We start from the raw sequence: 48,710 nt of genomic DNA, 5'->3' as shown, positions 1-48,710 counted from the left end.
GATCGCCTTCCCTCCCCGCTCACGGCTCCGCAGGGTCGCGTTGAGGGAAGGCGATCCGGCCTCCCGCCCTGCGCTCCGGCTTCGGGTCGTCGCGTGCTCGTTACTGAAAAGCTGATTAGAAGTTTGTGTGCCGCCCCTTTTGGGGCGGCACGTTTTTGTGTGGGGTCCCTGTCTTCACAATTTTCGTCAAGTTTTTGGTTAGATTTTGGTCAGTTGGCGTAAGAGTGGAAGGCCAAAAGATTGCTGGCGAAAAAAGCTCAGAGAAAGTGCTGGTAGGGGAGTTGTTGGGCTTTTCGACGGCTTTTGAGCAAAAGAAACTTTGTGGCTATTGCCGGCGATTGCGTTGTCGCGGTCATGGCGGTGCGGGATGCTGGTCGTAAGCATCGAATGCTCCGATTTTGGAGGCCAGCATGGATCTGTTTCTTGAGACTCCGCAGCAACAAGCTGAGCGCATGCTGCGTCAGCAGCAACGACTCATGGAGATGCAAATGCAAGGGGCGGCAGCCCAGCCCTTTGCGCAAAATGTCGTGCCCGCTGCTGTACCTGCAGCTGTGCCCGGGTGTGACTCGGCGCCAGAGGCCTATTCCGTACAGCAGGATTCATATGCGCAGGAGCTCGCGTTCGATAAACGTCGTGCGCGTCACCGTCTCTGGGCCCAGCGCCTGCGTACGCTGGCGATGATCGTGCTGATCCCGATGGGGCTCGCGACAATCTTCTTGGCCTCATATGCCCTCACGTGCATCCTCAACGGCGCCTCGCCCAATGAGGTACTTCAGCACTTGGCAGCTCTTGGTCAGCGCTTGGGGGATGTCGCAGCAACCATCCGCGCCAGCTGGGAGAGCTAGCGGACCAGCACCCATAGCGCAAAGGTAACTTGTCTGCGCTCGATTGGACATGAACTGCGTTTGACAGGGTAAGATTGATCGCGGCTTTGATTGGTGCTCGATTGGGTTTGTTGGGCGGAGTTTATGTCTGCTATTGATATTGTGCTTGTTGTGATTGCCTTGGTGGCGGTGGGGGTTGCTGTGGCTTGCGCCCTGCAGCTTAAAGGTCTTCGTGCCGAGCTGCGGGAGCGTGGCGACAGCGACGCCGAGACGCTCGCGGCGCTCGAGCAGGCCAACAGTACACTCGATACCCTCAACGTCGCGTTGGCCGAAACCCGACGCACCGCAAACGCCATCGCACAGCAGCAGACGACCGACGCCGCCGTGGAGCAGCAGCGCTACCTGACCATCGCGCGTGAGTTCTCGCAGGCGGGCGACCGTATGGATGACCTGCGCCGCGAGACGACCCAACAGCTCGGCGCCAACCGCGAGGGCATCGAGCAGCGCCTAGACAAGGTGCGCGAGACGGTCGATGCCCAGCTGGGCGCCATCCGCAAGGACAACAACGTGCAGCTCGATCAGATGCGCGCGACGGTGGACGAGAAACTCTCCCGCACGCTCAACGACCGTCTGTCGGCATCGTTTAAGCAGGTGAGCGACCAGCTCGAGGCCGTGTATAAGGGCCTGGGCGATATGCAATCTATCGCCACCGGCGTGGGCGACCTTAAACGCGTGCTGGGCAATGTCAAGGCGCGTGGCATTTTGGGCGAGGTGCAGCTGGGCGCGATCCTGGCGGACATCCTTACGCCCGACCAGTATCTGGAAAACGTCGCCACCAAGCCCGGCGCCTCGGAGCGCGTTGAGTTTGCCGTCAAGCTGCCGGTAGACGAGGGAGACCCCGTGCTGCTGCCAATCGACTCCAAATTCCCGGGCGATGCGTATGAGCATCTGCTCGACGCCCAGGAGTCGGGCGACGCGGAGGCCGTCGCCGCCGCGCGCAAGACGCTCGACACCATGGTGAAGCGCGAGGCAAAGGACATCTGCGAAAAGTACCTGAGCGTGCCCGCGACCACCAACTTTGGCATTCTGTTCGTTCCGTTTGAGGGCCTGTACGCCGAGGTCGTCACGCGCCCTGGGCTTATCGAGACCCTGGGCCGCGACTATCACGTCAACGTTGCCGGCCCCAGCACCATGGCGGCCATCCTCAACAGCCTGCAGATGAGCTACCAGACGTTTAGGCTGCAAAAGCGCACCGACGACGTGCTACGCGTGCTTTCCGCCGTCAAGGCCGAACTACCGCGCTATCAGGCGGCGCTGCGCCGCGCCCAGCAGCAGATCGAGACCGCGGGCAAAACGGTCGAGGGCATCATCACCACGCGCACCAACGTCATGGAGCGCAAACTCAAGGACATCGACGCGCTGGAAGACGCGCGGGAGGCCGACGCGATTTTGGGCTTGGAGTCCGCAGACCTGCCCGCAGACCAAAAAGACGAGGACTAGCTGCATCTGACGGCGGGGCGCCGGCGCAAGCACGGCGCGGGCGCTTTTCGCATCGCGCTTGCCTGAAGTGCGCTTTAGTGTGCAACAATGGCGTTTCGCCCTATCAGATGCGAAAGGAAGCCCATGTCTCAGAGAAGCACCAGCCCGCTCAAACGCTCAACCGTGCGCCGCACGCTGCAGCGTTTTTGGGATGTCACGCGCACGCAGCCGCTGATCGTCTTTCTCTCGGTGTTCTCGTCGGCGGGCTACATCTTTTTGCTCACGTTTGCCAACACCTACGTTATGGCCCTCATCGTCGATCGTGTCCAAGCCGGCCCCGTAGCGGGCGACCAGGTGTTTGAGGTCTTCGGTCCCTACATTTTGGCGCTCGTGCTCGTCAACCTGGTGGGCCAGATCCTCTCCAAGCTGCAGGACTACACCGTCTACAAGCTCGAGATCGCAGGCAACTATCACCTGGCGCGCCTGTGCTTCGACACGCTCTCCAATCAATCCATGACATTCCACACCAGCCGCTTTGGCGGATCGCTTGTGAGCCAGACGAGCCGTTTTATGAGCGGCTACACGGGTCTGGTCGACGTGACGGTGTATTCGCTCATTCCTACCATCACCTCGGTTGTCTGCACGGTGACGGCGCTCGCTCCGGTGGTGCCCACATTTACCGTGATCCTGGTGGGCATCATGGTCGTCTACATCGCGTTTGTCTGGCTTATGTACAAGCGCATCATGCCGCTTTCGGCCGCGACGTCCGCCGCACAAAACAAGCTCTCGGGTGTGCTGTCCGACGCGGTCACGAACATCTTGGCCGTCAAGACCTGCGGGCGAGAGGACTTTGAACGCGATCTGTTCGACACCGCCGATCGTGCCGCGCGCGATGCCGAAACGGTCTCGATGCACGCCATGATGCAGCGCAACTTTACGACCTCGGGCCTTATCGTCATCACCATGGCCGTGGTGAGTGTGTTCGTGGCGGGCGGCAACGCGTGGTTTGGCATCTCGGCCGGCTCGCTCGTCATGATCTTTACCTACACCTATAACCTCACCATGCGCCTGAACTACGTGAGTTCCATGATGCAGCGCATTAACCGTGCTTTGGGCGATGCGGTCGAGATGACGCGCGTGCTGGATGAGCCACGTTTGGTGGCAGACGACCCGGACGCCCCTGAGCTCAAAGTGACCGAAGGTGCGATTGATTTTGAGCACCTGAGCTTTGCATATCGTGACGCCGCGGCGGGCGAGAACGTGTTCGACGACCTGACGCTTCACGTGGCGGCGGGCCAGCGCGTGGGCCTGGTGGGTAAATCGGGCTCGGGCAAGTCGACGCTTACCAAGCTGTTGCTGCGCTTGGACGATGTGCAGGGCGGCCGCGTGCTCGTGGACGGCCAGAACGTCTCGCGCTGTACGCAGCAGAGCCTTCGCCGCCAGGTTGCCTACGTGCCGCAGGAGGCGCTGCTGTTTCACCGCTCCATTCGCGAAAACATTGCCTACGGTCGTCCCAACGCCACTGATGAGCAGATTCGTGAGGCGGCGCGCCTGGCCAATGCCCTGGAGTTTATCGACCGCTTGCCCCGTGGCTTTGACACCATGGTGGGCGAGCGTGGCGTTAAGCTCTCGGGCGGCCAGCGTCAGCGTGTGGCTATCGCCCGCGCCATCCTAACCGACGCGCCGATTCTGGTGCTCGATGAGGCGACCTCTGCCCTCGACAGCGAGTCCGAGGCGCTGGTGCAGGAGGCGCTCGAAAACCTGATGCGTGGACGTACCTCCATTGTGGTGGCGCACCGCCTGTCCACCGTGGCGGCGCTCGATCGCATTGTGGTGCTGGCGGATGGCGAGATCGTCGAGGACGGCACGCATGTGCAGCTCGTCGAGGCGGGCGGCGAGTACGCGAGCCTGTGGAGTCGTCAGACCGGCGCATTCTTGGAGGCGTAAGCGTCTCGGACGTGGGACAATTGTGCCTATCAGTTTATTGTGCCGTTGAGCCGAGGAGTCGTTATGCCACGCGAGACCAATGCCGCCAAGCGCGAGCGCGCCATCGAGGTGTGTGAGCGCCTCAACCGTCGCTATGGCCCGGTCGAGTGCTTTTTGGACCACGAGAATCCCTTCCGCCTGCTGATCGCGGTGCTGCTTTCGGCGCAAACGACCGATGCGCAGGTCAACAAGGTGACGCCGCGGCTGTTTGCCCAGTGGCCCACGCCCGAGGCCATGGCCGGGGCGAGCGTGGCTGACGTGGCGGACACCATCAGGTCACTCGGCTTCTACAAGAGCAAAGCCAAGCATGCCGTCGAGGCCGCGCAGATGATCGTCGCCGACTATGGCGGCGAGGTGCCGGCCGACATGAAGGAGCTTGTAAAGCTGCCGGGCGTGGGACGCAAGACGGCGAACATCGTGCTCAACGTGGGGTATGGCATCGTGGAGGGCATTGCGGTGGACACGCACGTCAACCGCATTGCGCACCGCCTGATGTTGAGTCCCAAGACGCATGCCAAGGAGCCGCTCAAGACCGAGCAGGATCTGCTCAAGATTTTGCCGCACGAGTATTGGGAGTCGGTCAACCATCAGTGGATTACCTTTGGTCGCGAGATCTGCGACGCCCGCAAACCCAAGTGCAGCGAGTGTCCGCTGGCAGATTTGTGCCCCAGCGTGCGCGTGACGGGGTAGGGCGGAACGCATCTTCGTCTGGCGTTTTTTGCGGGGCCGGGTTTGCCCTTGAGCCGGAGTTCTCTCCATGCGCTACCATGACAGACAATGTATTTGACGTACGACCCGCCGAGCTTGCCCCGGCGGGCTTTTGGCGTTGCGATGCCGGAGGAACAGCATGCTCATTCACCGTATAGCCGCGCAGCTCTACACTGCCGAGGCGCTGCAGACCGTCGAGGCCGGGCTCGATGCTGGCGAGGACGTGACGCTGGCCGTGTCTCAGTCGGGTCGCACGCTTATGGCTGCCGCCCAGTTTGCGCGCCGTCCGCGCCCCACGGTCTACATTGTGAGCGGCGAGGACGCGGCCGATCGTGCCGCCCGCAGCCTTGCCGCCTATGTGGGGCTGGCGCACGTGTGCCGCTTCCCCGAGCGCAAGGACTATCCGTGGCGCGAGCAGGCGCCCGACGACGCCGTGGTGGCGCAGCGCTGCGAGGCGCTCGGGCGCATCGTGCGCGGCGACAACTGCATTATGGTCGCCTCGGCCCGCGCACTGCTGCGCTGCGTGCCGCCGGTCGAGAGCCGCTACTGGGAGTCCACGACCTTTGCGGTGGGCGAGGAGATCCCTTTTGACGAGGTGCCGCAGCGCCTGGTGGGCATGGGCTACACCAATGCCGGCGCCGCCGATGCACCCGGCCTGTTCCGCGTGCACGGTGACACCGTCGAGGTGTTTCCCGCACAGGAAAAGGCGCCCGTGCGCATTGAGTTCTTTGGCGACGAGATCGACCGCATCCGCCGCATGGTGAGTTCCACGGGCCAGACCATCGGCAACGAGGACAGCATCGAGATCTTCCCCTGTCGCGAGCTCGCACTCACCGACGACGCCGTCCACAACATGCATGTGGCGCTCTATCGTGCCAGCCAGGACGACAGCAAACTGGCGGCGCTGCTCGAGATGGTGGATGCGCGCATCGTCACGCCCGAGCTCGATCGCTTTTTGCCGGTGATGTACGGCCAGACCGTGAGCCCGCTGGCGCACGTGAGCGGCAAGGCGCTCGTGGTGCTGTCCGAGCCGCGCTCGCTGTTCGACGATTGCCTGCGTGCCTACGAGGATATCGAGGCGCGTGCCGGCGAGGCGGGGATTGACCGACTGGATGGCCTGTATGTACGTGCCCAGCAGCTCGACTTTGGTGCTCAGCAGCGCCTGAACTACGTGAGCCTGATTCGTGCCGGCGGTGCGGTGACGGCAGAGCTCAAGATTGAGCAGCCGGCCATTGCGGGCTCGGACAATCGCTTTATGACGCGCATTCAGGAAGTCGTGGGCAAGCGCTATGCCTGCGTATTTGCCATCCCTGACCGCGGTGCGCGCGAGTCGATGGAGCTCACCTTTGGCGACGAGGGCATTACCTTTGAGGAGTCGTTGACGGCCGCGCCCGAAAACGCCGGCGTTATTGGCGAGCGCGTACGCGTGGCAACGGCGGATTCTGCCGACCGTGCCGCACGCCAGGAGGCCCATGCTTCCATTCACGAGCGTAAGGCCGACGCGCTCAACGCCCGCTCGCTCGAGGCGGGCGCGGCCCAGGCTGCCGCCGGTGCCGCCGTGCCCACCATCTCGCGCGGACGCGTGACCTTTGTGGATGCCGCCCTGCCGCAGGGCGTGGTGGTGCCCGATGCCAACCTGGCCGTGTTCTCAATCGCCGACCTCAACGCCCGCATGGACGCCAACCGCGCGCGCAGCCGCCGCAAGGTGGACATTACGCAGATCACGTTCCCGTTTAAGCCGGGCGACTACGTGGTGCACGCCACTCACGGCATCGCGCTCTTTAGCGAGATCGCGCGCCAGGAAGTGGGCGGCAAGGAGCGTGACTACTTTTTGCTGGAATATGCCGACGGCGACAAGCTCTACGTGCCGCTGGAGCAGGTCGACCGCATTACGCGTTATGTTGGCCCCGACGGTGACAAGCCACGCCTGACCAGGCTTAACACCGCCGACTGGACGCGTGCCACCAATAAGGCGCGCAAGAACGCCAAAAAGCTGGCGTTTGACCTGGTCGATCTGTATACGCGCCGCTCTTCGATTACCGGTATCGCCTGCCCACCCGACACGCCCGAGCAGATCGAGATGGAGGAGAGCTTCCCCTACGACGAGACGCGCGACCAGCTGGAGGCTATCGCCGACATAAAGGCCGACATGGAAGCACCCAAGCCCATGGACCGCCTGCTGTGCGGCGACGTGGGTTTCGGCAAGACCGAGGTCGCCCTGCGCGCGGCGTTTAAGTGCGTGGACTCCGGCCGCCAAGTCATGGTGCTCTGCCCCACGACCATTCTGGCCCAGCAGCACTACGAGACGTTCTTTGAGCGCTTTGCCCCGTTTGGCCTCGAGGTCGAAGTGCTCAGCCGCTTCCGCGCCCCGGCGCAGCAAAAGCGCGCGCTCAAGGCGTTTGCCGAGGGCACGATCGACGTGCTGATCGGCACGCACCGCCTGCTTTCTGCCGACGTGAACCCCAAGAACCTGGGCATGGTGATCATCGACGAAGAGCAGCGCTTTGGTGTGCAGCACAAGGAGCAGCTCAAGAACCTGCGCGAGCAGATTGACGTGCTCACGCTTTCGGCAACGCCGATTCCGCGAACCATGCAGATGGCCACGAGCGGCGTGCGCGACATGAGCCTGATCACCACGCCGCCGACCGGGCGCCGCCCCGTGATCGTGCACGTGGGAGAGTACGATCCCGACGTGGTGAGCGCGGCGATTCGCCTGGAGGTGGGCCGCGGCGGCCAGGTGTATTACGTGTCCAACCGCGTCAAGACCATCGACGACGCCGTGGCGCGCGTGCACGAGGCCGCGCCCGAGGCGCGCGTGGGCGTGGCGCACGGCAAGATGAGCCCGCGCGAGGTCGAGGACGTGATGATCGAGTTCGCGACCAAGAAGATTGACGTGCTCATCGCCACGACCATCGTGGAGAGCGGTATCGACAACGCGACCGCCAACACGCTCATCATCGAGGACTCGCAGCGCCTGGGTCTGGCACAGCTCTACCAGCTCAAGGGCCGCGTGGGCCGCTCAGCCACGCAGGCATACGCGTACTTTATGTTCCCAGGCGAGCTGCCGCTTACCGAGGAGGCCACGGCACGCCTGACCGCGCTTTCCGAGTTCCAGGACCTGGGCAGCGGCATGCGCATCGCCATGCGCGACCTGGAGATCCGCGGCGCCGGTTCGCTTATGGGTGCCGAACAGCACGGTAACCTGTCGAGCGTGGGCTTCGACCTGTTTACGCAGATGCTGGGACAGGCCGTGGCCGAGGCGCGCGGCGATGACGATGCCGGCGTGGAGGCGGCGAGCGTGGGCATCAACCTGCCGGCCGATTACTTCTTGTCCGAGGAGTACATGCCGGCGGTGGATCAGCGCGTGCTCGTGTACCGCAAACTTGCGGCGGCCGAGGACCTGGAGAGCATCGATGAGGTGCAGGAGGAGACCGAGGCCGCGCACGGTGAGCTGCCGTTGGCGGGGCTCAACCTGTTCAACCGCGCGCGCATCCGTATCCGCGGCGAGCGCCTGGGACTCGAGAGCGTCACACTCAGTGGCGGCCGCATCACGTTTTTGGGCGTCGACGTGCCCAAGAAGGTGGCTTTTGAACTAAAGACCCGCTATGGCGCGGTGAACTTTCCCAAGAGTCGCAAGCTCTCCGTGCCCTACAAGGCGGGCGCCGGCGCGGGCAGCGGCCTGGGTCGCGGCCTCGATGCCAACGACGGCACCGGCCCGGTGGCGGCTGCGCTCATGCTGCTGCAGCAGCTGGGCGCGAGCGACGATGACTAACGGGTCGACGCTGCAAACGCCCCATTTGGGCAATCTGGTTCCATCGAAAGGAAAGCATGTTCGGGTACATCTATAAGAAAGACGCCGCTGCTATCGCGGTTATCCTTGCCCTCTGCCTGGGCGTGGGCAGTTTCTTCGATTATCAGATTTCGAGCGCGCTGTTCAACATCGGCAGCATGTACGGTCGCTTTGTCGAGGCGGCCGGCGAGCTACCGTTTGAGCTGACGGCGAGCATCGCGGGCGTTATGCTCGTGCGAGCGGTGCGCCCCGATTCCAAGGCAAGCAAGTGGCTCGCCGCGCTGGGCATTCTCATTAACGTGGGCCTGCTCGGCTACGAGATTGTCGGATCGCAGCGTGTCGGCGGCAAACTCATCGCGTTTCAGCTGGTGCTGACGTTTGTGCTGGTCATCGCTGCCAACCTCATCGCCTACCGTCTCACACGCGACACCGATCCCGACGAGCTCACGCGCTGGGCGTTGATGGTGCTTGCCGTGTGGGTCGCTCAGGCCATTATCCTCAACGTGATCGTCAAGCCGCTGTGGTCGCGCCCGCGCATGCGCGTGATCGAGGTCACGCCGGGGCTCAATTTTCAGCCGTGGTGGGTAATCGGCAATCCCGATAAGTGGAGCTATATTGCCGCCGGCGTGATCAAGGACGGCTTTAAGTCGTTCGCGAGCGGGCACACCGCGCACGCGGCGATCGGCCTTATGCTCGCCGGGCTTCCCGCGGCGGCCTTTAAGGAAAGGCCGTCGCGCCGCCGCGTGGTCTTTTGGGCTGCCGCTGTGGTTGCGGCGTTCGTCGCTTTTGGCCGCATCGTGATCGGAGCGCACTTTTTGAGTGACGTGAGCTGCGGCTTTGCCCTGGTGCTGGCACTTGAGTGTCTTGCCGCGCGCATTGCCTATCCCAACGGCGTACAATAGCCCCGTTTGAATCATCTGGCCGATACCCGGTAAGAGAGGATTGCCATGCTCGCGTTTAACAACGACTATTCCCACGGCGCCCATCCGGCGGTGCTGCAGGCGCTCGTCGACACCAATATGGAGCCGCAGCCCGGCTACGGCACCGATGCGCACACCGAGCGTGCCAAGCACCTTATTCGCGAGGCCTGTCAGGCCCCCGATGCCGACGTGTTTTTTCTGGTGGGCGGCACGCAGGCCAACGCGACGGTGATCGACATGCTGCTCGCGCCGTACGAGGGCGTCGTTGCCGCCGAGACCGGCCACGTCGCCTGTCACGAGGCGGGCGCCATCGAGTTTGGCGGCCACAAGGTGCTCACCATCCCTGGCTACGAGGGCAAGATGCATGCCGAGGACCTCGAGAATTATATCCAGGTGTTCTACGAAAACGAGAGCTACGAGCACACGGTGTTTCCGGGCGCGGTGTACGTGAGCCTGTCGACTGAGTACGGCACGCTGTACTCCAAGGCCGAGCTCGCGGCGATTCACGCGGTGTGCCAGAAGCGCGAGATTCCGCTGTTTGTGGATGGCGCCCGACTGGCCTATGCGCTGGCAGCCGACGAGTGCGACCTCACTCTGCCCGAGCTGGCACAGCTGTGCGACGTGTTCTACATCGGCGGCACCAAGTGCGGCGCTCTGTGCGGCGAGGCCGTGGTGTTTTGCGGCATGCACGCTCCGGCGCATCCCATTCCGCGCATTAAGCAGCACGGTGCGTTGCTGGCCAAGGGCCGCCTGACGGGCGTGCAGTTTGAGGCACTCTTTACCGATGGCCTGTATTTTGAGATTGGTCGCCAGGCGATCGAAACCGCGCAGGCGCTTCGTCGCGTGCTGCACGAGCGCGGCTACCAGTTCTTCTTGGAGACGCCCACAAACCAGCAGTTTGTGATTCTGCCCAACGAGGACATGGCGCGCATTCGCGAGCATGCCGCGATCGAGTATTGGGAAAAGTACGACGAGACCCACACCGTGGTGCGCTTTTGCACCAGCTGGGCCACGACGCAGGAGGACATCGACGCGCTGGCGGCTGTCCTGTAGCTTGATGTAATGACGAGGGGCCGCCCTACGCCTGGGTTTGGCGCAGGGCGGCCTTTGCTTTTGTGGGGGAGGGGCTGTATGCCCGAGATGTCCGAGCCGACAATTCGCCTGGCGACGCCCGATGATGCACCGGAATTGCTTGCCATCTATGAGCCGTATGTGCTTAAGACGGCGATTACCTGTGAATACGAGGTGCCGAGCGTCGAGGAATTTGCCGGGCGCATCGAGCGTACGCTCGAGCGCTATCCGTATTTGGTGATGGAGCTCGACGGGCGTCCGGTGGGCTATGCCTATGTGAGCGCGCTCAACAGCCGCGAGGCGTACGACTGGTCGGTCGAGACGTCGATCTACCTGGCACGCGATGTGCGCCACGGCGGGCTGGGCCGCAGGCTGCACGACGCGCTCAAGCAATGCTTGGTCGCGATGGGCATCACCAGCATGTGCGCGCTCATCGCCGTGCCGCACGATAAGGACGACGAGTACCTGACGCACAACAGCCAGGATTTCCATGACCACATGGGATACCGCCTGGTGGGCGCCTTCGATCGCTGCGCGCAAAAGTTCGGCCGCTGGTACGACATGTGTTGGATGGAGCTGGTCCTGGCCGAGCGCACGCCCAACCAGCCCAAACCAACCTGGTTCCCCGATCTCCTCAAACCTACCATTTAGGGACAGGTTTATTTTGGCAGGTTTTATCTGGGCAAACGTTGCAAGCCGCTGCGAAGGATGCGGATACCTTCGCGGCGGCTTTTGTTTTGGGTGTGTATGACCAAGGCGATTGACCTGCGGATATAATAAAACCCCAGATAAAACCTACCAAAATAAACCTGTCCCTTTTTGGCCGGTTAGCCGATGGGCTCGGTGTATTTGGCGCGGTCGGTTCGTTGGATGCGCTTGGAGACATGGAGCGGGCGGCCGTCGGTGTCGTAGACGTAGTCGGTGATAAGGATCAATGCCTGCCCGCGCTCAACGTTGAGCAAAAACGCCTCGTTTTGCGAGGCGTAGCACACCTCAAAGGTCTTGTGTCCCTGGGCCGGTGCGCGATGGAACTCCTGGCGCAGCGTGGCGTAGAGCGATCCGTTGATATCGCGATCGATGAGCGCCTCAAAGCTTGGCGGAAGATAGGTGGTCTCCAGGCACAGCGGGGCGTCGTCCAGATAGCGCAGGCGGACAAGCTTGACGAGCTTGCTGCCCACGGCGGCATCGAAAAACTTGGCCACGCTACCCGTTGCCTTGGCAAAGCCCGAGTCCACCGTGCGCGTGGTGGGCTTCATGCCCTGGCCCTGGATCTGCGCTGTGTAGCTCGAAAACACCAGGTTGTTCTCGTGGAGCGCTGGCGTGTCGGCCACAAAGGCGCCGCGTCCGCGCTCGGTGCGAACCAGGCCCTCGTCAACAAGAACCTTAAGGGCATGGCGCACGGTGCTGCGCGACAGACCCGATTCGTCCATGAGTTCCATCTCGGACGGCAGTTTGTCTCCGCGCGCGTAGGTGCCGGCGGCGATGCGGTCGCGCAGCATGCCCGCCAAGCGCTCGTATTGGGCCAGTTTCTTTTTAGACGAAGCATTCATGCGACCAACCTGTATCTAACCTGTATGCTTACTGAACCAAGCATGTATCCAACATGACAACAAAACCGCTGATAATGGATTGCCGAAAACTTTACCAGCAAAATATCTAAGACAAATATAGCATACAACTAGTCGACATAGCCAAAACATATATGTAACTTGTATGCCATCGAGAGCATCAAACGAGAAGAAAGGCTGATGCACGATGACTACTCAGGAACAGGTTAAGGATGTCGTCTCTCAGGTTTTGGCTGACAAGGCAGACAAGGGCGGCATCAAGCGCGTCGTGTGGATTGGCGCCGGCGGATCCAACGGCGGCAACTATCCTGCCCAGTACTTTATGGAGCACGAGGCCACGCAGGTCGTGAGCTCCAGCTACACCAGCAACGAGTTCGTGCACGCCACCCCGGCCTACGTTAACGAGAACACCCTGGCCGTCGTCGTGTCCATGCGCGGCACCAAGGAGACCATCGTCGCCGCCCAGGTCGCCAAGGATCACGGCGCCAGCACCATCGCCATCTATGTCGACGAGTCCGGCCTCACCGAAGTCTGCGACTACAAGATCCAGTATGACAGCCTGGCCGTCGATGAGTCCTGCATGGGCCGCACCAACTCCGCCGTCGTGACCATGATCGCCATGGAGCTTACGCAGCAGACCGAGGGCTATGCCGAGTACGAGACCGCTATGGCCGCTTTCGACTTGGTCGACCCCATCTATCGAAAGGCCGTCGAGTACACCCGTCCGCTTGCTGCCAAGTGGGCCGAGCAGAATGCCGACAAGCCCTGCATCAACGTGATGGCTCAGGGTCCGCTCTTTGGTGCCGCCTACGTCTTTAGCATCTGCAACGTGCAGGAGATGCTGCAGATCGACTCCTGCACCATCAACACCTGCGACTTCTTCCACGGCCCCTTCGAGATTCTGGACAAGCGTACCTCGCTGTTCCAGCTCATCAGCGTCGGCCGCAGCCGCTGCAACGACGAGCGCGGCATCCGTTTTGTCAATCAGTACGGTGGCGAGCGCGTCTATCAGCTCGACGCCAAGGAGCTCGGCCTCAACGACATCAAGGACAGCGTGAGCGAGTACTTCAACCACCTGATCTTTGCCCCGATCCTCAACAACGTGTACATGCGTGCACTCTCTGCCGTTACCCACAAGGACTACATGACGCGCCGCTACATGTGGAAGCTGGACTACTAGTTACGCCGTTCTACCGAACGGCGTAACGGCTCGACGCTGCGCGCCCGGCATTTGGCCAATCTGCCGTTCAATTTCAAAGGCGCGACCAGAAGGTCAGCGCCTTTTCATTTCACGGCACCTTGGCTCAAATGACGGGCGCTCGCTGACGTTGCCAAAACGTCGGCGTCGTCGTGTTTGTTAAGGGGTTGGTGCATTGGGGACAGGTTCATATGCACCAAGTTGGTGCATATGAACCTGTCCTCTTTGCACTAATGGGTTGTAGCGGAAAAGCAGATTTTCCCGTTTGGCGATTTGTGCCTTGAAAAATGTATATAACGACTATAACGTAGTGTGAAACATATTGGAAACAATACCGAGGAGGCTGCGTTGAAGAAAAGCAATCTGGGCTATGTGCTGGTGCTGATCGCCGCGCTTATGTGGGGCAGCATCGGAATCTTTGTAAACGGCATCTCGGCCATGGGCGTTACGTCCCAGAGTATGGCTGCCTTTCGCTTGTTGTCGGGTGCCGTCTTAATGGCTCCGGTCTTGGCATTCATGGGTTGCCAGGGAGGTGCTCGTGAGGGAAAGGCATCGGGTCCCCTGGCACTGTTCAAGGCAAGTCCTAAAGAGCTTGTTCCTTGTGCGCTTCTTGGCATTATCGGCCTCGCCACCGCTAACACGCTTTATTACGAGTGCATGGGCGAGGTGGGCATGTCCACGGCCTCGGTGCTGCTCTACACCTCGCCGGTGTTTGGCGTCATGCTCGGCCGCGTACTTTATCGCGAGGATGTGACTCCCAACAAGCTCGTTGCCATCGCTTTTAACATCGGTGGCTGTGTACTTGCAGTGACCGATGGCGACCTTTCCGGTTTTCATTTTTCGGTTTGGGGCGTCACGTCGGGCGTGATTGCGGGCTTTTGTGGCGCGTCGCTCGCGGTGTTTAGCCGGATAGCAACCAAGACGGTCCACCCGCTGGCTGTCACGTTTTGGGGCCTTGTTTTTGGCGGTGCGGTTATGGCGGCTATCGCGGCTCCATGGCCAGATGTCGCCGCGGCAATGTCGCCACAGCTGCTGCTGCTGTTCCTTGGCTTTGGACTCATCCCCACAGCCGTGGCCTATGTCTTATATATGCAGGGTCTGTCCATGGGGCTCGAGACGTCGAAAGTTCCCGTCGTAATGTCATTCGAGACGGTCGTCACCGTGCTGCTGGGCATTGGTGTCTACGCCGAGCCCGCCGGTGCGATCAAGGTTCTGGGCATCGTTTTGGTGCTCGCGTCCATCGTGATCATGAACACCGACTTTTCCAAGCTGCACAACAGTGTGTTTGTCGGCCATGTCATTGAGAGCATGACCTTTAAGCCCAACGCGTGGTGGACGGAGAAATCGCAGGACATGGATCTGTTCCGCGAGCGCACGGGCATTACGCTGGAGCCCACTGTGCAGGAAAGCCCCTGGTACTTCGTGCGATAGGGGATTGCGCGCAGGGTCCGACTTGGGGTTATCCCGCCAGTGCCGGCCTGCCCAGCCCCAACGTTTCAAGTACGTTAAACCCGTCAACGGTCGATTTTCACCCGCGAACGGTCTTTATACTAATTAGCAATATCCGCAACGTATAAGACGTTATAATGACCATAACGAAAAGGAGGAGGCAAGATGAATCAGATCATTCTCGCATCTCATGGCGGCCTGGCCGCAGGCGCCAAAGACACGCTCGAGATGGTTCTCGGCGACGTGTCGAACGTCCACGTCGTGTCGCTTGCTCGTGACGACAAGGAGCCCATCACCAATAAGGTGGACGCCATGATCGCCACGTTCAACGCGGACGACACCGTCTATGTGCTGACCGATATGCTCGGCAGCTCGGTTAACAACAGCATGGTCGAGCTTTCCAAGAACGGCACGAAGTTCACGGTTGTCAGCGGTTTCAACATCCCGCTGGCGCTCACGCTCGCTATGAGCCCCGTCCCCGTCAAGGGCGCCGAGCTCGCGGCCCTCATCAACGAGGCCCGCACCGGTCTGACCAACCCCAACGCACCGGTCGAGGTCGCCGCGGCTCCCGCCAAGAAGGCCAAGGCGTCCCGTCACAGCTCCGGTCCCGCCAAGATTGTCCTCGCGCGTCTTGACTACCGTCTGCTGCACGGCCAGGTCGTCTTTACCTGGACCACCAAGGTCCAGGCCGAGCGCATCATCGTCGTCGACAACGCTGCCGCCAACGATGACATCAAGAAGGGCGCTCTTAAGCTGGCCAAGCCCCAGGGCGTGCGCCTGAACGTCTTCACCGTCGAGCGTGCCCTCGCCAAGATGGACAAGCTCAACACCCTCGGCGAGCGCGTCATGTTCGTCTTTGGCAACACTGCCGAGATGCTGCAGTTCTGCCAGGGCTACAAACTCGACGCCATCAACCTAGGCGCCACCGCCAACCACGACGGTGCCGATCAGGTCGGCGGTAAGGACAGCTCCGTCTTCCTCGACGCCACCCAGAAGGCCGACGTCAACCAGCTGCTCGACATGGGCATCAAGCTCTATGTCCAGCAGACCCCTACGTATCAGAGCGTCGACATCGACGCCAAGCTGTAATCAACCAGGCTTTTGCCTGACTGAAAGGAGAAGGGTATGAATACGTTCATCAGTGCGGTGCTCGTCGGCCTCGTCGGCGTGTTCTGCATGTGGGACTCCCGCCTGCTCGGTCGTCTTAACTTCGAGCAGCCCCTCGTTGGCGCTACGCTCGTCGGTCTGCTGCTGGGCGATGTGCCCACCGGCCTTGCCGTCGGTGCCGCCGTCGAGCTCGTGTCCATGGGCCTGGTGCAGGTCGGCGCTGCCGTTCCGCCCGATATGGTCCTGGGCGGCATCGTGGCCGCTGCCTTCGCATGCCTGACCGATGCTTCCGCCGAGACCGCCATGACGATCGCCATCCCGGTCGCCGTCCTGGGTCAGCTCCTCGGCATTGTCTTCCGTTCCATCATCGCCGCCCTCACCCATGTGGCCGATAGCGCGATCGATAACGGAAAGTTCAAGACCGCCTACCGTATGCACATCTGCGCCGGCTCCGGTCTGTACGCCATCATGTACTTCCTGCCGATCTTCCTCGCCGTCTTTGTTGGCACCGACCTGGTTCAGGCCATCGTCAACATGGTTCCCGAGTGGCTGTCCACTGGTCTTAACGTTTCGACCAAGATCATGACCGCCTACGGCTTGGCCCTGCTGCTCACCATGATGATCAAGAAGGGTATGACTCCGTTCCTGTTCATCGGTTTCCTGCTCGCCGCTTATCTCAACCTGTCCGTCATCGCGGTCGCTCTGATCGGTGTGTGCCTGGCTGTCGTCTTCATGGGCTTCAAGTTCAACGGTTCCCATGCAGCCGCCGGTGTCGATTCCGACTACGATCCGCTCGAAGACGACGAAGACTAAGGAGGAACACACTATGGCAACCGCAACCAAGGACGTGTCCCTGAACAAGAAGGTCAGCCAGTTCTTCTGGCGCTCCTGGGCCATCCAGGCCTCTTGGAACTACGAGCGTCAGATGAACATGGGCTTCCTCTACGGCATGGTTCCCACGCTCGATCGCCTCTATCCGGACGAGTCCGACCCCAAGCAGCTCGCTGCTAAGAAAGAGGCTTACCACCGTCACATGGCGTTCTACAACTGCACCCCGCAGACGAGCGCTTTCATCCTGGGCCTCGCCGCCTCCATGGAGGAGGAGTACGCCAAGGATCCCGAGAACTTCAACCCCGATTCGATTAACGCGGTCAAGACCTCTCTTATGGGCCCGCTTTCCGGCATCGGTGACTCCTTCTTCCAGGGCACCATCCGCGTTATCGCCTTTGGCCTGGGCGTTCAGCTGGCTCAACAGGGCTCCATCATGGGCCCGATCCTGGCCATGCTCATCTCCATCGTCCCCGCCGTGCTGATCACTTGGTTCGCAGCCAAGATGGGCTATCAGGGCGGCCACGAGTACCTGAGCAAGCTTCAGGGCGGCGACCTCATGGAGAAGCTCATGTATGTCTGCGGCATCGTGGGTCTTATGTCCGTGGGCGGCATGATCGCTACGCTGATCGGCGCCACCACCCCGCTGCAGTTCGCTGACGGCACCGTTGTGATCCAGGACATCCTGGACGGCATGATGCCCCAGATGATCTCCCTTGGCCTCACCGGCCTTATGTACTGGCTCATCAAGAAGAACGTCAACACCGGTTGGCTTCTCGTGATCGCCATCGTGGGCGGCATCGCCCTCTCCGCGGCCGGCATCCTGGCCTAGTCGCGACCAAGCGTCTAACCGCTTTCCCCCGGGGGCCTGCCTGACATCCCATACCCCAGGCAGGCTCCCATCCCCAAAATGTGACAAAGGAGCGGTTCCTTTGTCACATCCTCAACGGGCCGGCGACTCGGTCCAAATCACGGTAACCCTGCGTGCGCCCGGCAATGTGGCGCCGCAAAAATTGAAAGGAATGTGTCAGATGTACGAGATCGACCTTAACCTCCCTAAGCAGATCGTCGCTGACGTCCTGTCCAACCACGAGATCCACAGCGTCGCCTTCGTCGGCTGCGGTGCTTCCATGTCCGACCTGTACCCCGCCAAGTACTTCCTGGCCAACAACACGGACAAGCTGAACGTTCAGATCTTCACCGCTAACGAGTTCAACTACGACACGCCTTCCTGGGTCAACGAGCACACCTTCGTGATCACCTGCTCCCTCGGTGGCTCCACGCCCGAGACCGTCGAGGCTAACAAGACCGCCAAGAAGCACAACTGCCCGGTCGTCTCCCTCACCAACAAGGCTGGCTCCGCTCTGACCGTCGACGCCGACTACGTCATCGTTCACGGCTTCCACGCCAACTTCGCTGCCAAGTGCGAGAAGCCCGGCTATGCCATCGCTCTTGCTCTCGAGATCCTTCAGCAGACCGAGGGCTATGACAAGTACGACGACATGATCACCGGCCTCACCAACGTCTTCGAGCTCTGCGAGAACGCCGCTCAGTCCGCCAAGGGTCTTGCCAAGCAGTTCGCCCAGGACTTCAAGGACGACAAGATGATCTACTTCATGGCCTCCGGTGCCTCCGAGAAGATGGCTTATTCTCACGCCGCCTTCCTGTTCACCGAGATGCAGTGGATCGATGCCGCCGCCTACAACACCGGTGAGTACTTCCACGGCCCGTTCGAGGTTTCCACCGAGGGTAAGCCCTACGTCTTCTTCATGTCCGACGGTGCCACCCGTCCGATGGACGCCCGCGCCCTCACCTTCCTTAAGCGCATGGGCGCCAAGGTCGCTCTGATCGACTCCAAGGACTACGGTCTGGCCGACGCCGTGCCGGCAAGCGTCGTCACCTACTTCAACCCGCTGCTGCACCTCGCCGTTATGCGCGAGTACGGCAACCAGATCGCCGAGGCCCGTCAGCACCCGCTGACCATGCGTCGCTACATGTGGAAGCTTTCCTACTAATCACAAGTAAGTAGACCTTACAGGTTGATTGAGAGGGGATGGGGTTTGCGCCCCGTCCCCTTTTTTGCTCTGGGGAGGGCGCGCCCGTCGCGCCGCAAAACCCCAGATAAAACCTACCAAAATAAACCTGTCCCTTTTTGGCGGGTGGGAGGAGATGCGTATGATCAAGGCAGTGCTGTTTGATATGGACGGCGTGCTGGTCGATACCGAGTGGTTCTACAACCGTCGCCGCGTGGCGTTTATGGAGGAAAAGGGGTTCCACTTTGACGAGATCCCCGATCTTTCGGGGTCTAACGAGCCTGCCATCTGGAAGTCGCTGGTGCCCGACGATGTTGAGCTGCGCGAGCGCTTGCGCGTTGAGTACAAGCAGGTCTACAGCCCGGTTCACCCTGTTCCGTATGCCGAGCTGCTCAACGAGCAGGCGGAGCCGGTGATGCGCGAGCTGCACGAGCGCGGCGTCAAGTGTGCCATCGCGAGCTCGTCCTATCGCGAGCTCATTGACGAGCTGGTGGAGATTGCCGGTATCACCGACGTGCTGGACTACACCATCAGCGGTCACGAGTGCAGTGCATTTAAGCCCGACCCCGAGATCTACCTGCGTGCCATGGAGGCACTGGGGGTGGAGCCTACCGAGTGCCTGGTTATCGAGGACTCGCCTTTGGGCATCGAGGCCGGCAAGCGCTCCGGCGCGCGCGTCCTGGCACTGCGTCCGCACGAGGGCGTTAACCTGGACCAAACGGGAGCCGACGCCGTCATCGACAACCTCGCCGACATTCTGACCGCTTTGTAGCGTCAATTCGCCGCAAGAAGTGCGGATTCACACGTCTCTTGCGGTGGATTGGCTCATTTTGGCTTTGATTTAGATCCGTTTGGCTTCGACTCGGACTAAGTGAGTAGACTTTTTGGCACATGCCGAGCACAAAGCGTATCTGCCTTAGTAAAACCGCAGGTCGGAGAGGTGGCTGTTTTGAGTGCGCTTGGTAGATCGCGAAAAGTCTACTCACTTAGAATTTGGCTCTTTGGTTGGGGAGCTGCTGGCTCGTTTTGGTTGTCGAGAGAGGGTGAATTGAAGCGCCCTCTCGCGCTCCATGCTACAATCGCCGGCATGCCCCACAATTACATCTGCCTTCGAAAGGAGCCTACGTGGCGAACGCCATCGATCAGCTCACGGACCGCGTGCTCGTGCTCGGCCGTCTCACCATCGTCCGCCGCGCCATTACTGCCGTGGCGGTCACCATCTCCGCCGTTCTCCAGACATTTCTGATTCAGGCGTTCATTCGCCCCGCCGACCTGCTTCCGAGCGGCCTCACCGGCGTCGCGGTCCTGCTCGATCGCGTCACCTCGCTCGGCGGCGTTCACATCGACATCTCGCTCGGCATGCTCGCGCTCAACATCCCCGTGGCGCTCCTGTGCTGGAGCGGCATTAGCAAGCGCTTCGTCATCTTCTCGATGATGCAGGTCATGCTCTCGTCGCTGTTCCTCAACGTCTTTCACTTCGCGCCGTTTTTGGGCGACAAGATCATGCTCATCATTTTTGGTGGCGTGGTCTCGGGTCTGGGCGCTGCCATCGCGCTTAAGTCCGGCGCATCCACCGGCGGCACCGACTTTATCGCGCTGTGGGTTTCCAACCACACGGGCAAGACCATCTGGGGCGTTATCTTTGGTTTCAACTGCTTTATCCTGGCGATCTTTGGCTTTATGTTTGGCTGGGACAACGCGGCGTACTCCATCGTGTTCCAGTTTATTTCGACCAAGACCATCGACAGCTTCTATCGTCGCTACGATCGCGTGACGCTGCAGATCACGACGCGCAAGGCCGACGAGGTCATGACCGCCTATGTTGACCATTTTCAGCATGGCATTAGCTGTGCCGAGGTCATTGGCGGATACAGCCGCGAGAAGATGTACCTGCTGCATGCCGTTGTCTCGACCTACGAGAGCCAGGACATTATCAAGCTGGTGTGCGACATTGATCCCGGCGCCGTGATCAATGTGTTCCATACGCTCAACTTTGTGGGCGGCTGGTGGGGCGGTCATGTCGACGAGCCCATGCCCACGGCCGTGCCCGATCCCGACAAGCCCGCGCGCATGGCCAGCAGGCAGGCGCGCCTCATCGATCAGGACAGCCTGCAACAGGACGACGGCAGGTAAGGATTTGCTGTATGCGGTGTATCGTTTTATCATTATGAGGTAACATGAAACTAGACGTTATATACGTATTAGTTATTTCAATATTTCGATAAGAGTGATTAGATATGCCTGCACCCAAAAATGCACCGCTTTACCAGCAGATTTACGACGAGATCAAGGATGCGATCGAGAAAGGTGTTTATGCACCCAAGGAGCGTATTCCGTCCGAGCTCGAGCTAGCCGAGCAGTACGAGGTGAGCCGAATTACGGTGCGTCGCGCCGTCGAGGAGCTGTGCTCCGATGGCTACCTGGTTAAGCAGCAGGGCCGTGGCACCTTTGTTTCCACGCCGCACATCAATCGCCAATTTCACGCCTCGACGCTGCAGACGTTTACCGCGCTGTGTGCCGGCAACGGCATGAAGGCCGGTGCGCACGTAATCGATCGCCAGATTGTGCCGGCGCGCCAAAACGAGATGGAGTTCTTTGGCCTGCAGAAGGATGCGCTGCTGCTGCACATCAAGCGCGTGCGTACTGCCGACGGCGAGCCCATCTTTGAAGAGAACATCTTTGTGCCGTTTGACGCCTACCGTGAGCTGTTGACGGCCGATCTTGAGGACAAGTCGATTTTTGCCGAGGTCGAGCGTGTTGGCGGAACGCCGATTGTCTCGGTTGGTTACCGTACGGTCGAAGCCGTTCGCGCCAACGCCGAGCAGGCGGCTGAGCTGGGCATTGCTCCGCACGATCCGCTGCTCAACCTGCGCGCCGGCTTTATCGGACCCAATGGCGAGCCGGTCCTGATGGGTAAGCAGTACTACGTGGGATCGCGCTACGTTATGGTCATGTAGCTCTAGTTGCGCGGTTTTCCAAACCGCGCAACGGGCCGACGCTGCGCCCTTGGTTCCGCCGTTCTAGCGAACGGCGGACCGGTCGACGCTGCAAACGCCCCTAAGCGGCAATCTGACGTTCAATCGTCGGTCGCGTACCGAAGTACGCTTCCCTCCTCTTTCACGTCACCTTGCTCGCTTAGGGGCGTTTTCGCTGACTTATGCTCAACCTGAGACGTTTCCACGCCTGTCAAGAGCTTAGCCGTTGGGGACGTTCTTAAACGACTAGTCATTCAAGAACGTCCCCAATGACTACCCGCAGAATGAGCGTGGCTGACAGCCGTACGGCAGCGGTCCGCGTGGCGGCGTATAATCGGCGGCAGATGACTTGGACGTTAGGAAACCATGACCGATAGCATGCAGCAGATGGCGCTCGACACGCTCGGCGCCTATTTTGGCTACACCTCGTTTCGCCCGGGGCAGGACCGCATGGTCGATGCGATCCTTGCCGGCCGCGACGCGCTGGGCGTTATGCCCACGGGCGCCGGCAAGTCCATTTGCTACCAGGTGCCTGCGCTCATGCTGCCCGGCATCACCTTTGTGGTGAGTCCGCTGCTGTCGCTTATGGAGGACCAGACCCGCGCACTGCTTGCGGCGGGCGCGCGCCCCAGCTATCTCAACTCCAGCCTTACGCCGGCTCAGCAAAATACCGTGCGCAAGCGGGCGCGCGAGGGTCGCTACCAGCTTATGTATGTGGCACCTGAGCGCCTGCTCGAGCCGCGTTTTCTGGCCTTTGCGCAGGAAGCTGCGGCCGAAGGCGGCATCGGCGTTCCGCTCGTGGCCATTGACGAGGCCCACTGTGTGAGCCAATGGGGTCAGGATTTCCGCCCCGCCTACCTGCAGATTCGCGAGTTTATCGATTCCCTGCCGCAGCGCCCCATCGTGGCGGCCTTTACCGCTACAGCGACTGAGCGCGTGCGTGCGGACATTCAGCAGATGCTCGGCCTGCAAAACCCGGCGACGGTGGTGACGGGCTTCGATCGCAAGAACCTCTACTTTGGCTGCGAGGAGATGGGCGACAAGGCTAAGACCGCGTGGGTGCGCGACTATGTGATCGCGCATTCGAGCGAGAGCGGCATCGTGTATTGCTCGACTCGCAAGACGGTTGATGCGCTGGCAGGAGAGCTTGCTGAGGCGTTGGGTCCCAGCGGCATTCGCGTTGGCCGCTACCATGCCGGCATGGGTAATGACGCCCGCCGCCAAAGCCAGCGCGCCTTTATCGACGACGATATTCAGGTGATGGTTGCCACCAACGCCTTTGGCATGGGCATCGACAAGCCCAACGTGCGCTACGTCATCCATAACAACGTGCCCGAGAGCATCGAGGCCTACTACCAGGAGGCGGGCCGCGCCGGCCGCGATGGCGATCCGGCCAGCTGCCACCTGCTGTGGAACGGCAACGATTTTCGCATGCGCCGCTTTTTGATCGACCGCGGCGATGCGGCCGACGAGACGCTCGACGACGAGCAGCGCGCGTGGGCGCTCCAGAACCGATATCGCCTGCTCAGTCAGATGGAAGGCTATTGCAACACCACCGGCTGCCTACGCGAATACATGCTGCGCTACTTTGGCGACGAGGCCGCGGCCGAGCATACGGCCGTGGGCGGCGCCGCCGCGGATGAGGCCGAGGGCTGTGGCAACTGCAGCAACTGCCTCACGCAGTTCGAGGTCGAGGACGTCACCGGTATGGCTCGCGCCGCCGTGCGCTATGTGGCCACGCGCCCCATGCGCTTTGGCAAGTCGCTCATCGCCGATGTGCTTCACGGCGGCAACACCGAGCGCATTCGCCAGATGCATCTGGACGAGGACCGCGGCTATGGTGGGCTGTCGAGCGAATCGGTCGGCCGCATCAAGGACATCATCGGCCAGCTGTGCGGCCGCGGTTATTTGGCCACCTCGCAGGGGCAGTACCCGGTCGTGGGCCTGGGTCCGCGTGCCGGCGAGGTCGAGGACGAGGCGTTTGCCTTTACCGTTAAGCGTCGCGCGTCCAAGCGCAAGGCCTCGGCCCGTGCTCGCCGTGCGGTGGATCTGCTGCGCGAGGAGGCCGAGCTGGATCAGCGCCCGCGCGTGGGCGACGATGCCGAGCTGTTCGAGCGCCTGCGTACCCTGCGCAAGGAGATCTCGACCGAGCTCGAGATGGCGCCGTACATGGTCTTTTCCGACAAGGCCCTGCGCGGCCTGTGCCGCCTGCGCCCGCAAACGCGCGACGAGCTGATTCAGGTCAACGGCATCGGCGAGAAAAAGGCCGATGCCTTTGGCGAGCAGTTTATGGCGGCGATTGAAGAGTTTGAGTCCGAGCATGCGCGGGATGGAGCGTAACGATGGCAACCGACGATAAAACCGACCGCGCTGGCGTATCCGCCGTACCGCTGTACCAGCAGGTCATGGACGACCTGAAGGGCGAGATCGCGCGCGGCGTGTATGCGGCCGGCTCGCGCATTCCTTCCGAGATGGAGCTCGCGAAGTCTTACGGCGTGGGGCGCATCACCGTGCGCCGCGCCATCGAGGAGCTGTCGCGCGCGGGGTATCTCAACCGCCAACAGGGGAGGGGCACTTTTGTGTGCGCTCCCAAGCTCAAGCGCAAGATTCGCCAGAAGGGTGACGTTCAGAGCTTTTCCGAGGGTTGCGCTGCCAACGACATGGTTGCCGGAGCGCGCCTGGTGTCGCGCACGGTGGTCGCGGCGACGCGCGAGGACGCGGCGTTCTTTGGCGTGGAGCCCGGCTGCGAGCTCATCGTAGTCGAGCGCGTGCGCACGGCAGATGGCGTGCCCGTCATGCTCGAGAACAACTCTTTTGTGCTGGCCGACCATCCCTACCTGCAGACGCTTGCCGACGAGGACCTTGCCGATAACTCGATCTTTGCACTCGTTGCCGAGCATTCGGGCCGCGCGCCGCTCAAGTCCGACCCCTGCACCGTGGAGATTGCGCTGGCGGATGCCCAGGCGGCCCCGCTGCTGGAGGTGCCGGTCGGCGAGCCGCTCTTCTATATGGAGGCGTACTTTACCGATGCGGACGGGCGGCCCCTGCTGCTCGGGCGCCAAAAGATCGTGGGCTCGCGCTACGTGTTCGACATCTAACGTCCATAGATAGAACAACATAGAACAAATTTGCTGAAATGACTTCACGGGCACCTGCTTGCATGCTATAAATAGAACAACATAGAACGACTGCAGGTACGAGCTGCCGTCGTCCAAAGCCGCCACACAAGGAGGAGCGTCACCGTGAACGCACACGATCTGATTCAGGAAATCATCGAGCGCAAGGGCAAGGTCGAGAATGTCTTTTGGATCGCCTGCGGCGGTTCGATGATCGACCTCATGCCGGCTAACGAACTGCTCAAGCGCGAGGCCACCACGTTTACCTCGACGGTCTACACAGCGCGCGAGTTTTGCCTGATGGCCCCCAAGAGCCTAGGGCCGAAGTCACTCGTCATCGCCTGCAGCCACAGCGGCAATACGCAGGAGGTCGTCGACGGTTGCGAGATGGCGCTGGCAGCCGGCGCCGAGGTCGTGGCCATGACAGACTGCGAGGGCTCCAAGATTGATAACGGCAAGTGGACCACCTGGGTCTACCCTTGGGGCGAGGGCGTGTCGCAGGCCGAGGTGCCGCAGGGCATCGGCGCTCTGATCGCCGCCGAACTGCTCCACCAGCAGGAGGGTTACGAGGCGCTCGCCGATATGTACGCCGGCCTTAAGCAGATGGATGCGCTGTTGCCCGCTGCCCGCGAGAAGGTTAATGCCGAGCTGGGCGATCGCTTTGCCGAGCTCTGCCAGCAGCACGAGTTCTTCTACATCCTGGGATCCGGCCCCAACTTTAGCCAGACCTACGCCATGGCCATCTGCTCGCTCATGGAGATGCAGTGGCAGCACTGCTGCTACATCCACTCCGGCGAGTACTTCCACGGCCCGTTCGAAGCCACCGAGCCCGGCGTGTTCTACTTTGTACAGCTCGGATCGGGCGAGTGTCGCCCCATGGAGGAGCGGGCGCTCGCATTCCTCAACACGCATACCGATACGGTCATGGTGCTCGATGCGCTCGAGTACGGCGTGGGTGAGGTGCCCGCCAGCGTGCGTTCGTTCCTAGAGCCGATCTTCTTCTACGCGATGAGCCGCGAGCTGCGCGCCGCTCGCGGCAAGGTGTTCGACCACAGCCCCGAGGTTCGTCGCTACATGGGCATCGAGCAGTACTAAGTAGCTGGGAAAGCAATCTTTTACGACGGGGCCTTCACCAAACGAGGGTCCCGTTTGCGTCGCGGCACCCCGTCCCAGCTGTCTGATAACGAAGTCAAATACTTTCCCCAGAAGTGAACGACCTATTTTGGACCCCTGAAGCATCCGCACTTTTTGGCGCCAAAACCGCAGGAAAATCTCGATGAAACCGCAGGAAATAGCAGCTGAAAAGTGTCGATGCTTCGGGGGTCCGATTTTGCTCGCTCACTTTGCGGGAAAAGTATTAGACCTGAATCTGCGAGCGTGTCGCGTGAGCCAAAAAAGCGGGCCGTGCCGGGGATTTCCGGCACGGCCCGCCCTGCATTGCGTCCGTTATGAGCGAGTTGCCGCGTCAACCGGCGAACTACTTTGCGTCGTAGGCCTCGGCATCCCACCAGTCGAGCTGGGCGATGTTGTCGCGAATGTGCTGGCAGCTCTTGTGGAAGCCCTCGAGCTCGTGCTCGGAAAGGTCGAGCGTGTAGACCTCCTCGACGCCCTCGGCGCCGATCACGCACGGCAGGGAGGTGAAGATGCCCTCCTCGCCATACTGGCCGGTCATGAGCGTGGAGGCCGAAAGCACGGCATGCTCGTTGTGCAGCACGGCGGCGCAGACACGCGCAGCGGAGTTGGCGACGGCGTACTCGGTGCACTGCTTGCCCTGGTAGGTCACATAGCCGCCCTTGCGCGCGAGCTCCTCGACCTCCATGTGGTCAAAGGCGTACTTGTCGGGGTTTTCGGCCTGAAGCTCGTTGAGGCTCTTGCCGGCGATGGTTGCGGCCTTAAAGGCGGCCAGCTGGCTAAAGCCATGCTCGCCGATCATGTAGGCGTCGATGGACTTGGGGCTCACACCGACCTTCTTGGAGATCTCGGTGCGCAGGCGGGCGGAGTCCAGACCGCAGCCCGAGCCGATGATCTTCTTGGGATCGTAGCCGGTCAGGTGCCACAGCTCGGTGCACACGACGTCGCAGGGGTTGGAGATGCTCACGAAGATGCCGTCGAAGCCGGCGTCGACGATGCGCTTGGCAAAGGAGCGGGCGGCGTCGGTGGTAAAGAACAGCTCGCCGTCGCGGTTGCCAGCGGCCAGCGCGACCTTACCGGCGGCGTTGACGATGACGTCGCAGCAGGCCAGCTCCTCGTAGTGGTCGTAGCAGTTGACGATCTTGGTGTTGTACGGGACAAACGAAAGGGAGTCGCGCAGGTCCTGGACCTCGGACGTCACCTTGGCCTCGTTGATATCGCACAGGTACAGCTCGTCGGCAATGCCCTGCATGAGCAGGCTGTTGGCGACATGTGCTCCTACGTGGCCCTGGCCGACCACACCGATCTTACGCGTCTGGTACATATATGTATCCTTTCGGCCGAGTTTTTCGCGTCGAACCATTGTAGCGTCCTGCTACCACTTTGCTAGGATAAAGCGCCGCAGATTTTTGGGACATGCCTTAATCTCTACTTTTGGGGTGATTTGGGCCGCTGACGGCATCGCTGGGCGATGTGCTCGCGCGGATAGGGCTGCTCGTTGTACCATAGCTGCAACTGACTCGTAAGGAGCATCCATGCCCATTCGCATTCCCGACGCCCTCCCTGCCGCCGCGCAGCTCGAGAGCGAGAACATCTTTGTCATGACCGAGTACCGCGCGCTGCACCAGGACATCCGTCCGCTGCGCGTGCTCATCCTCAACCTCATGCCCACCAAGATCGCCACCGAGACGCAGATCATGCGCAAGCTCTCCAACACGCCGCTGCAGGTGGAGGTGGACCTGCTGCGCACCAAAACGCACGAGGCCACGCACGTGAGCGCCGGCCACCTGGAGACGTTTTACCGCACGTTCGACGACATCCGCGACATCCACTACGACGGCCTGATCATCACGGGCGCGCCGGTGGAGCAGATGCCGTTCGAGGAGGTCGACTACTGGCCCGAGCTCTGCCAGATCATGGATTGGTCCACCACGCACGTGCACTCTACGTTGCATATTTGTTGGGGCGCACAGGCCGGCTTGTATCATCATTACGGTATTCAGAAATACGACCTGCCGGCAAAGGCGAGCGGCGTGTTCGAGCATTATCTGGTGAAGCCGCAAAGCCCGCTGGTCCGCGGCTTCGATGACCGTTTCTATGCCGTGCATTCGCGCAACACCGATGTGCGTCGCGAGGACGTGGAGGCCGAGCCGCAGCTTGAAGTCGTGGCCGTGTCCGACGAGGTAGGCCTGTACATTGTCAAGTCGACCGACAGCCGTCGCTTCTTTGTTTTTGGCCATCCCGAGTACGATACCGACACGTTGCGTCTGGAGTACGAGCGCGACGTTAAGCGCGGCCTCAACCCTCAGGTGCCGGCGCATTACTTCCCGAACGACGACCCCACCGCCGAGCCGCGTAACGTCTGGCGCAGCCAGGCTCAGCTGTTCTACACCAATTGGCTCAACTACTACGTCTACCAGACCACACCCTACGACCTGGCCCGCGCCGGCGAGGAGCACTAGGCTACGGCTGCTGCTGTGCCGGCGGCGTGACGAGCGTGGATAATCTCCCACTTTTGGCTTGAAACTAGGCTCAAAACGGGAGATTATCCACGCTCATTTTTTAGGCATGTAGATGCCGATGGCTCGGCTAAGCGACGGTGCGTGCAGAGGCAAAGTCGCATTTGGCGTAGTCTTGAATCTCGACGGGTTTTTCTTTCTGATAATCCGATGGACCAAGGCCTCAAAATGTGGAGACAGGGACCTCTCGACAACCGCCCTACCTGCAGATATAAGACATCAGCCTAAAACGTCCAAAACCGTCAAGCATTTGGTCAGCGCCTGGACGGTATTTGGTCAGACTTCGCATGAAACCGTCTGGTACGTTTGTGCCGTTCCAAGATTTGGGAGGCGACATGGGAAACATGACGGCGAATCAAAGGCTTGCAAGTCACATTAAAGCATGCGAACAGCAGATGAGCTGCGTGTACGCGCGCACGGCGGCGGAGGCAAAGCAGATTCAGCGGCGGGCGGAGGCGGGAAGTCTCGAAGCGGTCATGCCGGGGCTGTATGCGCGTCCGGAATACTGGTCCGAGCTCAAGTTTCGGCAGCGTTATCTGCATCGGGTGCGGGCGCTTGCGCAAAAGCACCCCGACTGGACATTTTGCTCCTATACGGCGGCTGTTATCTATGGCCTTTCGGTTTCGCATGCCAATTTGACGCACATCCATATCGCCGCGATGCCGGCCCAATCGACGACGCCGGGCTCTCAGGTCATTCGTCATCGCTATGCTCGTCAAACACGGGCCACCCAGATGGATATCGCCGTAACCGATATCGATCAAACGATTACGGATTGCTTGGTCGATGCATCGTTTGTCGAGGGACTGATCATCGCGGATTCGGCGCTCCATGAGCAACTTTTGTCGAAGGAGCATCTCGTTGAGACTGTCGACAAGCTTGGCCTGAATCGTCGCGGTGTTGTGACGGCGCGCAGGGTTGCACGATGTGCCGATGGGCTGTCGGAAAGTGGCGGCGAGTCCAAGGCGCGTGCCCTGATGATCGAGCGCGGCTGGCAGACGCCGGAGTTGCAAGTTGAGCTGTTCGACCCGGTTGAGCCGGGACGACCGTATCGCGTCGACTACTTGTGGCGCGTGGGCGACCGGCTGATTATCGGGGAGTTCGACGGATTTGTTAAAAGCGAGAAGGCAGCGGAGGAGGGCAAGCTCGCGAAGACGCAGTTCGATGAGCGCCAGCGCGAGTCGAGGCTTTCGCTGCTTGATAACTGCAAGATCGTGCGCTTGTGCTGGGATGATCTAAGGGATCCGACAAAGTTCGATCGCAAGCTCAAGGTCGCCGGCGTGCCGCGTGCGTGCTGAGGCAGTTGCAGAGCGTTTGGCTGCACAAGCGTGGAAAATCGGACGGACGAGCGTGGATTTTCGGACGCTTGTTGAATGAGCGTGGATAATCTCCCGTTTTTAGCTCGTAAGGGGGCTCAAAGTGGGAGATTTTCCACGCTCATCTTGCGGGTGCGATACAGCGGCGGCTAGGCGCTGACGATGTGGGACAGCGGCAGGTCGTGCGCATCGGTGGGAACGTGGTCGACGCGTTGCTCGTCAAAGGCGATGCCGACGACCTGGCATGTTGCCGAAAGCGTGGGCAGGTAGCGGTCGTAACAGCCGCCGCCGTAGCCCAGGCGCGCGCCGGTGCGGTCGAAAGCCACGAGCGGCACGATAATCATGTCGAGGGCCTTGGCGGGCACGATGGGGAAGTGGCCGCTGTCGACGTCCGTGGCTGCGAAGGCCCGCGTAGGGTGGGCGATAAACGGGGCCTCGGACGCATCGCCGGCAGAGACTGCCCGCATGCACATGCGCTGGCCGCATGCGGCGGCGTCGCTTGCCGAGAGCATGCACGGATAGGCCACGCGCCAGCCGCGTTTGGCGGCCGCAGCGACAAACGCGGCTGGGTCGACCTCGGAACCCATCGCAGCATAGACAGCAACGGTGTGTGGCGCCGCGGCATCCAAGCGATCCAACAGCTCAACAAGCCGCGCGCATACAACAGCAGACTTCGCTGCCCGAACATCCAAATCAATAGCATCGCGCCGGGCAATCACCGCCCGCCGCAGCTCAGCTTTATCCATCCCAGCCTCATCTCCCAAATCTACCAAAAAGGGACAGGTTTATTTTGGCAGCTTTTATCTGGGCAAACGCGATATGAGCAGTAAAGCCACCGCAAATATGCCTGCGAACTGCGCCCTTTGTGGTTGTTTGGGCCTAGGCGTTAATGCTATAACGCCGCAGCAATTGCTTCAGTCACAAACTTATTGAGTGACTCACCCTTCTTTGCCGCCGCCAGCGCCGCTTGCTTGTGGAGCTCAGAGCCCGTTCTTACGTTGAACGACCCCTTAAAAGCCCGCTCGGGTTCCTTGCCCTTCTCGGCGCAAAACTCAAGGTAATCGTCGACGGCGTCGTGGAAGCATTGCTCCACTTCTTTAACCGTAGAGCCTTCAAATACGATTGCGTCCCTAATGCCGGTGACCATACCTGTTAGCACATGCTGTTCGACATCGAACTCAACGGGGGCGAAATAGCCCTTGTATGCCAAAACGTTACTCATGACTACCTCCGACATCTTGCAGAAATCGAACGATGTTTCGAATAGTCCCTGCTGTCAATTCGCCAGATGGATGTGGCGCGTGCATTACGAACATCCTGCCATCTGATGGCCTGTAGAAGCGAACGCGCGATCCGGATGTCTTGCCTTTGTTGTCCATTTCAAAGCCATATGAAGCCATGACTTTTAAAAAATCGGTATACCGATACGTCGAAGGGCAGCTAAGCAGTTGGGCGATGAGTTTATCGGGCCGAGTCATCCCGCCTCACATTCTGCAACTATATCCTAGTTGCAATTTAGGTCCGATGCAAGCATCTCTACTATAGAACATGTGTACGTATGAACAAGTGTTCGAACCACCACAAAGGCACCTGTAAACTGCGCCCCTTTGCGGCGGTTTGGGCTGAATGTTGCGCAACAAGGGCTGCGGCTTTGGGTGTACCTTCATCGTAGAAGGAATGAATCGAAAGGAGCCCGCCATGTTTTGTCGCTCGTGTGGCACGCCGCTTGTCGACGACGTCCTCTTTTGCCCCGTATGCGGTGCGCCCGTAGCACCTGACCAGGTCGCGGCCACGCAGCAACCCCAGCCTGCTGCGCCCGCTCCTGGGCAATACGTGCCCGTGCAGCAGCCCGCGCGGCGCAAGCGTTCCAAGAAGCCCCTCATCGCCCTTGCCGCGGTGCTTGCCGTGGCGGCGGGTGTCGGCGGGGGAGCGCTGTTCTACTTCACCCAGATCGCGACCACGCCTATCGACGAGAAAACCTTCCCGGACAGCGGCATGCGTGCGCTTGTCTCGACCAAGTACGACACTAACGGTGACGGCCGCATCTCGCGCGACGAGGCCAAGGCGGTGACGTCGGTCGAGCTGGACGGCGTCGCGTCGACGCAGGGCCTGGGCAAGGTGTTCCCCAACGTTACCAGTGTGGAATACGGTGGGGATAAACTCGTCAACCTGGACCTTTCGGGCTGCGGAGACCTTAAAACCGTCGAGCTTAACTCGGCGAGTAACGTCACCGTCGTTAACCTGGACGGTTGCGACAACATCGAGAAGCTTGACCTTTCAAATGCCGGGGAGCTCAAAAACGTTGATCTTTCGGGTAAAAAGAAGCTCGCCACACTGGCACTGCCGCAGGATACGAAGGTCAGCGGCATTAAGGACACACAGCTTGACGAACTGTGGCTGCCGGTGTCCTACGAAGGCACCGATAAATCGGACCAGTACGGCGATATCTACGAGATCGAGCGCGATGAAAACGGCTACGTCACGGGCTTCACGTCTGCCGTCAAGCAAGGTGGCGGCGTAAGCTACAGCGTCGAGCACGATGAGTCGCATCGTATCTCGGAGATTGAGGAAGATCTGGCGGGCAGTTACGTGAACGTCAACACGTTTACGTACGACGCCGACGGTAACGTCACGCGCATCGACTGCGATGCCGACATGAGCGATTCGTCGAGCACCACGACGTTTACCTACGACGCGGACGGAAACCTGATCAACAAGACGACCCATGCGGGTTACGGCGAGAGCGCGAGCACGTATGTCTACCAGGACGGCAACATGGTGACCAACACCGATACCAGCCCGGCCAATCCTCGGACGGTCGTGTATTCGTACGGATACGACAAGGATCGCGTGACGTCCTTTACGCTGGACTGTCAGGGCGACACCGTGGGCACCAGGTGGACGATCACCGCGGGCTACGAGTATGACAAGGACGGCAACATTTCGCGTATCTCGCCTGTGGCCTATGACTCGCACGGCAACGATTACGGCTCGCTGAACTCGTATGCCGCGGTGGATTATTCGTACAGCGACGGAAAGCTCGACAGGATCGATTCCGAGCGCGGCGGCTATGCGGAGTTCTATTACGACGACCACGGCAACCTGACGTCGGTCGACGAGTATGCCGGCCGCGGTTCGGATGCCGAGTTTGAGTTTGAGCACGAGGTCGAGTACCAGCGCTACTTCTGCAACAAGCACGAGAAGAACAAGCCGGAGGAGTGGATTCGTCTGGATGCAGAGTACGACGTCGACCAGGGTAGCTGGAACAACGACTCCGATTATGGTCGTGAGCGCTTTGCAACCATGTACGAGCTCAATCCGTTAGAGGCCTGGCTGAACCCGTTTATCAAGTAGCGGCCCACTCGCAAACCACCCAAAGGGACAGACACCTTTGGGTGGTTTTTGCTGAAGGGCGGGTGTCTGCGGCGGTTTATCTCGATCTGTAACAGTAACTCGGCATAAATGGGCCTAGCTGTTACAGATTGAGACAAAGAGCCAGCGCCATTCGGAAACGTCTCGATCTGTAACATCTGGAGCCGATATTGCCGCCTAGCTGTTACAGATCGAGACAAAACTGGTGGGACGGTCTGAGCTGGCCCGCCCAAGCGGCGGAAAAAGAAAAGGTAGATTTTAGGCATGTCCCAAAAATCTACCTTTGTGGTTAGCCCAGCAGGTCGACGACGTTAAAGCCGGCGTTGCTCTTGGCGATGACGTCGCGGCCGCCAAAGACGCAGGTGGGCGACGCGGCTGCGATGCGCGTCACGTCGGCGCCGAGCGAGCGCAGCTCACCGGGTGTGGCGGCGAGCATCTGGGCGCGGCGCTCCTCGCGGGCATGCGGATCGAGTCCAGCCAGGTAGGTCGTGTTGCGGCGCTTGGTGAGCGCGTACGGCTTCACGGGCGCGTCCATGCCGCTCACGCAGCTCACGATAAAGCCCTCAAAGGCGGCCTCGTCGGGCTCAAAGCTGCCGAGCCATGCACCGGCGCGTTCCACGCGCTCAATCGAAGGATCGACCGCCGGGTCGCGGTAGGTGTAGAACGCCGCCTGACGCTCGCCGGCCGCGCGGAATCCGCAGCCGTACGCACCGCCCTTCACACGGATTTCGTTCCACAGGTAGTCGTAGGAGAGCGCGTTGGCGGCAACCGCCCAAGCGCCCGTCACGTTGATGCCCAGGCGACGCGGGTCGCACGCGCTTGCCGCAAAGCAGATGTCGCTGGGGATAACGAAAGCCTCGCGACGGTCGCGCGGCTCCGGTACCACGAGCGTGCCGCTGCCAGCGCCGTCGCCGGCGCCAAGCCCCAGGTCGCCCGCGGCATCCCAGTACGCGTCAAAGTCCTCATCGCTGCCGGTAAAGCTTGCCATGCAGCCATCGGCCACAAAGATGCGGCCTGCCAGCTCGGCAAGCTTGGCGCGCAGGTCGTCCAGTCGCTCGTCAAAGTGCTCGAGCAGATCGCGCAGGAACAGATAGAAGTCCACGCCCGAAAGCTGCTCGCGAACCACGGCCGAAGGCGAGCTGTAGCTCATCGCGCGACCCAGCGCCGCCGAGTGTCCGTTGTTGATAAAGCCCTGCTCAAGCCCAATGCGAATCTGCGTGAGTACGTCGCGCACGCGGTCGGCGTCGGCATCGAGCAACAGCGTGCTCGACCACACCTCGCGCGGCAGGCTCGCCAGCGCGTCGATCTTTTCGGACAGGGCGCCGGCGCTCACCAGCAGGTAAGGACGCACGCCGTCCACGTCGGGCTGCGTCATGACTTCGGTTGTAAAGCTCAAAAAGCCCAGCTTGCCGGCGAGCAGGTTGTCGAGCTCCTCGGCCGAATGCTCGCTCGTGGGCAGCTGCTTAAGCAGGCGGCAGAGCAGCGTCACATAGGGCAGGTCCTCAAATGCGACGCAGCTCAGGTCGAAGTACTGCATGGCGTAGGCCAGGCGGTTGGTGGGGATGCCGTGGCGCAGGCAGGGGATGGGCGCGGTCGTGTCCACAACGAGCGGCGGCTCGGGGCGCGCCGCGCCAATGTCGGATACACGCAGACGCGGTAGCGTGGCCTTGTCCTCGGGCGTGTCCTCGGCCTCCTGCGCGGCACGCAGCACGGCCGTGCGCTCGACCACGTCCGCCAGCTCGGCATCGGTCATGGCGTCGCGCTTGGCTGCCAGCTCGGCAGCTTCGGCGCCCTCCGAACCCTCAGCGGCGTCCACCGGAACCAGCTCGACCAGCGCCATGTGGTCGTTCTCCAGCACCAGCTCGCGCAGCAGGTCCTCAAAGTAGCTACCGTCCAGCTCGCCGCGCAGCTCCTTGTACACCGGGCCATACTTGAGTGCCAGCGTCGCGGCGTCGTCATCGTAGAGCCACGTGCTCAGCGCGTCGCACGCAATGGCTACGCCGTCGGCGATGCCGTAGTCGCGCTGGCGCAGGTCGTACTCGTTGCTGCTGATGATAGCTTCCAGGCGCTCGCGCGGAACGCCGTGCTCACACAGGTCGCGGCAGGCGTCCTGGAACACGCGGCGCAGCTCGCGTGCCACACCGGGCTGCGCGTTTTGCAGCATGATGAGCTCGTAGGGCTGCAGGCTCTCGGCCGCGGTGTAGCTCGCCACGTTGCCGCCCAGGCCGGCGGCAAGAATGGCCTTCTTAACCGGTGCTTCGTTGGAGCCCAGCAGCGCCTCGAACAAGATGTCCGCCGCGATCGTGCGCTTGCGGTCGAGCGCGCTGCCCAGCACCAGACCCAGGCCCACCAAGGCGTTCTCGGGCGTGGTGGCCATCTCGACGCGCTTATACTCGCAGGTCACAGGCTCCTGCACGTCCAGCGGATTGGGTGCCAGCGTGGACGGGTCCTCGCCGGCGGCAACGGCAGCGTCCATGCGGCGGCTCGCAGCGCTCGGCTGCGACAGATAACGCTCGTCCAAAAACGCCAGCGCGCGGTCCACATCTAGGTCGCCGTAGAGCGTTATATAAGAGTTGGAAGGATTGTAGTGGCGCGCGTGCGTATCCAGGAACTGCTCGTAGGTGAGCGCGGGAATCGCGCGCGGGTCGCCGCCGCTCTCATGCGCATAGGCGGTATCGGGATAGAGCGCGGCGTTGACGGCGTCGTCCAGCACGCTCATGGGGTCGGACAGCGCGCCCTTCATCTCGTTGAACACCACGCCGTTATAGCGCAGCGTCCCTTCGCGTAGATTTTTAGGACATGCCTCAAAATCTACCTCGCCAGCGTCGCCTTCGCCGCCGTTGCTATCGGCGCCCTCCGGCAGGTCCAGCTCGTAGTGCCAGCCCTCCTGCTCAAAAATGGTGGGCTTGGTATAGATGGCCGGGTTGAACACCGCGTCCAGGTACACGTCCATCAGGTTGTACAGATCCCGCTCGTTGGTGGTGGCAACGGGGTAGATGGTCTTGTCGGGGTAGGTCATGGCGTTGAGGAACGTCTGCATGGAGCTCTTGATCAGATCGACAAACGGCTCCTTGACGGGGAACTTGGTCGATCCGCACAGCACCGAGTGCTCAAGAATATGGAACACGCCGGTGGAATCGGCCGGCGGCGTCTTAAAGCCAATGGCAAAGGCCTTGTTTTCGTCGTCGCACGCTAGGTGCAGCAGGCGAGCGCCCGAGGCGGTGTGGCGCAGCACGTAAGCGTCTGCGTCGAGCTCGGGCACGGTCTCGCGGCGTTCGACGGTAAAGCCGTGGCAGGTGGTTCCGGGCACCAGCAGCGCGGCGGCAGCGGCGCGCGGGTCGGTTGAGGTGGTGGGCATATGCAGTCTCCTTTGACGCCCCAGCGGGGGCGAATCGAGTCGAATCCCCGAGAGTATACCCATATGGGGCCGCGGCTCTGCATCGAACTGAAGACGATGTGGGTGGACTAGCCTAACTGGGTTGACGGCGAATGCCGCGGGTAGCCGCTGCATCCCGCTAAAGTGAAATAACACCCCGTTTACCGAATCATTTAGGAAATATATGGACTCCTAAAAAGTTCTAATACAATATAAGTCATCTATCTATAAACTGCTGATTTCTTGTAAAGGTATGGTTGATATGGTTGAGGCAAATAGCGTTATCCCCCTGTACAAACAGATTGTTCGTGCGCTTTCTGATTCAATCGCCAACGGCACGTACCGCCCGGGAGATAAGCTTCCGACCGAGGCGGAGCTTATCGAGCAATTTGGCGTGAGCCGAATAACGGTTCGCTCCGCAATTAAAGAAATGGAAGATGCTGGGCTTGTTGAGAGGGCCCGCGGCAAGGGCACGTTCGTTTCGTCGGACACGCAGATGTATGCCGCGGACGACCGTGAGAGCTTTACCCATTCGTGCCAGCTTGCGGGCAAACAGGCGTCTACCAGGGTTCTCGAAATGGGCTGGGACTTCCCAAGTCTGCGAGACGCGAAGTTCCTGGGCGTAGACGATACCCAAAAGGTATTGCGTAGCCGTCGTCTGCGCCTTGTGGATGGCAAGCCCACGATGCTGGAAACCAATAGCTATTCCGCTGCGCTTTCTTTTTTGGAGCATGAGTCCCTCGATGATTCGCTGATGGCGGTACTCGATCGCCAGGGGATCAAGATGGGTCCCAACACGCGTACGCTCGAGGTCTGCTATGCGAGCGAGCTCGAGGCGGCATACCTTAATGTGGAGCTGGACTCTTCGCTGCTTCTGTTTGTCGATAGACGTTATGCTCCAAGTGGCGAGCCGCTTTTCATCTCCCGTCAGGTGTACTGCACCGAGCGACTGAAGTTCTATTTGTAAATTAGAGATAGATTGGTCGATTTACCGACCAATTGTTACCGTTCGCGGATTTGGAAAATAGACACACCACGTAGGGTAGATTGCTAATATACTTTGTTATGACAATATAGTACGTCCTATTGGTATTGGAGAACTATGAATAAGATATTGCTAGCGAGTCATGGTTATCTCGCCCAAGGCATGAAAAGCTCTCTGGAGATTCTGATGGGCACCAACGACCGAATCGAGTGCCTGTGCGCCTATGTCGATGACGATTCAAGGGATGTCGCGGCGTTGATTGATGCATGGATGGAGACGAGGGGCCCTGCCGACTCTTGGTTTGTCGTGACTGACATCTTTGGCGGCTCTGTAAACAACGAATTCATTCAGAGGCAGACCGACGGATCGTTTACGTTAATCGCTGGAATGAACTTGCCGCTGCTGGTGGAAATGGTTACACAGCTGGACTCCCTGGATGCGGACAAGGCCAAAGCCGCGGTCGAGGGATCGCGTTCGTTTATTCAGCTTTGCGAGGCGGCGGACATGCTTGCCGGCGCCGAGGAAGAAGAGTTCTAGTTAGTTCTGGTTCGAGCCCTAGCTAGGGGCCACACCTGTCATTCCCTTTATCACGTGCGGAGATGATAACGATGATTAAGCTTACGAGAGTTGATTACCGACTGATTCACGGCCAAGTTGCCATGTCCTGGACTCACGCTTTGGATGTAGATTGCATCTTGCTTGCCAGCGATGCTGTGGCAAAAGACGACATGAGGAAGGCGGCCTTGAGGCTCGCCCGCCCCAACGGCGTTAAACTCGTCATCAAGGATGTTGACGCTGCTATCGAGGCGCTCAACAGCGGCGTTACCGACAAGTATTCGCTGTTTATCATCACTGAGACGATTGAAGATGTCTATCGTCTCGCTAAGGGTTGCAAAGACATCAAAGAGATCAATCTGGGCGGAACCCGAAAGACCCCTGAGACCACGCTTCATCCGACCCCTGCGATCTTTGCGACCGAGAAAGATGCCGAGCATATCCAAGAGCTCCTGGGCGATGGCGTGGCCATCGAAATCCGTCAGGTCCCCAATGACGCTAAGGTGTTTGCCAAGGACGTTCTCTAGCCGGAAACACGTTGATGCTCGGCATTTATTGAACCAATGCTCTATGCCTATGCCCGTCGATCATTTGATCGGCGGGCTTTTTATTAAAGAAAAATCAAAAAAATCTGAAATAGTTCTTGCATAGTTAGTTATATAAAGTATTATAACGTCATGGGATGAATGAAGGGTTCATCCAAGTGAGTTAGGAGTAAGGGATGTTCAATTTCGATGAGCCTCGTTACGAGAAGGTTGTGAGCGATGCCCTCGCTCTCCGTCCTCAGATTGAGGCTGCCGTGGACAAGGTCTGCGAGCAGGGTTATTCCAACATCTTCTTCATCGGCTGCGGCGGCACCTGGGCCCACACGCTCCCGATGAAGTATTGGGTCGAGACCACCACGGCCGACGTCGACGTCCACTGCGAGATCGCCGCTGAGTTCCTCGCATGCCCGCCCAAGACCTTCAACAAGGACTCGGTCTGCGTCTTCTCCACCCGTACCGGCACCACCCCCGAGATCATTGAGGCTGCCAAGTTCTGCCAGGAGCAGGGCGCCCGCACGCTGATGTATGTCTCCAACGACAACACCCCGGCCACCGAGTACGCCGATTACAAGTTCTTCAGCTTCGCCGAGGACGACGTTCTGTGCGAGGCCATCTACACCTACCAGATCACGCTGATCGCCCGCTTCCTCAAGAACGCCGGCGCCTTCCCCAAGTACGACACCTTCATGGAAGAGTTCGGCAACATCGCTCCGTACCTCATCAAGGCCAAGGACGCTCAGGACGAGCGCTGCGCCGCCATGGCCGAGGACTTCAAGGACACCGATTACCACATGGTGATTGGCTCCGGCATGCTCTGGGGTGAGGCCTACGACTACGCCATGTGCATCCTCGAGGAGATGCAGTGGATCAAGACCAAGTCCATCCACGCCGCCGAGTTCTTCCACGGCACCATCGAGCTGTGCGAGGAAGGCACGAGCCTCATCATGCTCTACGGCGAGGACGACACCCGTAAGCTCATGGACCGCGTGGACAACTTCACTCACATGCTCGCCGACGAGAAGGGCGTCAACGTCCGCGTGAACAAGTTTGACACCGCCGAGGTCGAGCTGCCGTTCAGCGACCCCGAGTTCCGCAAGATCGTCTCCCCGATGGTCACCTACACCATCACCGAGCGTCTGAGCTGCCATCTCGAGCACGTCCGTAACCACCCGCTCACCACGCGTCGTTACTATCACCAGATGAACTACTAATCCTCTCAAATTGCTGCGGTTGTCTGCAGGCGAGCTGCGCAGAATGCCTCGCCTGCAGACCTGTTTCTGGGGTTGATCGAAATGGTTGTCCAGTATCTTCTAGTTGCACTGGTCGCATTTATTGCGTCCATGGACGAGCAATTATTTGGCATTACGATGCTTGGTCGTCCGCTGTTTACGAGCCTGTTTGTCGGCTTGATCCTTGGCGATGTCCAGCAGGGCGTTATCGTCGGCGCGGCTTTGGAATCCATGTTCATGGGCGCCATCATGGTCGGCGCGGCGGTTCCTCCCGAGGTCTATGCCTCCGGCGTGCTTGGCTGCGCGTTTGCCGTCATTACGGGTACGGGCACGGCAACTGCCGTCGCGCTCGCCCTTCCCGTCTCCGTCTTCCTTCAGGTGTGGCGCAACTTCTGCTACGCCGTTCCGGGTGCCTTTGCCTGCAAGAAGATTGAGACCGCTCTGGCAAATCGCGATCTTGCCAAGGCGAATCTGTACCATCTGACTATCGTGCCGCTGTCGATTGGCATTCCGTCTGCACTGCTGGTGTTTGGCTCGCTGTTCTTTGGTGCCGACCTTATCAACAATGCGCTCAACGCGATTCCGCAGTTTGTGATGGACGGCCTCAACGTTGCGTCCGGCGTCATGGTCTGCATCGGCTTCGCTCTTCTTATCAGGACCATGGGCGATAACAAGCTCCTTCCCTGGCTGTTCCTGGGCTTCATTATGGTCATCTACCTCAAGATGGACGTGGTCGGCGTCGCCGCAGCTGCCATTTGCGTCGCGCTGCTCCTGGCCTTCCGCGAGGGCTCGTTCGGTCCGCAGACGGTTGCTGCAGATGAAGAGGAGGACTTCTAATGGCTATCCAGAACACCGACCTCAAAGAGGCCAAGAAGGACGCGATTATGACTCCCGATATGTATCGGAGCATGTTCCTTCGGCAGTTTACGAGCCAGTGCTCGCAGTCGTACGACAAGATGATGGCAATGGGCTTCATGTACACCATTCAGAAGCCCCTGCGAAAGATCTATCCCAACGACGACGATTACTATGCGGCGCTCGATCGCCATACCGAGTTCTTTAACATCACGCCTCATGTGCTTCCGTTTGTAGCCGGCCTAACGGTTTCGATGGAAGAGCAGGCGGCTGCCGATAAGAACTTCGACACGTCCTCGATTAACGCCATGAAGGTCGGCCTCATGGGACCGCTTTCCGGCATCGGCGATTCGTTCTACTGGGGTACGTTCCGCGTGGTTGCCGCCGGTATTGGTATTGGCATCGCTTCGACGGGCAACCCGCTCGGCCCCATCGTGTACGCGCTCATCTACTCCGTGATTAACTTTGCAACGCGTATCGTCGCCGCCCATCTGGGTTACGACTTGGGAACCAAGTTTTTGCAGCAGTCCGAAGAGAGCAACCTTATGTCTCGCATGACGCATGCTGCCGGTGTCCTCGGAATGACCGTTATCGGCGCCATGATTGCGGCACAGGTCTCGCTGTCCACGGCTTTGACCTTTGACGTGGGTGGTTCGGAGATTGTCCTGCAGGATCTGTTCGATTCGATCTTCCCCGGTCTGCTGCCCTTGCTGGCAACGTTCGCTTGCGTTGCCCTCTATAAAAAGGGCGTCAAGACCATTTGGATCATCTTGGGCATCTTCGCAATCTGCATCATCGGAACGGGCTTGGGAGTGTTCGCGGCGGCGTAATGTTGACTGCTATGCTCGCGCGTTGGATAACTAACTGACCGTTTGAAAACGGGGCTCGGCGTAAGGCCGGCCCCGTTTTTTGTTTGAGGGATTTTCCAACCGTCCAATAGTCCAGGCCCATGCATCACTCACGTATCTCTCATCTCTCATTCGTCACTAATACGAGAGATAACTGAAAGACGAGAGATAAATATGAGAGATAACTGAGCAGCAAAGAGACAGGCAATCATGGTATTATCTCAATACCGATTGTTCTACCAGCAAAAACATGTTTATATGAAACAGATGGCAGACATCTTATCTTTTATCTCTCACTCATTTCTAATATGAGAGATAACAGAAAGATGAGAGATAATTACGAGAGATAACTGAGAGACGCAGGAAATCTATTCGCGGCATTCTTCGCAGAACCGAGCGAAAGGACGTGCAGATGAACGAAAACGAACTGACCGGTCTGCTCGAGTCTTTAAGGCGCATGGGCTCGGACGATCTTAACGTCGAGGTCAAGGAGAGCGCCACGACGCTTTCCCGCGACGTATGGGAAACAGTCAGCGCTTTCGCAAACACCGCCGGCGGCATCATCGTACTCGGAGTGAGCGAGCGCGCGGGTTTTGTTCCAGTTGCAAACTTTGAGACCGAGAAAGTGCTCAACCAATTCGTGGCGGGCATGGGCGATGCCGGCGGTCGCGGAAAGCTGGCCAATCCGCCCAAATACACCATTGAGCGCGTGGAGCTTCGGGGTACCGTTGTTCTCGTTATCACGATTGAGGAGCTCGACCCGTCTAGCAAGCCTTGCTATGTCATAGAGCGGGGCGCTCAAGGTGGCAGCTACAAACGCATCGATGACAAAGATGTCCCGCTTTCGTCGACCGAGGTGCTCGCGTTGGCGTCATACGGTCGAGCGACTCCGAGCGATCGCGACGCGGTGGCGGGCGCGGGCGCGGACGATCTCGACGAGACGCTGGTCGACCGTACGATAGATCGGGCTTTCTCGTTGACGCCCCGGGCAATGCGCGGCGCGCCGGACAAACAAACGAAGCTGGAGCGCCTAAATTTCCTTGATTCCCAGGGCAATGTCACCAAGGCTGGACTCCTAGTTGCGGGCACCTACCCTCAGCAGTTTTATCCCAAGCTCTTTATCGACATGGCTGTCTATGCGGGGACCCGGAAAGGCACGGCGGGGTCGCTGAGGTTCATGGACCGCACAATCTGTGAGGGAACGTTGGGCGAGATGATCTCGGATGCTGTCGCGGCCGTCGCCAAGAATTTGCGGCGAACCTCGACCGTCCAAGGCGTCTCGCGTGTCGACTCGCTAGAGATTCCCGAGGAGGTTCTGCGCGAGGCAATCGCCAACGCCGTAATCCATCGAGAATACGGGGATCGGTTCTGTGGACAATCGATTGCCGTCGACGTCTTTGACGATCGTGTCGAGGTGACGAATCCTGGCGGCCTTTACGGGGGAAAGACTCGCGAGAACTTGTTTGACGGCAGCTCCCGATGCCGTAATGCAACGCTCGTGAAACTCATGTCGATTGTTCCACTGCCGGATGGCGCAGGCTCGCCGGCTGAGGGAAATGGCTCGGGCATCCCGATGATGATCGATGCTATGCGCGCGCATGGTCTGGCCGAGCCCCTGTTCTGCCCCGGATTCGATCGGTTCAAGGTCGTACTTTACCGTTCAAAGATCGAGCCGGTCGATCATGGCGGGGACTTGATTATGACGGCACTCAGGCGCTACGGCGAATTGGGGACGCGCGAACTGGCGGAGCGCACGGGACTCACGGTTTCCCAGGTTAGGGTACGCGTCAATGCACTCATTGCACAGGGTGAGCTTGAGCCGACGGCGCCGTCGACAAGCCGCAACCGCAAATATCGACTGTCAGAGCGCGTGGAATAAATGCGTTAGTGGACGAGGCGACCCATTAATCGACCCTCGATTGGCGCCCACTAAGGTAAAGCGGTTGTTGCTCAGTCGACGGTGATGCTGAAGACTCGGCTTACGCCGGCATGGCCCCGAACTCGTCCATCAAGAACAGCCTAAGAACCAGCTTGATGACATATCCCGGTTTGACTTCAGCCGTGCCAAAGACGCTGCGCTCGGCGAGCTCGCTGCAGTATGCATAGATGTCGCGGATAAGGTCCGCGCCCGAAAGCGTAAACATGTAGCCTGCGTCCGAAAGCGCATTGGGTGCGGCGGGCAACTTGGCCATGTGGCAGAACGTTTGCAGGTCGGGCGCCATAACATTCTGGTAGTCGAGGTGGCCGCTGGCATCCCGTGCGGCAAGTTCCAATTGGCGCACAAAATTCAGCGCCGCCGCTAACACAAAGCTCGGCGTAGGCGCATTGACGTCCTGAGTGGTCGCCACAAGCCTGCCTGCCGCCTGCGTGACAAGCCAGGCGACCTCGCGTTGGCAACGCACGGCCTTGCGCGTAACCGGCTTGATGGACGAAGAAGAAACGCTCCCCTTAGGCGAATTCGAAGCAGCCATAGGGCCCCCCATGAACGACCCGGTCCAACAAGCCCGGATGAAACACGTGCTACATCAGTATACAGGGAAGTGGGGTAGCGGGGTACAAGCGCGCCAGCGGCAAACCGAGAGCATCAACAATGTGCCTCCGCTCTATTTGGACGATGGTACGTGGGTCATTAAGTACTCGGTTCAAGCGCCGGGTACCGTTGGTTTTCGAGACCAGAATTACAACCGTAAAATGCTCAACTGCATGGAATGTGACGTCCCAGTCGGAGTCATATTTGCAACCGAGGTGGGCTATAAGGTGCTCGGCCTTGCGTTTGTTGAGCGGTTCGAGCCCGAAAACGGATGGTTTGTTCTGCACGGTCCTGTTCATAAAGGCGGACCGGACCCTCGTTTTGCGCCCGACATGAGTTATCTGAAGCACATACCCGTCGATATTGAGTTTGCCGGACAGGGTGCGACCGACGATGAAATTTGGCTTTGGCGGTCTTTTACGATCGTGCTGTTTGATCGGATCGCGTGGCGATGCAATCTCGCACACGCCTGCCGGTGCATGCTCTTCCTGATTTGTATAGCGAGAGGGGAGCGAACGTGAGCTGGCGAGGCGATATTGCGATGGGGAAGTACGGAAAACTGCCGTGCGCCCTTATAGACAACAAAATGTTTCCGAGCGTAGAAGTTGATTGCGGGTCGTTTGTCGTCGCCTGTCCTTGCTGCGGCTCGCAAATACCGTGCCTCGACATTCGGTTCATCGATGCGTGCGACAGACTTAGCGACGAAGTGAGAAAACGGACAGGCGTTCATATGCCGGTGTATCAGGAGAAATGCCCTGTTTGTGGCCTCGATATCGTGTACGACGCCGGCGACGAGGGATAGGTGATGCGGAGGAGCTGGCTGTGAAGGCATCTCTGTCCCTATAAATAAATCCCCTCACCGAGCTGCTTGTGGAACTTGGCGTGATGGTCGCGTGCCCAGGTAAAGAGCGCCTGGTCAAAGTCGGTGCGCGTGGCCGGGACGCCAAAGACGCCGGCAACTTCGACGCGTACAAACTCCAGTGCCGGCAGCTTGTTGATGGCAGTGAGGGCAAACGGGGACGAGGGCTCCTCGAACAGATAGCGGCTGCCTTGCAGCGCGTCGCAAATGGTGCACGTGTTGCCGAGCGACGGGGCTTTGGAGGCTCGCGCGCCTACGGGCTTGTAGCCGCAGCGCTTATGAAGGTAGTCGCGGATCTCGCCCGGCACGCAGCCAAGAGCGGGCACGATGGCGAGTGCGTTGGCGTTGGCCGTGTCGATGGCAATGTGCCCGGCTTCGTTGGGCGCGTGCGCGATGGCGATGCTCTCGTCGTTATCGGTTCGATAGGGAATGCCGAAGGCCGCGACCGAGGTCTCTTTGTGACACTTCCAGCACTCGCGCTTGCCCAGTACTAGATATATATACGGCGCTGAGGGGTCGGATCGGTCAACACCGGGCAGCCACTCGGCAAAGGGCTCGGGGTTGACGCCGCTGGGTACATACCAGATCTTCTTGGTCCGGTCCCATTTGGCGCCCAGTGCTTTGGCTTCTTCTTTGTGCGAAAAGGGGACATCGAGCTCGGTGCGCATGGCGGCTCCTTGGTGCTGCAGGTGCGAGTGGCTCAAGGATACCGCAGGGCGCAGACATCGCGGCGTTTTGTTGAGAAGTTGCGGCGCGGACTGCTTGGTTACGCCGTTAGATAAATTGGCAAGTAGATGGTCGGCTTTTGACCAGTTGGGCGGTTGGAGCAGCTTGCGGCGCAGTTTTGTGCCTGGCTATTGTTGATGTTGGGGTATTGAATATATTTGGCTGCCATTCGTCAGGTGAATTGTTGTTACGTTGCGATGACGGTTGGAACTGCCAGCGGATTTAGCGACAAAAAACAAAACAGCCCAGAGGACATAGCCTCTGAGCTGCGAACATTTGGTGGGCGTTAGAAGATTTGAACTTCTGACCTCTTCCGTGTCAGGGAAGCGCTCTCCCCCTGAGCTAAACGCCCGATCAAGGGTGCGCAAGCGCGCAAGGGATAATATAACGGAGCCTGAACTCGGTGGCAAGAACATTTTTAAAAATCGCTTACATTGTGGAATTCGGGGGCTTTGTCATATCCATTTCAAAAGAGCCTGCTGCCGCGATTTGACTGTCGCATAATGCAAGGCCATTGCGGTATCGAGCTATGGAAAGACGTCTGCGGAATTGTCCTACCGATAAGCGGACAAGCCTCCAGCTGGTGCCTTCGCCGTGGTAAGGTAAGCCGAATTGTTTCCAGGCTGCTTCGAGGGAATGGAATGAGCAAAGAGCGTGTCGAGCAGGTCGAAGGCGCAGGGGCTTCGGTGCCGATGACCGATATATCGAACATTGATGTGCCCGAGGGCACCGATGAGCTCAGCCGTAGCACCCGCCGCGCTTGGCGCGAGCGCCTGAACAGCGCTTCGACGCGCAAGATGATCACGGGCGTCTTGGCTACGCTGGTGGGCGGTTCGTTTTGGGGCTTCTCGGGCACCAGCGCGAGCTTTCTGTTCGATACCTACCACGTCGACACCTTGTGGCTTATGAGCGTGCGTCAGATTCTCGCCGGTCTACTCTTTATGGCCGTGGTTGTTACGCGCGACCGCGAGCGCCTGATTAAGCTCTGGACCACACCCGCCGATCGCAAGCAGCTGCTGCTCTTTACCGCCTTTGGTCTGCTGTTCAACCAGTTTTGTTATCTTTCGGCCGTGCGCCTGACCAATGCCGGAACCGCGACGGTGCTCCAATGCCTGCAACTGGTCATCATTATGGGCTACACCTGCGTGATCGACCATCGCATGCCTCGCGTGCGTGAGGCCGTTGGCATTGGGTTGGCCCTGGGCGGCACCTTTTTAATCGCTACCGGCGGCGACCCTACCAGTCTGAGCATATCGCCGCTTGGCCTGGTCGCAGGCCTTATGTGTGCGGTCAGCGCCACGTGTATGGCGGTGATTCCCGCCAAGATCCTGCCCGAATACGGCAGCCCCATCGTCACGGGCTCGGCAATGCTCACGGCGGGCGTGGTCTCGTGCGTCTTCGTGCAGCCTTGGGCGCATATGCCGGCACTCGACGCTGCCGGCGTCGAGGCGCTCGCGGTATTCGTGGTTATCGGCTCGTTTTTTGCTTACATGCTCTATATGCAGGGCGTTAAGGACATCGGCTCGGTGCGCGCGAGCCTCCTTGGAACCATGGAGCCGGTTTCGGCCACCATCACCAGCGCCCTTATGTTGGGAACGGTGTTTTTGCCCACCGACCTGGCGGGCTTTGCCATGATTATCGCGATGGTGTTTTTGACGGTGTAGCTGGCGCCGCCGCCAAGACAGAAAAGGTGCTGTGCCACATTTTCGCCAATTGATGTCCGTGTCTGGAGTTTAGCTGTCGATGCCCAAAATGCCATAAACTAGTAACGTTATGGACTTTTTCATTGCGACTCAATTGCGAGGATTTCTTTATGGCTGGTAATCACTTTAAGGGCAGCGATAACGGCCGTCCTGCAGTTCCGCCGCGTCCGAACGGGGCTGGTAAGGCCGGCACGCCGGGCGGCGCTGGACAGGGCGGTTCCAGTAAGCGCGTGTCCCCGGGCGAGACGGCGATGTTTACCGCTCTGTACGAGCAGTCTCAAAAGGCGAAAAAGACCGGCCGTGCAAGAGGGAATGTCTTTGCGGGCGGTGCAACCTCCGCGTCGCAGCCGAGCGGGGCTCCTTCGGTACCTGCGAACAACGCAGGTGCTGCCAACGCCGCAAATGCCGCCGGCAACGTTAATGCCGGCAAGGCCGCCAACAATACTCCCTCTGCCGGTGGCGCGGGGCTTACGGGTAACCTTGGCACGATTTACACCGGTGCCTCCGAGACTGGCACGTTCGCCCGCCTGGATGATAGCGGTGCCGAGTTTGCGGGCTCGGGTTCCAAGGAAGATTATTACGATTTTGGCTTGAACTACGGTAGCGACGCTTCGTCGAGTTCGACCTCTGACGGTCTGGTCCGTCATCGCCATCGCAAGGGCGAACGCAAAAAGCGTCACACCGGCGCCATTATTGCCGCTGTAGTCGCGGTGCTTCTCGTTGCGCTTGGCGCAAGCGGCTTTATGCTGCTTAACTCGGCAAAGACCGTAAAGAGTGAAGCGAAGGAGGCCGTCGAGATTGTCGGTGGCCTTAAGGACAAGGTCACGTCGGGCGATTTTTCGACGCTGCCTGACGACGCGAAGAAGATTGATGGGCTTTGCGACAGCATGAAGGCGGAGACCTCGAGCCCGCTGTGGACGGCGGCTTCGTTTATCCCGGTGTATGGCAGCGACATCAATGCGGCCCGCACCATGATCGACGCCCTGTCCGATGTCTCGAGCAATGCGCTGGTTCCCATGGCCGATAACCTTTCGCAGGCCACGCCCGGCAAGCTGTTTCAGGACGGCATGATTAACGTGTCCGCGCTGCAGGCGGTCGCCGATTCGCTT

At 60.0% G+C, this 48,710-nt stretch carries 41 protein-coding genes and 1 tRNA gene (1 of these 42 only partly in view); 33 read left to right on the top strand and 9 right to left on the bottom strand.

Features of this window, described 5'->3' with window-relative positions:
- The first annotated feature begins 410 nt into the window (after positions 1-410).
- The 8 genes from DXB53_RS06890 to DXB53_RS06855 all read left to right on the top strand — a co-directional run bounded on the left by DXB53_RS06890 (position 411) and on the right by DXB53_RS06855 (position 11,429).
- Entirely contained in the window at positions 411-845 is a 435-nt protein-coding gene (locus DXB53_RS06890; RefSeq protein WP_117583865.1) for a hypothetical protein, read from the top strand.
- A gap of 123 nt (positions 846-968) precedes the next feature.
- The gene (locus DXB53_RS06885) at positions 969-2,324 is read left to right on the top strand and encodes a DNA recombination protein RmuC (protein WP_117583864.1); all 1,356 of its coding nucleotides are present in this window, start codon (positions 969-971) and stop codon (positions 2,322-2,324) included.
- Between the two features lie 123 nt (positions 2,325-2,447).
- The gene (locus DXB53_RS06880; protein WP_117583863.1) at positions 2,448-4,250 is read left to right on the top strand and encodes an ABC transporter ATP-binding protein; all 1,803 of its coding nucleotides are present in this window, start codon (positions 2,448-2,450) and stop codon (positions 4,248-4,250) included.
- Positions 4,251-4,313: 63 nt separating this feature from the next.
- Positions 4,314-4,979, top strand: coding sequence for an endonuclease III (nth, locus tag DXB53_RS06875; protein WP_117583862.1), 666 nt, complete (start codon positions 4,314-4,316; stop codon positions 4,977-4,979).
- 157 nt (positions 4,980-5,136) lie between these two features.
- The gene (gene mfd, locus DXB53_RS06870; protein ID WP_117583861.1) at positions 5,137-8,769 is read left to right on the top strand and encodes a transcription-repair coupling factor; all 3,633 of its coding nucleotides are present in this window, start codon (positions 5,137-5,139) and stop codon (positions 8,767-8,769) included.
- A gap of 56 nt (positions 8,770-8,825) precedes the next feature.
- Complete coding sequence (locus tag DXB53_RS06865; protein WP_117583860.1) at positions 8,826-9,689, top strand: phosphatase PAP2 family protein; 864 nt, start codon at positions 8,826-8,828, stop codon at positions 9,687-9,689.
- 45 nt (positions 9,690-9,734) lie between these two features.
- A complete protein-coding gene (locus tag DXB53_RS06860; RefSeq protein ID WP_117583859.1) occupies positions 9,735-10,760 on the top strand; it encodes a low specificity L-threonine aldolase in 1,026 nt (341 codons plus the stop codon).
- Positions 10,761-10,838: 78 nt separating this feature from the next.
- Positions 10,839-11,429, top strand: a complete 591-nt coding sequence (locus tag DXB53_RS06855) for a GNAT family N-acetyltransferase (RefSeq protein ID WP_117583858.1) — start codon at positions 10,839-10,841, stop codon at positions 11,427-11,429.
- A gap of 176 nt (positions 11,430-11,605) precedes the next feature.
- On the opposite strand, the gene DXB53_RS06850 is transcribed toward DXB53_RS06855, so the two are convergent.
- Positions 11,606-12,328 (bottom strand): GntR family transcriptional regulator, encoded by a 723-nt coding sequence (locus DXB53_RS06850; protein WP_117583857.1) that lies wholly within the window; start codon positions 12,326-12,328, stop codon positions 11,606-11,608.
- Between the two features lie 205 nt (positions 12,329-12,533).
- Between DXB53_RS06850 and DXB53_RS06845 the strand changes: the two genes are divergently transcribed.
- The 12 genes from DXB53_RS06845 to DXB53_RS06790 all read left to right on the top strand — a co-directional run bounded on the left by DXB53_RS06845 (position 12,534) and on the right by DXB53_RS06790 (position 26,147).
- On the top strand, positions 12,534-13,526 hold the full coding sequence (locus tag DXB53_RS06845) for an SIS domain-containing protein (RefSeq protein WP_006235139.1): 993 nt from the start codon (positions 12,534-12,536) through the stop codon (positions 13,524-13,526).
- Positions 13,527-13,892: 366 nt separating this feature from the next.
- Positions 13,893-14,975 (top strand): DMT family transporter, encoded by a 1,083-nt coding sequence (locus DXB53_RS06840; RefSeq protein ID WP_117583856.1) that lies wholly within the window; start codon positions 13,893-13,895, stop codon positions 14,973-14,975.
- Positions 14,976-15,158: 183 nt separating this feature from the next.
- Positions 15,159-16,082 carry a PTS mannose/fructose/sorbose transporter subunit IIAB gene (locus DXB53_RS06835; protein WP_117583855.1) on the top strand — a complete coding sequence of 308 codons (924 nt, stop codon included), beginning with the start codon at positions 15,159-15,161 and terminating at the stop codon, positions 16,080-16,082.
- A 36-nt stretch (positions 16,083-16,118) separates the two neighbouring features.
- The gene (locus tag DXB53_RS06830) at positions 16,119-16,913 is read left to right on the top strand and encodes a PTS sugar transporter subunit IIC (protein WP_022095161.1); all 795 of its coding nucleotides are present in this window, start codon (positions 16,119-16,121) and stop codon (positions 16,911-16,913) included.
- 13 nt (positions 16,914-16,926) lie between these two features.
- The gene (locus tag DXB53_RS06825; protein ID WP_117583854.1) at positions 16,927-17,760 is read left to right on the top strand and encodes a PTS system mannose/fructose/sorbose family transporter subunit IID; all 834 of its coding nucleotides are present in this window, start codon (positions 16,927-16,929) and stop codon (positions 17,758-17,760) included.
- 199 nt (positions 17,761-17,959) lie between these two features.
- Entirely contained in the window at positions 17,960-18,943 is a 984-nt protein-coding gene (locus DXB53_RS06820) for an SIS domain-containing protein (protein WP_233503831.1), read from the top strand.
- A 160-nt stretch (positions 18,944-19,103) separates the two neighbouring features.
- A complete protein-coding gene (locus tag DXB53_RS06815; RefSeq protein ID WP_158551578.1) occupies positions 19,104-19,733 on the top strand; it encodes an HAD family phosphatase in 630 nt (209 codons plus the stop codon).
- A gap of 353 nt (positions 19,734-20,086) precedes the next feature.
- Entirely contained in the window at positions 20,087-21,094 is a 1,008-nt protein-coding gene (locus DXB53_RS06810) for a YitT family protein (RefSeq protein WP_117583851.1), read from the top strand.
- Positions 21,095-21,198: 104 nt separating this feature from the next.
- Positions 21,199-21,918, top strand: a complete 720-nt coding sequence (locus DXB53_RS06805; RefSeq protein WP_117583850.1) for a GntR family transcriptional regulator — start codon at positions 21,199-21,201, stop codon at positions 21,916-21,918.
- A 384-nt stretch (positions 21,919-22,302) separates the two neighbouring features.
- Positions 22,303-24,276: an ATP-dependent DNA helicase RecQ gene (locus DXB53_RS06800; protein ID WP_117583849.1), complete on the top strand. Its 1,974-nt coding sequence runs from the start codon at positions 22,303-22,305 to the stop codon at positions 24,274-24,276.
- A gap of 2 nt (positions 24,277-24,278) precedes the next feature.
- Positions 24,279-25,034: a GntR family transcriptional regulator gene (locus DXB53_RS06795; protein WP_117583848.1), complete on the top strand. Its 756-nt coding sequence runs from the start codon at positions 24,279-24,281 to the stop codon at positions 25,032-25,034.
- A 144-nt stretch (positions 25,035-25,178) separates the two neighbouring features.
- Positions 25,179-26,147 (top strand): SIS domain-containing protein, encoded by a 969-nt coding sequence (locus tag DXB53_RS06790; protein ID WP_117583847.1) that lies wholly within the window; start codon positions 25,179-25,181, stop codon positions 26,145-26,147.
- 382 nt (positions 26,148-26,529) lie between these two features.
- On the opposite strand, the gene DXB53_RS06785 is transcribed toward DXB53_RS06790, so the two are convergent.
- On the bottom strand, positions 26,530-27,507 hold the full coding sequence (locus DXB53_RS06785; protein WP_117583846.1) for an L-lactate dehydrogenase: 978 nt from the start codon (positions 27,505-27,507) through the stop codon (positions 26,530-26,532).
- 211 nt (positions 27,508-27,718) lie between these two features.
- On the opposite strand from DXB53_RS06785, the gene metA reads away from it, so the two are divergent.
- Both metA and DXB53_RS06775 read left to right on the top strand, forming a co-directional pair.
- Positions 27,719-28,645 carry a homoserine O-succinyltransferase gene (gene metA / locus DXB53_RS06780; protein WP_117583845.1) on the top strand — a complete coding sequence of 309 codons (927 nt, stop codon included), beginning with the start codon at positions 27,719-27,721 and terminating at the stop codon, positions 28,643-28,645.
- A gap of 392 nt (positions 28,646-29,037) precedes the next feature.
- Positions 29,038-30,000, top strand: a complete 963-nt coding sequence (locus tag DXB53_RS06775; RefSeq protein ID WP_117583844.1) for a hypothetical protein — start codon at positions 29,038-29,040, stop codon at positions 29,998-30,000.
- 167 nt (positions 30,001-30,167) lie between these two features.
- Here the strand turns inward: DXB53_RS06775 and DXB53_RS06770 are convergent, their stop codons facing one another.
- The 3 genes from DXB53_RS06770 to DXB53_RS10210 form a co-directional block, all read right to left on the bottom strand.
- Positions 30,168-30,764 carry a 5-formyltetrahydrofolate cyclo-ligase gene (locus tag DXB53_RS06770; RefSeq protein WP_117583843.1) on the bottom strand — a complete coding sequence of 199 codons (597 nt, stop codon included), beginning with the start codon at positions 30,762-30,764 and terminating at the stop codon, positions 30,168-30,170.
- 146 nt (positions 30,765-30,910) lie between these two features.
- On the bottom strand, positions 30,911-31,240 hold the full coding sequence (locus DXB53_RS06765; RefSeq protein ID WP_117583842.1) for a type II toxin-antitoxin system HicB family antitoxin: 330 nt from the start codon (positions 31,238-31,240) through the stop codon (positions 30,911-30,913).
- Positions 31,233-31,496: a type II toxin-antitoxin system HicA family toxin gene (locus tag DXB53_RS10210; protein WP_117583841.1), complete on the bottom strand. Its 264-nt coding sequence runs from the start codon at positions 31,494-31,496 to the stop codon at positions 31,233-31,235. The genes DXB53_RS06765 and DXB53_RS10210 overlap by 8 nt, the downstream gene beginning before the upstream one ends.
- Positions 31,497-31,716: 220 nt before the next feature.
- On the opposite strand from DXB53_RS10210, the gene DXB53_RS06755 reads away from it, so the two are divergent.
- Positions 31,717-33,372, top strand: coding sequence for a zinc-ribbon domain-containing protein (locus DXB53_RS06755; RefSeq protein ID WP_158556506.1), 1,656 nt, complete (start codon positions 31,717-31,719; stop codon positions 33,370-33,372).
- A gap of 307 nt (positions 33,373-33,679) precedes the next feature.
- Here the strand turns inward: DXB53_RS06755 and DXB53_RS06750 are convergent, their stop codons facing one another.
- Entirely contained in the window at positions 33,680-36,748 is a 3,069-nt protein-coding gene (locus DXB53_RS06750; protein WP_117583839.1) for an insulinase family protein, read from the bottom strand.
- Positions 36,749-37,028: 280 nt separating this feature from the next.
- Between DXB53_RS06750 and DXB53_RS06745 the strand changes: the two genes are divergently transcribed.
- The 7 genes from DXB53_RS06745 to DXB53_RS06715 all read left to right on the top strand — a co-directional run bounded on the left by DXB53_RS06745 (position 37,029) and on the right by DXB53_RS06715 (position 43,662).
- Positions 37,029-37,733, top strand: a complete 705-nt coding sequence (locus DXB53_RS06745) for a GntR family transcriptional regulator (protein ID WP_117563729.1) — start codon at positions 37,029-37,031, stop codon at positions 37,731-37,733.
- 135 nt (positions 37,734-37,868) lie between these two features.
- Positions 37,869-38,288, top strand: a complete 420-nt coding sequence (locus DXB53_RS06740; RefSeq protein ID WP_117583838.1) for a PTS sugar transporter subunit IIA — start codon at positions 37,869-37,871, stop codon at positions 38,286-38,288.
- 71 nt (positions 38,289-38,359) lie between these two features.
- Positions 38,360-38,833, top strand: a complete 474-nt coding sequence (locus DXB53_RS06735; protein WP_117583837.1) for a PTS sugar transporter subunit IIB — start codon at positions 38,360-38,362, stop codon at positions 38,831-38,833.
- 194 nt (positions 38,834-39,027) lie between these two features.
- A complete protein-coding gene (locus tag DXB53_RS06730; RefSeq protein ID WP_117583836.1) occupies positions 39,028-40,062 on the top strand; it encodes an SIS domain-containing protein in 1,035 nt (344 codons plus the stop codon).
- Positions 40,063-40,143: 81 nt separating this feature from the next.
- Positions 40,144-40,917, top strand: a complete 774-nt coding sequence (locus DXB53_RS06725; RefSeq protein ID WP_117583835.1) for a PTS sugar transporter subunit IIC — start codon at positions 40,144-40,146, stop codon at positions 40,915-40,917.
- Entirely contained in the window at positions 40,917-41,765 is an 849-nt protein-coding gene (locus tag DXB53_RS06720) for a PTS system mannose/fructose/sorbose family transporter subunit IID (RefSeq protein ID WP_192924133.1), read from the top strand. Before DXB53_RS06725 ends, DXB53_RS06720 begins: the two co-directional genes overlap by 1 nt.
- A gap of 430 nt (positions 41,766-42,195) precedes the next feature.
- Positions 42,196-43,662: an ATP-binding protein gene (locus DXB53_RS06715; RefSeq protein WP_117583834.1), complete on the top strand. Its 1,467-nt coding sequence runs from the start codon at positions 42,196-42,198 to the stop codon at positions 43,660-43,662.
- A 100-nt stretch (positions 43,663-43,762) separates the two neighbouring features.
- On the opposite strand, the gene DXB53_RS06710 is transcribed toward DXB53_RS06715, so the two are convergent.
- Positions 43,763-44,254, bottom strand: coding sequence for a hypothetical protein (locus DXB53_RS06710; protein WP_117583833.1), 492 nt, complete (start codon positions 44,252-44,254; stop codon positions 43,763-43,765).
- Between the two features lie 10 nt (positions 44,255-44,264).
- Between DXB53_RS06710 and DXB53_RS06705 the strand changes: the two genes are divergently transcribed.
- Positions 44,265-44,834 (top strand): hypothetical protein, encoded by a 570-nt coding sequence (locus tag DXB53_RS06705; protein WP_117583832.1) that lies wholly within the window; start codon positions 44,265-44,267, stop codon positions 44,832-44,834.
- 319 nt (positions 44,835-45,153) lie between these two features.
- On the opposite strand, the gene DXB53_RS06695 is transcribed toward DXB53_RS06705, so the two are convergent.
- Together DXB53_RS06695 and DXB53_RS06690 are read right to left on the bottom strand one after the other, a co-directional pair.
- Complete coding sequence (locus tag DXB53_RS06695; RefSeq protein WP_117563722.1) at positions 45,154-45,840, bottom strand: DUF5710 domain-containing protein; 687 nt, start codon at positions 45,838-45,840, stop codon at positions 45,154-45,156.
- A 335-nt stretch (positions 45,841-46,175) separates the two neighbouring features.
- A tRNA-Val gene (locus DXB53_RS06690) sits at positions 46,176-46,250 on the bottom strand.
- 289 nt (positions 46,251-46,539) lie between these two features.
- Between DXB53_RS06690 and DXB53_RS06685 the strand changes: the two genes are divergently transcribed.
- Positions 46,540-47,562, top strand: coding sequence for a DMT family transporter (locus DXB53_RS06685; protein ID WP_199409695.1), 1,023 nt, complete (start codon positions 46,540-46,542; stop codon positions 47,560-47,562).
- Positions 47,563-47,711: 149 nt separating this feature from the next.
- Positions 47,712-48,710: the beginning of a DUF4012 domain-containing protein gene (locus DXB53_RS06680; protein ID WP_117583831.1), read on the top strand. The gene runs 1,314 nt beyond the window's last position; the window shows 999 of its 2,313 coding nt (coding positions 1-999); the start codon lies at positions 47,712-47,714; the stop codon falls past the right edge of the window.

It is taken from the genome of Collinsella sp. OM04-5, assembly GCF_003439125.1.
Taxonomy (GTDB): Bacteria; Actinomycetota; Coriobacteriia; order Coriobacteriales; family Coriobacteriaceae; genus Collinsella.
This window is presented reverse-complemented; position numbering and strand designations above follow the sequence as displayed.

Bases quoted from the DNA above. Each gene is read 5' to 3' on its own strand.
- DXB53_RS06820 (WP_233503831.1), top strand. From the start codon at position 17,960: ATGTACGAGATCGACCTTAACCTCCCTAAGCAGATCGTCGCTGACGTC.
- DXB53_RS06710 (WP_117583833.1), bottom strand. From the start codon at position 44,254: ATGGCTGCTTCGAATTCGCCTAAGGGGAGCGTTTCTTCTTCGTCCATC.
- metA (WP_117583845.1), top strand. From the start codon at position 27,719: ATGCCCATTCGCATTCCCGACGCCCTCCCTGCCGCCGCGCAGCTCGAG.
- DXB53_RS06750 (WP_117583839.1), bottom strand. From the start codon at position 36,748: ATGCCCACCACCTCAACCGACCCGCGCGCCGCTGCCGCCGCGCTGCTG.
- DXB53_RS10210 (WP_117583841.1), bottom strand. From the start codon at position 31,496: ATGACTCGGCCCGATAAACTCATCGCCCAACTGCTTAGCTGCCCTTCG.
- DXB53_RS06715 (WP_117583834.1), top strand. From the start codon at position 42,196: ATGAACGAAAACGAACTGACCGGTCTGCTCGAGTCTTTAAGGCGCATG.
- DXB53_RS06785 (WP_117583846.1), bottom strand. From the start codon at position 27,507: ATGTACCAGACGCGTAAGATCGGTGTGGTCGGCCAGGGCCACGTAGGA.
- DXB53_RS06835 (WP_117583855.1), top strand. From the start codon at position 15,159: ATGAATCAGATCATTCTCGCATCTCATGGCGGCCTGGCCGCAGGCGCC.
- DXB53_RS06890 (WP_117583865.1), top strand. From the start codon at position 411: ATGGATCTGTTTCTTGAGACTCCGCAGCAACAAGCTGAGCGCATGCTG.
- DXB53_RS06825 (WP_117583854.1), top strand. From the start codon at position 16,927: ATGGCAACCGCAACCAAGGACGTGTCCCTGAACAAGAAGGTCAGCCAG.
- DXB53_RS06880 (WP_117583863.1), top strand. From the start codon at position 2,448: ATGTCTCAGAGAAGCACCAGCCCGCTCAAACGCTCAACCGTGCGCCGC.
- DXB53_RS06720 (WP_192924133.1), top strand. From the start codon at position 40,917: ATGGCTATCCAGAACACCGACCTCAAAGAGGCCAAGAAGGACGCGATT.
- DXB53_RS06775 (WP_117583844.1), top strand. From the start codon at position 29,038: ATGGGAAACATGACGGCGAATCAAAGGCTTGCAAGTCACATTAAAGCA.
- DXB53_RS06855 (WP_117583858.1), top strand. From the start codon at position 10,839: ATGCCCGAGATGTCCGAGCCGACAATTCGCCTGGCGACGCCCGATGAT.
- DXB53_RS06795 (WP_117583848.1), top strand. From the start codon at position 24,279: ATGGCAACCGACGATAAAACCGACCGCGCTGGCGTATCCGCCGTACCG.
- DXB53_RS06800 (WP_117583849.1), top strand. From the start codon at position 22,303: ATGACCGATAGCATGCAGCAGATGGCGCTCGACACGCTCGGCGCCTAT.
- DXB53_RS06685 (WP_199409695.1), top strand. From the start codon at position 46,540: ATGAGCAAAGAGCGTGTCGAGCAGGTCGAAGGCGCAGGGGCTTCGGTG.
- DXB53_RS06815 (WP_158551578.1), top strand. From the start codon at position 19,104: ATGATCAAGGCAGTGCTGTTTGATATGGACGGCGTGCTGGTCGATACC.
- DXB53_RS06765 (WP_117583842.1), bottom strand. From the start codon at position 31,240: ATGAGTAACGTTTTGGCATACAAGGGCTATTTCGCCCCCGTTGAGTTC.
- DXB53_RS06805 (WP_117583850.1), top strand. From the start codon at position 21,199: ATGCCTGCACCCAAAAATGCACCGCTTTACCAGCAGATTTACGACGAG.
- DXB53_RS06705 (WP_117583832.1), top strand. From the start codon at position 44,265: ATGAACGACCCGGTCCAACAAGCCCGGATGAAACACGTGCTACATCAG.
- DXB53_RS06740 (WP_117583838.1), top strand. From the start codon at position 37,869: ATGAATAAGATATTGCTAGCGAGTCATGGTTATCTCGCCCAAGGCATG.
- DXB53_RS06845 (WP_006235139.1), top strand. From the start codon at position 12,534: ATGACTACTCAGGAACAGGTTAAGGATGTCGTCTCTCAGGTTTTGGCT.
- DXB53_RS06770 (WP_117583843.1), bottom strand. From the start codon at position 30,764: ATGGATAAAGCTGAGCTGCGGCGGGCGGTGATTGCCCGGCGCGATGCT.
- DXB53_RS06725 (WP_117583835.1), top strand. From the start codon at position 40,144: ATGGTTGTCCAGTATCTTCTAGTTGCACTGGTCGCATTTATTGCGTCC.
- DXB53_RS06745 (WP_117563729.1), top strand. From the start codon at position 37,029: ATGGTTGAGGCAAATAGCGTTATCCCCCTGTACAAACAGATTGTTCGT.
- mfd (WP_117583861.1), top strand. From the start codon at position 5,137: ATGCTCATTCACCGTATAGCCGCGCAGCTCTACACTGCCGAGGCGCTG.
- DXB53_RS06735 (WP_117583837.1), top strand. From the start codon at position 38,360: ATGATTAAGCTTACGAGAGTTGATTACCGACTGATTCACGGCCAAGTT.
- DXB53_RS06830 (WP_022095161.1), top strand. From the start codon at position 16,119: ATGAATACGTTCATCAGTGCGGTGCTCGTCGGCCTCGTCGGCGTGTTC.
- DXB53_RS06730 (WP_117583836.1), top strand. From the start codon at position 39,028: ATGTTCAATTTCGATGAGCCTCGTTACGAGAAGGTTGTGAGCGATGCC.
- DXB53_RS06695 (WP_117563722.1), bottom strand. From the start codon at position 45,840: ATGCGCACCGAGCTCGATGTCCCCTTTTCGCACAAAGAAGAAGCCAAA.
- DXB53_RS06850 (WP_117583857.1), bottom strand. From the start codon at position 12,328: ATGAATGCTTCGTCTAAAAAGAAACTGGCCCAATACGAGCGCTTGGCG.
- DXB53_RS06860 (WP_117583859.1), top strand. From the start codon at position 9,735: ATGCTCGCGTTTAACAACGACTATTCCCACGGCGCCCATCCGGCGGTG.
- DXB53_RS06865 (WP_117583860.1), top strand. From the start codon at position 8,826: ATGTTCGGGTACATCTATAAGAAAGACGCCGCTGCTATCGCGGTTATC.
- DXB53_RS06885 (WP_117583864.1), top strand. From the start codon at position 969: ATGTCTGCTATTGATATTGTGCTTGTTGTGATTGCCTTGGTGGCGGTG.
- DXB53_RS06755 (WP_158556506.1), top strand. From the start codon at position 31,717: ATGTTTTGTCGCTCGTGTGGCACGCCGCTTGTCGACGACGTCCTCTTT.
- nth (WP_117583862.1), top strand. From the start codon at position 4,314: ATGCCACGCGAGACCAATGCCGCCAAGCGCGAGCGCGCCATCGAGGTG.